Annotated in this window: 52 protein-coding genes and 2 pseudogenes (2 of these 54 running past the window's edge); 30 read left to right on the top strand and 24 right to left on the bottom strand. The window is 70.6% G+C overall.

Annotated elements, in window-relative coordinates:
* The 7 genes and pseudogenes from ACFSL4_RS26825 to ACFSL4_RS26855 all read left to right on the top strand — a co-directional run.
* Window positions 1-1,225, top strand: partial view of an NfeD family protein gene (locus ACFSL4_RS26825; RefSeq protein WP_381088048.1) — the 3' portion only. It extends 161 nt beyond the left edge of the window; the window shows 1,225 of its 1,386 coding nt (coding positions 162-1,386); the start codon falls outside the window, past its left edge; its stop codon occupies window positions 1,223-1,225.
* On the top strand, window positions 1,222-2,010 hold the full coding sequence (locus ACFSL4_RS26830; RefSeq protein WP_381088050.1) for a slipin family protein: 789 nt from the start codon (window positions 1,222-1,224) through the stop codon (window positions 2,008-2,010). The genes ACFSL4_RS26825 and ACFSL4_RS26830 overlap by 4 nt, the downstream gene beginning before the upstream one ends.
* A 38-nt stretch (window positions 2,011-2,048) precedes the next feature.
* Complete coding sequence (locus ACFSL4_RS26835; protein WP_381088053.1) at window positions 2,049-2,387, top strand: DUF3040 domain-containing protein; 339 nt, start codon at window positions 2,049-2,051, stop codon at window positions 2,385-2,387.
* 8 nt (window positions 2,388-2,395) lie between these two features.
* A complete protein-coding gene (locus ACFSL4_RS26840; RefSeq protein ID WP_381088056.1) occupies window positions 2,396-2,854 on the top strand; it encodes a CBS domain-containing protein in 459 nt (152 codons plus the stop codon).
* A 58-nt stretch (window positions 2,855-2,912) separates the two neighbouring features.
* A complete protein-coding gene (locus ACFSL4_RS26845) occupies window positions 2,913-3,752 on the top strand; it encodes a Na+/H+ antiporter NhaA (protein ID WP_381088059.1) in 840 nt (279 codons plus the stop codon).
* A 208-nt stretch (window positions 3,753-3,960) separates the two neighbouring features.
* Window positions 3,961-4,131, top strand: a pseudogene (locus tag ACFSL4_RS26850) (site-2 protease family protein); the annotation flags it as partial.
* A gap of 241 nt (window positions 4,132-4,372) precedes the next feature.
* Entirely contained in the window at window positions 4,373-4,690 is a 318-nt protein-coding gene (locus tag ACFSL4_RS26855) for a CBS domain-containing protein (RefSeq protein ID WP_381088062.1), read from the top strand.
* Between the two features lie 231 nt (window positions 4,691-4,921).
* Here the strand turns inward: ACFSL4_RS26855 and ACFSL4_RS26860 are convergent, their stop codons facing one another.
* Genes ACFSL4_RS26860 through ACFSL4_RS26890 form a run of 7 tightly spaced genes read right to left on the bottom strand, consistent with a single transcriptional unit; the run spans window position 4,922 to window position 11,056 of the window.
* Window positions 4,922-5,251 carry a monovalent cation/H(+) antiporter subunit G gene (locus ACFSL4_RS26860; RefSeq protein WP_381088065.1) on the bottom strand — a complete coding sequence of 110 codons (330 nt, stop codon included), beginning with the start codon at window positions 5,249-5,251 and terminating at the stop codon, window positions 4,922-4,924.
* Window positions 5,251-5,505, bottom strand: a complete 255-nt coding sequence (locus ACFSL4_RS26865; protein WP_381088068.1) for an MrpF/PhaF family protein — start codon at window positions 5,503-5,505, stop codon at window positions 5,251-5,253. Before ACFSL4_RS26865 ends, ACFSL4_RS26860 begins: the two co-directional genes overlap by 1 nt.
* On the bottom strand, window positions 5,502-5,888 hold the full coding sequence (locus tag ACFSL4_RS26870) for a Na+/H+ antiporter subunit E (RefSeq protein WP_381088071.1): 387 nt from the start codon (window positions 5,886-5,888) through the stop codon (window positions 5,502-5,504). The genes ACFSL4_RS26865 and ACFSL4_RS26870 overlap by 4 nt, the downstream gene beginning before the upstream one ends.
* Window positions 5,885-7,378 (bottom strand): proton-conducting transporter transmembrane domain-containing protein, encoded by a 1,494-nt coding sequence (locus tag ACFSL4_RS26875; RefSeq protein WP_381088074.1) that lies wholly within the window; start codon window positions 7,376-7,378, stop codon window positions 5,885-5,887. Before ACFSL4_RS26875 ends, ACFSL4_RS26870 begins: the two co-directional genes overlap by 4 nt.
* Window positions 7,375-7,713, bottom strand: a complete 339-nt coding sequence (locus ACFSL4_RS26880) for a sodium:proton antiporter (protein ID WP_381088076.1) — start codon at window positions 7,711-7,713, stop codon at window positions 7,375-7,377. The genes ACFSL4_RS26875 and ACFSL4_RS26880 overlap by 4 nt, the downstream gene beginning before the upstream one ends.
* Window positions 7,710-10,433: a hydrogen gas-evolving membrane-bound hydrogenase subunit E gene (gene mbhE / locus ACFSL4_RS26885; RefSeq protein ID WP_381088079.1), complete on the bottom strand. Its 2,724-nt coding sequence runs from the start codon at window positions 10,431-10,433 to the stop codon at window positions 7,710-7,712. Before mbhE ends, ACFSL4_RS26880 begins: the two co-directional genes overlap by 4 nt.
* On the bottom strand, window positions 10,430-11,056 hold the full coding sequence (locus ACFSL4_RS26890) for a universal stress protein (protein WP_381088082.1): 627 nt from the start codon (window positions 11,054-11,056) through the stop codon (window positions 10,430-10,432). The genes mbhE and ACFSL4_RS26890 overlap by 4 nt, the downstream gene beginning before the upstream one ends.
* A 92-nt stretch (window positions 11,057-11,148) precedes the next feature.
* Here ACFSL4_RS26890 and ACFSL4_RS26895 point away from each other — a divergent pair, with 92 nt between their 5' ends.
* Window positions 11,149-11,832 carry a CBS domain-containing protein gene (locus ACFSL4_RS26895; protein WP_381088085.1) on the top strand — a complete coding sequence of 228 codons (684 nt, stop codon included), beginning with the start codon at window positions 11,149-11,151 and terminating at the stop codon, window positions 11,830-11,832.
* A 48-nt stretch (window positions 11,833-11,880) separates the two neighbouring features.
* Here the strand turns inward: ACFSL4_RS26895 and ACFSL4_RS26900 are convergent.
* Window positions 11,881-12,039, bottom strand: a pseudogene (locus ACFSL4_RS26900) (transposase); the annotation flags it as partial.
* A 159-nt stretch (window positions 12,040-12,198) separates the two neighbouring features.
* Window positions 12,199-12,990 carry a rhomboid family intramembrane serine protease gene (locus ACFSL4_RS26905; protein ID WP_381088088.1) on the bottom strand — a complete coding sequence of 264 codons (792 nt, stop codon included), beginning with the start codon at window positions 12,988-12,990 and terminating at the stop codon, window positions 12,199-12,201.
* A gap of 317 nt (window positions 12,991-13,307) precedes the next feature.
* Here ACFSL4_RS26905 and ACFSL4_RS26910 point away from each other — a divergent pair, with 317 nt between their 5' ends.
* The 4 genes from ACFSL4_RS26910 (at window position 13,308) to ACFSL4_RS26925 (ending at window position 17,766) form a co-directional block, all read left to right on the top strand.
* Window positions 13,308-15,143 carry a glycoside hydrolase family 15 protein gene (locus ACFSL4_RS26910; RefSeq protein WP_381088091.1) on the top strand — a complete coding sequence of 612 codons (1,836 nt, stop codon included), beginning with the start codon at window positions 13,308-13,310 and terminating at the stop codon, window positions 15,141-15,143.
* Window positions 15,144-15,448: 305 nt separating this feature from the next.
* On the top strand, window positions 15,449-16,318 hold the full coding sequence (locus ACFSL4_RS26915) for a universal stress protein (protein ID WP_381088094.1): 870 nt from the start codon (window positions 15,449-15,451) through the stop codon (window positions 16,316-16,318).
* Between the two features lie 330 nt (window positions 16,319-16,648).
* Entirely contained in the window at window positions 16,649-17,191 is a 543-nt protein-coding gene (locus tag ACFSL4_RS26920) for a universal stress protein (protein WP_381088096.1), read from the top strand.
* A 416-nt stretch (window positions 17,192-17,607) separates the two neighbouring features.
* Complete coding sequence (locus ACFSL4_RS26925; RefSeq protein WP_381088099.1) at window positions 17,608-17,766, top strand: hypothetical protein; 159 nt, start codon at window positions 17,608-17,610, stop codon at window positions 17,764-17,766.
* A 451-nt stretch (window positions 17,767-18,217) separates the two neighbouring features.
* Here ACFSL4_RS26925 and ACFSL4_RS26930 read toward each other — a convergent pair whose 3' ends face one another.
* Window positions 18,218-19,165, bottom strand: a complete 948-nt coding sequence (locus ACFSL4_RS26930) for a universal stress protein (protein ID WP_381088102.1) — start codon at window positions 19,163-19,165, stop codon at window positions 18,218-18,220.
* A gap of 499 nt (window positions 19,166-19,664) precedes the next feature.
* Between ACFSL4_RS26930 and ACFSL4_RS26935 the strand changes: the two genes are divergently transcribed.
* The 4 genes from ACFSL4_RS26935 to ACFSL4_RS26950 all read left to right on the top strand — a co-directional run bounded on the left by ACFSL4_RS26935 (window position 19,665) and on the right by ACFSL4_RS26950 (window position 24,933).
* On the top strand, window positions 19,665-20,822 hold the full coding sequence (locus ACFSL4_RS26935) for a calcium/sodium antiporter (RefSeq protein WP_381088105.1): 1,158 nt from the start codon (window positions 19,665-19,667) through the stop codon (window positions 20,820-20,822).
* Between the two features lie 428 nt (window positions 20,823-21,250).
* Window positions 21,251-22,372 (top strand): amidinotransferase, encoded by a 1,122-nt coding sequence (locus tag ACFSL4_RS26940; RefSeq protein WP_381088108.1) that lies wholly within the window; start codon window positions 21,251-21,253, stop codon window positions 22,370-22,372.
* A gap of 479 nt (window positions 22,373-22,851) precedes the next feature.
* The gene (locus ACFSL4_RS26945; RefSeq protein WP_381088111.1) at window positions 22,852-23,727 is read left to right on the top strand and encodes a universal stress protein; all 876 of its coding nucleotides are present in this window, start codon (window positions 22,852-22,854) and stop codon (window positions 23,725-23,727) included.
* Window positions 23,728-24,078: 351 nt separating this feature from the next.
* The gene (locus ACFSL4_RS26950) at window positions 24,079-24,933 is read left to right on the top strand and encodes a DMT family transporter (protein ID WP_381088114.1); all 855 of its coding nucleotides are present in this window, start codon (window positions 24,079-24,081) and stop codon (window positions 24,931-24,933) included.
* Between the two features lie 827 nt (window positions 24,934-25,760).
* On the opposite strand, the gene ACFSL4_RS26955 is transcribed toward ACFSL4_RS26950, so the two are convergent.
* Window positions 25,761-26,021, bottom strand: coding sequence for a hypothetical protein (locus tag ACFSL4_RS26955; RefSeq protein WP_381088117.1), 261 nt, complete (start codon window positions 26,019-26,021; stop codon window positions 25,761-25,763).
* A gap of 373 nt (window positions 26,022-26,394) precedes the next feature.
* Here ACFSL4_RS26955 and ACFSL4_RS26960 point away from each other — a divergent pair, with 373 nt between their 5' ends.
* Both ACFSL4_RS26960 and ACFSL4_RS26965 read left to right on the top strand, forming a co-directional pair.
* A complete protein-coding gene (locus ACFSL4_RS26960) occupies window positions 26,395-27,354 on the top strand; it encodes a sensor histidine kinase (protein WP_381088409.1) in 960 nt (319 codons plus the stop codon).
* A complete protein-coding gene (locus tag ACFSL4_RS26965) occupies window positions 27,351-28,010 on the top strand; it encodes a response regulator (protein WP_381088120.1) in 660 nt (219 codons plus the stop codon). Before ACFSL4_RS26960 ends, ACFSL4_RS26965 begins: the two co-directional genes overlap by 4 nt.
* Before the next feature lie 361 nt (window positions 28,011-28,371).
* Here the strand turns inward: ACFSL4_RS26965 and ACFSL4_RS26970 are convergent, their stop codons facing one another.
* The 3 genes from ACFSL4_RS26970 to ACFSL4_RS26980 form a co-directional block, all read right to left on the bottom strand.
* Window positions 28,372-29,172, bottom strand: a complete 801-nt coding sequence (locus tag ACFSL4_RS26970) for a phosphotransferase (protein ID WP_381088123.1) — start codon at window positions 29,170-29,172, stop codon at window positions 28,372-28,374.
* 117 nt (window positions 29,173-29,289) lie between these two features.
* Entirely contained in the window at window positions 29,290-30,660 is a 1,371-nt protein-coding gene (locus ACFSL4_RS26975) for a VWA domain-containing protein (RefSeq protein ID WP_381088126.1), read from the bottom strand.
* Window positions 30,657-31,514: an AAA family ATPase gene (locus ACFSL4_RS26980; RefSeq protein WP_381088412.1), complete on the bottom strand. Its 858-nt coding sequence runs from the start codon at window positions 31,512-31,514 to the stop codon at window positions 30,657-30,659. The genes ACFSL4_RS26975 and ACFSL4_RS26980 overlap by 4 nt, the downstream gene beginning before the upstream one ends.
* 350 nt (window positions 31,515-31,864) lie before the next feature.
* Between ACFSL4_RS26980 and ACFSL4_RS26985 the strand changes: the two genes are divergently transcribed.
* Window positions 31,865-32,983, top strand: a complete 1,119-nt coding sequence (locus ACFSL4_RS26985) for a GNAT family N-acetyltransferase (protein ID WP_381088129.1) — start codon at window positions 31,865-31,867, stop codon at window positions 32,981-32,983.
* A 107-nt stretch (window positions 32,984-33,090) separates the two neighbouring features.
* Here ACFSL4_RS26985 and ACFSL4_RS26990 read toward each other — a convergent pair whose 3' ends face one another.
* Together ACFSL4_RS26990 and ACFSL4_RS26995 are read right to left on the bottom strand one after the other, a co-directional pair.
* On the bottom strand, window positions 33,091-33,765 hold the full coding sequence (locus ACFSL4_RS26990) for a response regulator transcription factor (protein WP_381088132.1): 675 nt from the start codon (window positions 33,763-33,765) through the stop codon (window positions 33,091-33,093).
* Window positions 33,762-34,988 carry a sensor histidine kinase gene (locus ACFSL4_RS26995; RefSeq protein WP_381088135.1) on the bottom strand — a complete coding sequence of 409 codons (1,227 nt, stop codon included), beginning with the start codon at window positions 34,986-34,988 and terminating at the stop codon, window positions 33,762-33,764. The genes ACFSL4_RS26990 and ACFSL4_RS26995 overlap by 4 nt, the downstream gene beginning before the upstream one ends.
* Window positions 34,989-35,250: 262 nt before the next feature.
* On the opposite strand from ACFSL4_RS26995, the gene ACFSL4_RS27000 reads away from it, so the two are divergent.
* The 5 genes from ACFSL4_RS27000 to ACFSL4_RS27020 all read left to right on the top strand — a co-directional run bounded on the left by ACFSL4_RS27000 (window position 35,251) and on the right by ACFSL4_RS27020 (window position 41,438).
* Window positions 35,251-36,006: an ABC transporter ATP-binding protein gene (locus ACFSL4_RS27000; protein ID WP_381088137.1), complete on the top strand. Its 756-nt coding sequence runs from the start codon at window positions 35,251-35,253 to the stop codon at window positions 36,004-36,006.
* Between the two features lie 18 nt (window positions 36,007-36,024).
* Window positions 36,025-36,765, top strand: a complete 741-nt coding sequence (locus ACFSL4_RS27005) for an ABC transporter permease subunit (RefSeq protein WP_381088140.1) — start codon at window positions 36,025-36,027, stop codon at window positions 36,763-36,765.
* A 227-nt stretch (window positions 36,766-36,992) separates the two neighbouring features.
* Window positions 36,993-38,411: an aldehyde dehydrogenase family protein gene (locus ACFSL4_RS27010; protein WP_381088143.1), complete on the top strand. Its 1,419-nt coding sequence runs from the start codon at window positions 36,993-36,995 to the stop codon at window positions 38,409-38,411.
* A gap of 67 nt (window positions 38,412-38,478) precedes the next feature.
* Complete coding sequence (locus tag ACFSL4_RS27015; protein ID WP_381088146.1) at window positions 38,479-40,035, top strand: GMC family oxidoreductase; 1,557 nt, start codon at window positions 38,479-38,481, stop codon at window positions 40,033-40,035.
* A gap of 131 nt (window positions 40,036-40,166) precedes the next feature.
* Window positions 40,167-41,438, top strand: coding sequence for a PucR family transcriptional regulator (locus ACFSL4_RS27020; protein ID WP_381088149.1), 1,272 nt, complete (start codon window positions 40,167-40,169; stop codon window positions 41,436-41,438).
* Between the two features lie 89 nt (window positions 41,439-41,527).
* Here the strand turns inward: ACFSL4_RS27020 and ACFSL4_RS27025 are convergent, their stop codons facing one another.
* The 4 genes from ACFSL4_RS27025 to ACFSL4_RS27040 are packed head-to-tail and all read right to left on the bottom strand — an operon-like array spanning window position 41,528 to window position 45,730.
* Entirely contained in the window at window positions 41,528-43,150 is a 1,623-nt protein-coding gene (locus tag ACFSL4_RS27025) for a solute symporter family protein (protein ID WP_381088152.1), read from the bottom strand.
* An 8-nt stretch (window positions 43,151-43,158) separates the two neighbouring features.
* Complete coding sequence (locus ACFSL4_RS27030) at window positions 43,159-43,731, bottom strand: DUF485 domain-containing protein (RefSeq protein ID WP_381088154.1); 573 nt, start codon at window positions 43,729-43,731, stop codon at window positions 43,159-43,161.
* The gene (locus tag ACFSL4_RS27035) at window positions 43,728-44,033 is read right to left on the bottom strand and encodes a hypothetical protein (protein ID WP_381088157.1); all 306 of its coding nucleotides are present in this window, start codon (window positions 44,031-44,033) and stop codon (window positions 43,728-43,730) included. Before ACFSL4_RS27035 ends, ACFSL4_RS27030 begins: the two co-directional genes overlap by 4 nt.
* A gap of 47 nt (window positions 44,034-44,080) precedes the next feature.
* Window positions 44,081-45,730: a long-chain fatty acid--CoA ligase gene (locus ACFSL4_RS27040; protein ID WP_381088415.1), complete on the bottom strand. Its 1,650-nt coding sequence runs from the start codon at window positions 45,728-45,730 to the stop codon at window positions 44,081-44,083.
* Window positions 45,731-45,969: 239 nt separating this feature from the next.
* Between ACFSL4_RS27040 and ACFSL4_RS27045 the strand changes: the two genes are divergently transcribed.
* Window positions 45,970-47,106 (top strand): GAF domain-containing sensor histidine kinase, encoded by a 1,137-nt coding sequence (locus tag ACFSL4_RS27045; RefSeq protein ID WP_381088160.1) that lies wholly within the window; start codon window positions 45,970-45,972, stop codon window positions 47,104-47,106.
* Window positions 47,103-47,735: a response regulator gene (locus tag ACFSL4_RS27050; protein ID WP_381088163.1), complete on the top strand. Its 633-nt coding sequence runs from the start codon at window positions 47,103-47,105 to the stop codon at window positions 47,733-47,735. The genes ACFSL4_RS27045 and ACFSL4_RS27050 overlap by 4 nt, the downstream gene beginning before the upstream one ends.
* A 279-nt stretch (window positions 47,736-48,014) precedes the next feature.
* Here ACFSL4_RS27050 and ACFSL4_RS27055 read toward each other — a convergent pair whose 3' ends face one another.
* Window positions 48,015-48,500, bottom strand: a complete 486-nt coding sequence (locus tag ACFSL4_RS27055; RefSeq protein WP_381088165.1) for a hypothetical protein — start codon at window positions 48,498-48,500, stop codon at window positions 48,015-48,017.
* Window positions 48,501-49,175: 675 nt separating this feature from the next.
* On the opposite strand from ACFSL4_RS27055, the gene ACFSL4_RS27060 reads away from it, so the two are divergent.
* From ACFSL4_RS27060 to ACFSL4_RS27075, 4 genes are all read left to right on the top strand, one after another.
* A complete protein-coding gene (locus ACFSL4_RS27060; RefSeq protein ID WP_381088168.1) occupies window positions 49,176-49,493 on the top strand; it encodes a FeoA family protein in 318 nt (105 codons plus the stop codon).
* Entirely contained in the window at window positions 49,490-51,439 is a 1,950-nt protein-coding gene (feoB, locus tag ACFSL4_RS27065; RefSeq protein WP_381088171.1) for a ferrous iron transporter B, read from the top strand. Before ACFSL4_RS27060 ends, feoB begins: the two co-directional genes overlap by 4 nt.
* Before the next feature lie 7 nt (window positions 51,440-51,446).
* Window positions 51,447-52,010, top strand: a complete 564-nt coding sequence (locus ACFSL4_RS27070; protein WP_381088173.1) for a NifU family protein — start codon at window positions 51,447-51,449, stop codon at window positions 52,008-52,010.
* 257 nt (window positions 52,011-52,267) lie between these two features.
* A complete protein-coding gene (locus ACFSL4_RS27075; protein WP_381088176.1) occupies window positions 52,268-53,593 on the top strand; it encodes a lipase family protein in 1,326 nt (441 codons plus the stop codon).
* Window positions 53,594-53,677: 84 nt separating this feature from the next.
* Here the strand turns inward: ACFSL4_RS27075 and ACFSL4_RS27080 are convergent, their stop codons facing one another.
* The 3 genes in view from ACFSL4_RS27080 to ACFSL4_RS27090 are tightly spaced (at most 27 nt apart) and all read right to left on the bottom strand, a layout consistent with a single transcriptional unit that may run on beyond the window.
* Window positions 53,678-55,123, bottom strand: a complete 1,446-nt coding sequence (locus ACFSL4_RS27080; RefSeq protein ID WP_381088179.1) for a glyceraldehyde-3-phosphate dehydrogenase — start codon at window positions 55,121-55,123, stop codon at window positions 53,678-53,680.
* Between the two features lie 27 nt (window positions 55,124-55,150).
* Entirely contained in the window at window positions 55,151-56,233 is a 1,083-nt protein-coding gene (locus tag ACFSL4_RS27085; protein WP_381088182.1) for an amidohydrolase family protein, read from the bottom strand.
* 2 nt (window positions 56,234-56,235) lie between these two features.
* Window positions 56,236-56,327: the 3' end of an FAD-dependent monooxygenase gene (locus ACFSL4_RS27090; RefSeq protein ID WP_381088185.1), read on the bottom strand. Its footprint extends 1,528 nt past the window's final position; the window shows 92 of its 1,620 coding nt (coding positions 1,529-1,620); its start codon lies off the right edge, out of view — the gene reads right to left on this strand; it ends in the stop codon at window positions 56,236-56,238.

Below are 56,327 nucleotides of genomic sequence, written 5' to 3' on the forward strand. Positions count from 1 at the left end.
GCGTGAAGGCGCCGCCGCCTACCTGGTGGAGATCGACACACCGGGAGGACTGCTGGAGTCCACCAGGCGGATCGTCCAGGACTTCTTCTCCTCCCCGGTCCCGGTGATCGTCTATGTGTCTCCGTCGGGTGCTCGGGCCGCGTCGGCGGGCGCGTACATCACGATGTCCGCGCACATCGCCGCTATGGCGCCGGGCACGCACATCGGGGCCGGCACACCGGTGACGGGCCAGGGTGACAAGGCCAGCGAGAAGGTGGTCAACGACTCGGCGGCGTTCGCCGTCTCGATCGCCGAGCGGCGCGGCCGCAGCACTGCGTTCGCCGATGACATGGTCCGCAAGGGTACGGCCTGGCCGGACAGCAGGGCACTGCGGGGCGACGTCATCGATGTGGTGGCGCCCTCCCGTGGCGCCCTGCTGAAGGACGTGGACGGCACCACGGTGAGCGTCGGCCCGCCGGACGCGCAGCGGCAAGTGGTCCTGCACACCGCCGGGGTGCGGACGACCGAGCACGGCCTGGGGTTCTTCGGTGAACTGCGGCAGTTGCTGGCCAGTCCCGAGCTGGCGTTCCTGTTCCTGTCGATCGGCACCCTGGCCGTGCTGTACGAGCTGGCCAGTCCCGGTATCGGTGTCGCCGGGATCACCGGCGCCCTCCTGCTCGTCCTCGGCTTCGCCGCACTCAGCGTCCTGCCCTTCAACCTGGCGGGACTGTTTCTGCTTCTGCTGGCCGCCGCCTTGTTCGTCGCCGAGGTACTCACCCCGGGTGTGGGTGTCTTCGCTGCCGGGGGGACCGTGTCGCTGGTGCTGGCGGGGATCTTCCTCTTCCGCGGCGAGCTGGGGGTGGACCCGGCCGTCCTGTGGCCCACCGCCCTCGTCGTCGGCGGTGGAGCCTTGCTGGCCGGCCGCCTGGCCTGGCGGGCCCGCCGCGCACCCGCGCTCACCGGACACGACGCGCTCATCGGGAGTCGGGCCGTCGTGCACCGCGCCGCAGACGGCACGGGCCAGGCGCTGGTTGAGGGGGCCTGGTGGACGGTGCGCGGACGGGACGAGCCCGTGGCCGCAGGCCAGCACGTGCGCGTCGTCGGCCGGGAGGGCCTGGACCTCATCGTCGATCCCGCCGATCCCGCCGATCCCGCCGATCCCGCCGAGCCAGCCGAGCCAGCCGAGCCAGCCGAGCCAGCCGAGCCCCACGAGGGCCGATGCGACACCGAGGAGAACACACCATGAACGCGGCATTGACCGGCATCATCGTCGCGGCAGTCATCGTGCTGCTGCTCGCCATGATGGCCATCAAGATCGTTCCTGAGTACGAGCGCGGGGTGATCTTCCGCCTCGGCCGGATCATCGGTGCCAAAGGCCCAGGGCTGTTCTTCATCATCCCCGTGGTCGACCGCATGATCCGTGTGTCCCTGCGCACCATCACCATGGACATCCCGCCGCAGGATGTCATCACCAAGGACAATGTCACCGTACGGGTCAATGCCGTCACTTATTTCAACGTTGTCGACCCCAACCGTTCCGTGGTGGCCATCGAGGACCACATTCAAGGAACCTCGCAAGTGGCCCAGACCACTCTGAGGAGCATTCTTGGTCAGGTCGACCTCGACGAACTGCTGGTCAACCGCGAAGAGATAAACCAACGGCTCCAGCAGATCATCGACGACGTCACCAACCCCTGGGGCGTCAAAGTCACCCTCGTCGAGGTCAAGGACGTCGAACTGCCGCAGCCCATGCGTCGCGCCATGGCCCGCCAGGCCGAGGCCGAGCGCGACCGGCGCGCCAAGGTCATCCATGCCAAGGGCGAGTTCGAAGCCGCGCAGACCCTCGCCGACGCCGCCGACCGGCTCGAAGGCCACCCCGCCGCCATGCATCTGCGGATCCTGTCCACCATGGCGGAGATCACCTCCGAACGGAACTCCACCCTCATCTTCCCCCTGCCGATGGAGGTGCTGCGTCTCGTCGACATGCTCCGCCCCAACGACGCCTCACGCAGCAGCGCCAATCCCGCATAGCCGCCGCATCAGGTCCATCCCCAGGCAAGGTGATCGGCATGAACCCTTCAATGGACGACCGGCACATCCTCGCAGAGATGGAACGCCGCCTGAGCCGGGACGACCCCGAGCTGGCCACGCTGCTGCAGACGCTGAACCGCCAGTTCACCGACAGTCAGGACGACACCGGCTCCGGCCACGACGACAGCGGCGCACGCTTCGACTGGCGTTGGAAGGCAGGCATCGCCCTCGCCATTGTCGCGATGACGGGTCTACTCCTCGCCGCGCTCGTCACCGCGTCTCCGCCGGCCGACGACAATCACGGGCCGCTGAGCGGCCATGCCGCAGCCGCATCCGTAGCCGACCAGGCCACGCCCCTCACCCACCCGCCTGTCTAGGGGGAGCCATGCGCGCACGTGATCTCGCCCAGCCCTATGTCGCCGTCCCTCCGCAGACTGATGCCCTGGCTGCGGTACGACTGCTCGTCGAGCGCGGTCTGCCGGGGCTGCTGGTAGTGGGACCGGACGGGCGGGCGCACACCCTGCTGCCCGCCTGCGACCTGGTCCGGGCGCTGGTGCCCGGCTACATCCAGGAGGATCCCGTACTCGCCGATGTGATCGACGAGCCGCATGCCGATCACCTCTGCCGCGCGGTCGCGGGGCGCAGGCTCGTCGACTGTCTACCGCCGGGAAGACCGTTCCTGCCCACCGCCGCTGCCGACTGCACCGCCATGCAGATCGCGGAGCTGATGGCCCGTACCCGCAGTCCCCTCATCGCGGTGGTCGAGCCGGGCGCATCGGCTCCCGAACGCCTGCTCGGCGTCATCACCGCCGCCCATCTGCTGGACCAGCTTCTTCGGGCGTGAGCGGCGCGCAGGCCCGACGTACCCGGGACGCCCGCCCCACCACCGAAAGGCCAGCCGCATGCACCGATCCGTCCGCGCCGGCCGCACCGTCCTCGGCCGTCTCCCGCTGCCTGAGCGGACGTTCGTGGCGGATGCCCTGCGCACGGAGACGGTCGGCGGCGTGGTACTGCTCGCCGCCGCAGCGGTGGCGCTCATATGGGCCAACTCACCGTGGAGGAACGCATACGAGTCCCTACGGGACTTCCACTTCGGCATCGGTGTCGCCATGGGACTGTTGCTGCGGGTGGCGAAGGACGGCGAGAGCGGTCGGCGCCCGGCCGAACAGATCGCTCACGTGGTCCGCCCGGCCTCCGCCGGAGTGGCCGTCCCGCTGTTCGCGCTGTTCGCGGCCGGCGTCGGCGTCACGGGCGACGCGCTAGGGGCTGTGGCCGGTGATCCGGAGCCGCTGGGCGTGGCACTGGGCCTGGTGGCCGGCAAGGTTCTGGGCGTCTTCGGCGGCTCCTACCTTGCCGTCCGCTACACCCGGGCCCGGCTGGGCCGGGATCTTGCCTGGGCGGACGTCCTAGCGGTGGCCATGCTGGCAGGCGTCGGCTTCACCGTCTCGCTGCTGATGAGCGACCTCGCTTATCACAGCGCTGCAGACCGCGGGGACATCAAAGTGGCCGTCCTCCTCGGATCTCTGGCCTCCGCGCTCCTGGCTGGCCTGCTGTTGAAGCTGCGGAACGCCAAGTACCGACGGCTGTCCGAGGAGGACGACCCCGGCGAGAACGCCGGTCCCGTCGCCGGTGGCAGCCAGCAGACCGATTCCCCTGGGGGTACCTCCGCCCTGCGGACTCCACGAGCGGGCCGCTTCGGCCACAGCGGCAGCCTTCCGGATTCACCACATCTGGACAGGTGATCCGCCATGCCCGTGAGCATCGCCTTGTCGTCACCCGTCACCCGTCACCCGTCACCCGTCACCCGTCACCCGTCACCCGCCTCCGTCGAACGTGACGGACAGCGGGCGGACACCGTTCCGGTCCGGCCCCGTGGCCGGCCCGGCACATCGACTCCGGCGGAGGACCACCCGCCACGGCCCACAGGAGACGGCCATGAACAACTCGGCGATGCCCGCAGCCGTCCTGCTCTGGCTCGCATGGGTGAACTTCGTCCTGGGCGCGTTCAGCCTGCTGCCGGCCGCCCCACTCGACGGAGGACGAGTGGTAGAGGCGCTCATGTGGTGGCGCACCGGAGACCCTGACCGCGCCGAGCGCGTGGCTGCGCGCGGCGGGCAGGCCCTCGGCATCCTGCTGATGGGTCCGGGATGGTTCGTCCTGCTGCGCGGAGCCTTCGGCGGTCTGTGGTTGACGGTCATCGGTTTCTTCGTCCTGATCGTCGCCAATGCGGAGCACCAGCGAGCACGGCTGGCACCGGCCCTGCGCGGAATCCGGGCGGCCGATGTCATGTCGAGCCCCGTCGAGCCCCGTGGAGACATGCCAGGACTGGCTGACAGCGCAGCGCTGCATCGAGGAGGTGGCCGTGCAGAGCCGCCACTCCACACTGGTCCTGACCGATTTCGAAGGACACCCCAGCGGCCTGCTCCATCTCCCGCGGCTCGCGACGATCCCCACCCCGCAGCGGGAGACCCTGCGTCTACGGGATGTGGCACTGCCGCGGTCGCGGTGCGCCACCTGCGCCCCGGAGGATCCGGTCGAAGGTGTGCTCGAAGGACTCTCGCCGGGCAGTGGATTGCCCGTCTTGGTCTGCGACGGTCAGCACGTGGCGGGCGTCATCACCGCGACCGACATTGCTCGGGTCGTCCAGCGTCATGCCCTCCGCGGATCGAAAAAGCAATGACCGCTCCGCGGTTGGAGTGTCAGCCGATGGCGGCATCACAGCGTGGCCGAGTGCGGTTGCGGCGACGGCTGCGGAATCCGCTGCGGCGGCGCAGCGACGCCGGCGAGCCGTGTGCAGGCCCCCTACCAGGCCGGGCGGGGCCTCGGAAAGGACCCGCCGGCCAAGGGTTCGTCGGCGGCCTGCTGCACGTCCGGACGACTCGTTGAGGTGACGACCGTGGCGGGTCGTGACTCATTCGTGGTCGCGTAGATCGTCGCGGTGAGTTGCCGCGGTGAGTGGGGACCCGGACCGGTATGCGGCGCGGCCTGCGGCGTAGGCGCCGAACGGGCTCGTCAGCAGTTGCAGCGCCGTTCCCAGGAGAAGGACGGTGGCCGTGGTCGGGGTGGGCATGAGGAAGAGGACGGCGAGCAGTACGAGCGACACGCCAAGGGCGGCCGCCTTGGACACTGCGTTGATCCGGTTGTACGCGTCGGGCAGGCGCAGCAGGCCCAGTGCGGCGAGCGCGACCAGGCCCGTTCCGAGGGCTGCCAGGGCGTGTCCAAGGAGGTGCTGGGCGGTCATCACGAGCGCCGTTCGAGCAGGTGGGCGACGGCGACCGTGGCGAGGAATCCGACCAGTGTGGCGACGAGGACCAGGATGAGAACGGCCGGGGTGTGCAGCCTGACGGCGAGGAGGGCGATGGCTGCCACGAAGACGACGAAGCCGAGGTCCAGGGCCACGACCCGGTCGGCGTCGGTGGGACCGGTCGCCATCTGCCAGACGGCCACGGCCATGGCCGCCGTGAGGGTGCCGAGCAGGATGTCGATCACTGTCATGGTCTGTAGCCTCCGTGCGGTCGCATCACTGCGAGCAGTCGGTTCTCCAGGTCGCCGAGTCGGGTGAGGAAGAGGTCGGGATCGGCGGCGTGCATGCCGTGGACGAACAGTGCGGGCGGGGTGGTGCGCGTCCGCACCTCCAGCACGAGTGTTCCGGGGGTCAGGGTGATGAGGTGGGCGAGGATTGCGATCTCCAGCGGGGTCCGGCTTCGCAGCCGGAGTTCGACGATGGCGGGGGCGAGGGTGCTGCCAGGAGTGATGATCTCGCGAGCGACCGTCACGTTGGCCAGGAGGAAGAGTCGGCTGAAGTGACCCAGGAACCCGGGCGCGCGCAGGCACCGGACCGCGGCGCGGCGCAGCCGGGTACTCAGCCGCCGGCTCATCGGCCCACTGCCCGGACATAGGCCGATGTGTTGATCAGCCCGTCGGCTGCGGCCGCGCTGGCGGTGAGCAGCGGCTGCGCTTGGATGCCGAGCAGCAGGGACGGAGCGGCGAGTACGACAGCCGGCAATGCGAGAGCCATCCGTTCGGATGTCCGTTCCCGCGGCGGTGGCGGCACTGGCCGGGCCGTGGAGGCGGCGCGCGCGGTGGGTTCGCCCCAGAAGGCGCCTTCCCAGATCTTGATCATGGAGACGAGGGTGAAGAAGCTGACGGCGATGGCGGTGGCGAGGGCCAGGTAGTCGGTCGTGGACGCCGCAGCGCGGATCAGGCCCAGTTTCGCGACGAAGCCGGACAGCGGCGGCAGCCCGGCCAGGGAGAGGGCGGCGGCCATGAACGCCGCGGCGAGCAGGGGATCCTGGCGGGCCAGGTTGCCGAGCCGGTCGAGGCGGTCGGTGCGATGGGTGGTCTCCACGGCTCCGGCGCAGGTCAGCAGGGCGGCCTTGACCAGAACGTACTGCACCTGGAAGAAGATCGCCGCGGCGAGCCCGGCAGGGGTGAACAGGGCGATGCCGAGCAGGATGTAGCCGATCTGGCTGACCATGTGGAAGCACAGGATGCTCTTCATGGCCTGTTCCCCGACCGCGCCCAGTACTCCGGCCGCCATGGTCAGCAGCGCGGCCGCCATGAACACCCAGCGGAGTCCCGTCCCGTTGAAGACGAGGGCGTACACCCGCATGGTGGCGTAGACGGCGACCTTGGTCAGCAGTCCGGAGAAGAGCACGACCACCGCCGGGGGCGCCGCGGGGTAGGTGCGGGGCAGCCAGCCGTGCAGGGGTACGACTGCGGCTTTCGTGGCCAGTGCCAGGAGTACGACGGAGCATGCGAGAGCGGCGGCGCGGCTGTGCTGTGCCGCGCCGGCGAGTTCCGCGAGGCTCACCGTTCCGGTGACGCCGTAGACCAGGGCCACCCCCGCGAGGAGGAGAGTGGAGGCGAGGAGGCTGGTGGTGACGTAGATCCGTGCGGCGGAACCTCGGCGCGTACCGCCGGCTTGGGTGAGCAGCGCGTAGGACGGGACGAGCATGACCTCGACGAAGACGAAGAGGTTGAACAGATCGGTGGTCAGGAACGCCCCGTACACACCTGCGGAAAGGACGAGTGCCAGCGGTGTGAACAGCGGGCTGCCGTCATCTGCGGTGGCGGCGGCGAAGGCGGTGGCGAGCAGGGCCAGCAGGGCGCTGACGCTCAGCATGAGCGCGCTGAGGGTGTCGGCGGCGAGCACGATCGCGATGCCGGGCGGCCAGGAGCCGATGTTCTGGACGAACACCGTGCCATCGGTGGTGGCGTTCACCAGTGCCACCCCGAGCAGGAGGACACCGGCGTGCACGGCCATTGCCGTGAGGCGATGCACCGTGCGCCGGCCGCCGACGGCCAGGAGTGCCCCAGCTGCCAGCAGTGGTACGGCCACCGGGAGGGCGAGGACGGTGCCGGTCACCGGCCTCGCTCCGTGGGCGCGCCGCAGGAGCCCTGCTCGGGATCGCTTTCGCGTTGCTGGGCGCGGGCGAGGCCGAGCAGGTACACGGTGATGCCGAAGGTGATGACGAGGGCGGTGAGGACGAACGCCTGCGGCAGCGGGTCGGCCATGCGGTCCGGGTTACCGGTGCCGACCAGCGGGGCCTGCCGGCGATTGAGGCCCCCGGAGGCCAGCAGCAGGATGTTGGCCGCGTGGCCGAGCAGGACGAAACCCATCGTGATCCGGATCAGGCCGGGGCGCAGGATCAGGAAGACCCCCCCCGCTGTCAGGACACCCACGGCGATCGCCGCCGTCATCGGCGCTCTCCTTCCTCCGCGCCGAGGCGGTCCATCGCGGTGGTCATCAGCCCCAGGACGAGCAGGTACACGCCCAGGTCGAACAGCAGGGAGGAGGACAGGCGCGCCCCGCCGGGCAAGGGCACCTTCACAGGAGTCAGGAACGGCTTGCCGAGCGCCATGGGAGAGAGGCCCACCGTCGAGGCCAGCAGCAGTCCCGCCGCCAGTAGCGCGCCGCCCAGCGGCCGCAGCAGCCTGCGCCCGCCGGCCAGGTGGCCCAGCGCCACTGTGGTGCCGGCGACGAGGGCGCCGATGAACCCTCCACCCGGCTCGTTGTGCCCGCGCAGCAGCAGATACAGCGAGAGGAGGACGATGACCGGGACCAGCATGTGATACGCCGGGCCCAGTACCTGGCCGTACGGTGCGGCAGGCAGGCCACCGGGCGGGCTGTCGCGCCTGGTGCCGGGGAGCAGCAGGAGCAGGCCGAGCGCGGCGGCCGCGAGCACGCTCGCTTCTCCGAGGGTGTCCAGACCGCGGAAGTCCACCAGGATGGTGTTGACCACGTTTCGCCCGCCGGTCTGCGGTTCTGCGGCACGCAGGAAGAATTCTCCGACGGGTGAAACGTCTCGTCGTCCGGTCAGCGCCAGGGTCCCAGCGGTGGCGACGAGTCCGGCGGAGACGGCCAGCGCCGCCGCGGCGGCGGCGCTGCGCCGACGGCTGCGGGCAAATCGAGTGGGCAGGCCGCGCAGGACGAATGCGGCCACCACTGCCGTGAGTACCTCCACCAACAGCAGGGTCAGTGCCACGTCCGGCCCGCCGGCGATCACGAACCAGACGGTTACGACGAGCCCGACGGTGCCCAGCAGTGCGACCGCGGCCGGCGTGGAGCGCATCGCGACCAGGGAGCCGACCGTCGCTGCCAGCAGAGCCAGTACCCCCCAGTCCCCCAGAGGGGGGTGGGGACCGGCGACGGACGGCGTCCTGCCGATGAGCAGCCCAGATGCCAGGCCCAACACGACGACACCCGCCACTGGGCGGGCCAGAAAGGCCGCCACCGAATCGCTGCGATCCGGACGGCCGAGCATGGCCCCGAACCGCAGAGTGGCGCGGTAGCCGCGGTCGAACAGCACGGTGCCGCCCAGGTGGGGCAATTGCTGCAGTGCGCTGTCGACCCGGTTGCGGGCCACAAACAGAGCCATCCCGCAAGCGATCGTGATGGCTGACATCAGCAGTTCGACGCTGAGCCCGTGCCAGAAGGAGAAGTACGGGGGCTTGGCCCACGGCTCGGTGTCCAGCACCGCCCGGCGCATCAGGGGGTTCAGCACGGTCACCGCCGGGCCGAGCACCAGGCTCGCCGCTGCCGCCGCCGCGGCCGGGGCCAGGAAGGCCCAGGCGGGCTCGTACAGTTGCCGTTGCAGTGTCGGTCCGGCGAATGCGCCGTAGAAGATGCGCATGCCGTAGGCGAAGGTCAGGGCGGACGCGGTGACCGCGAGTGCCCCTGCGACCCAGTTGGCACCGGGGAGGATGTGCGTGCTGGTGAACCCCTGGAACAGGGACTCCTTGCTGACGAAGCCGATCAGTGGCGGCACTCCGGCCAGCGACAGCCCGGCCAGTCCGGTGAGTGTGGCGGTGACCGGCATGACCCGCATGAGGCCGGACAGCTCCCGGATGTCGCGGCTTCCCGCTTCCTTGTCGAGGATGCCGATGAGCATGAACAGGGTCGCCTTGAACAGTGCGTGCGCGAAGGTGTGCAGGATGGCCGCGGCGAGCGCGACGGTGGTCCCCACGCCGATCGCGGCGACCAGCAGGCCCAGCTGGCTGACCGTGGAATAGGCGAGCAGGGCCTTCAGGTCGTGCTCGCGCAGCGCCTGGGCGGCTCCCAGTACGGCGGTGACCAGCCCGACCCCGGTAAGCGTGAGCGACCACCCCGGCTGCCCCGCGTACAGGGCGGAGAACCGGAGCAGCAGGTAGATGCCGGCCTTGACCATGGTGGCCGCGTGCAGATACGCGCTGACCGGTGTGACGGCTACCATGGCCCCGGGCAGCCAGAAGTGGAACGGCACCTGCGCCGACTTGGTGAACGCCGCGAGGATCAGCAGGGCTGCCGCGGCCGGAGCCACGGCTGAATCGGCTACCTGTTCCCGCGCGGCCAGCACCGCGGCGATGTCCGTGGTCCCCGCCGCGACCGCGAGCAGCACCACCGCGCCCAGCAGAGCAAGCCCGCCCAGCCCGGTCACCAGCAGAGCGCGCACCGCGGGGCGTGCGGCAGCGGTACCGGTCGTCGAGATCAGGAAGAAGGACAGGACCGTGGTCCCCTCCCAGAAGACGAACAGCAGTACCAGGTCGCCGGCGAGGACCAGCCCCAGCATGGTGCCGCCGAACAGCGTGAGCATGGCGTAGAAGCTGCGATGTCGGACATGGGCCGGCAGGTAGCGCGGGCAGTACGCCATGATGAGGGCGCCCACGCCCAGCACCAGCAGGCAGAACAGCGACGCCAGCCCGTCCAGCCGCAGGGTGAAGGACACGCCGAGCGAGGGCATCCACGGCCAGGAGACGGAGACGTCGCCTCCCGCCAGCGCCCTGGGTGCCACCGAGCCGAGCAGGACGGCCACCGCCACGAATCCGGCCCCGAGCGCGTAGCCGGCGTTTCGGCCCAGGAAGCGCTCCAGAAGGGGGGTGAGCATGGCCAGTGCACCCATCGCGGCCAGTGCGGCGACCAGCACACCTCCGTGGGCGCTCACCGGTCGGAGGGGTTCTGGCGCCCGCCGGCCACGAGCACCGGCACGGTCCCCTCACGCACCAGTTCCTGGGCGACATTGCCCAGCAGCCGCTTGGACAAGCCCCGCCCGTGCCGGCCCACGATGATCAGGTCGATGCGCTGCTCGTGGGCATAACGGGCCAGGGCCTGCGCGGGCGGACCGGCCAGGACCTCGCACGAGGCCACGCGCCCGCCGCTGCGCTCCGCGGCGCTGTTCAGACGGCTCTTGGCCGCGACGGTGCTCCCGTCCCAGTCGTCCTCGGCAGCGTCGTAGCCCACCACCTCGGCGGCCACCAGCGACTCCGTGTACGGCCCCAGCAGGCCGGTGGCGAGATCCAGCGCCGCCAGCGACTCGGCGGAACCGTCCACGCCGACCAGCACCCGCAGCCCGCCGGGGCGGCGAGGGCCGGTTTCGGTCCGCGCGAGCCGCCGCGGGTGCCGCAGCACGCGCATGGGCGCCACCAGGGCCAGGACCGGCCCGAAGACGGCGCCCATGAACAGCCAGCTGGGGTGGCGGTGTCCCCGGCGTGCCATCCACCAGGCGGTGAGGAAGCCGATGGCGATCCAGGCCCCGACGGCGATCAGCACAAGCGTAAGATCACGCATTGAGGACCTTTTGCGTAGTTCGTGTCTTTCTGGGAGGCAACCTATGCCATCCGGGCCCTCGCAGTCGGGTGGCGACACCGGGAGAAGCCACGATGAGGCAGTGGACCGTAGGCGATGTGATGACTTCCCGGGTGGTCCGGGTGGGGGAGGACGCCACGTACCGGGAGATCGTGGACGCTCTGGCCGGATGCCAGGGCAGTGCCCTGCCCGTCCTCGACGGGCAGGGCCGCGTGGTCGGCGTGGTCTCCGAAGCCGATGTACTCCGCAAGGTCGAGTTCCCCGGCGGAGGGGAAGAGCCGCGCTTCTTCGAGCGGCCGACGCGGCGCGCCGCCCGGGCCAGGGCGCGCGCCGACCTCGCGCGGGACTTGATGAGCGCACCGGCGGTGACCATCGGACCGGACGAGTCCGTGGCGGCGGCAGCCCGGCTGATGGAGAGCAGGCGGGTCAAGCGCCTGCCGGTCGTCGACGGCGAGTGCCGCCTGGTAGGGATCGTCTCACGGCGGGATCTGTTGAAGACCCACCTGCGCCCGGACAGCGACATCCGCGACGACATCATCGACGGAGTGGTCAAGCGCGCTTTGTGGGCCGATCCCGCCGGGCTGACCGTCGACGTCCGCGACGGCGTGGTCGAGCTGCGCGGCTGGGTCGACCGGCACAACACCGCCATTTCCGCCCTGCACCTGACCGAACAGGTCCCCGGCGTGGTCCGAGTGGTGGACCGCCTTTCCTGGCGGGACGACGATTCCCCCCGCTCCGCGGACGATGAGCCCGCATAACACGGTCCGTACCCGGCGAGGTACTCCATCGCCGGAGCTCACATGGGCCTTGCGGACTGCCTTGACCAGGCCGGAGTGGTGGTCGGCGATGACCAGGCGGACCCCGGTCAGGCCCCGCTCGCGCAAGGAGCGCAGGAACTCGCTCCAGAAGACTTCGGTCTCGCTGTCGCAGGCCGTCAGTCCGAGGACCTCGCGTCCGCCGTCCTCGGTGAATGGTCGCGTCAGCCTGCTGCAGTACGGCCGCCACGGTGGAACGGCGGGCGGCCAGGAGCGCTGCCGATGACGCACAAATCGCCCGGTCCGCCAGCCGTCACCGGCCGGGGCACGGTTGCCCGGCCATGCGGTGCCGGGTCGGGATTGCCTGCCCTATTGCGCACCGTGAAGTTCAGGCGGTGGCAGTGTGCCCCGACGCAGCGGCCAGCCGATCAGCATTCCCGCTACAAAGCCGATCACGTGCGCAAGGAAGGCCACGCTCCCGGCCTGCGAGACGCCTGTGACGTATGAGTACACCGCCTGCAAGCCGAACCACAGCCCGAGTACCACCCAAGCCGGCAGCCGCAAGGGCAGGAAGAAAAGAAACGGCACCAACGCCCACACCCTGGCCCTCGGAAACAGCACCAGATAGGCACCCAGTACCCCGGCGACGGCCCCCGAGGCGCCGATCAGCGGAGCGCTCGAGTCGGCGCTGGCCAGCGCGAAGCCGTACGCTGCGGCGTAGCCGCAGATGCCGTAGAAGAGCAGGAAGCGCACATGGCCCAGGCGGTCCTCGACGTTGTCACCGAAGATCCACAGAAACAGCATGTTGCCGAGCAGGTGCAGCCAGCTGCCATGCAGGAACATCGACGTCAGGACGGACAGCGGCGGCGACTTGTCGTAGGCGGGCGGGCCCACCAGACAGCGGGGCCCGAACGGGCCCGTGCCCACATCGCCCGTCGGCACCAGGCGAGGCAGACGGTCATGGATCAGTTCACGTGGCACGGCCGCCCACTGCTGCAGGAACGCCTCGAGGCGGCACAACTGTACCGGGCCGATCTCTCCCGTCGCCGAACCGGCCACCCCGGGCATGCGCAAGAAGACCAGGAAATTGACAATGAGCAGCAGGTACGTCACCCAGGGGACCCGCCGTGCCGGATTCACGTCGTGAACGGGGATGACCACAAGCAATCACTCCCTGCCGCCGCCCCGATTGCGCGCCACAAGTGCCCCGATGAGCGTCCAGACCGGCCAGGCAAGGCGGCTTCGGGTCACGGGGTACCGCCCTTCCGGCCCCAGCCGTTCATGCCTTTTACCCGCATGGTTCCGTATGCAGGCTTCCCGGTGCGGTGTGGAGCCAGCTGTTCGAGAGCGTCTACCTTGCCGGGCTCCGGAAAGGACGGGAGAGCTCCGCAAGGTCTGAGCTGTTGCTTCTGGGCCGGTCCTCCCGCGGACTCCCGCGCGCTGACCGATCACCTTCCGCCCTGGGTACACGGCTGGGTATGGGGCTGTCGAGGCACTACGAGGGTTATCTGCCGATCGAGGATCATGGGATGATCGGCGACGGACGTGGCTGTGCCCTCGTGGGGCGCGATGCCACGGTGAGTTTCATGTGCGTTCCACGCTTCGACTCGCCGCCTTTGTTCTGTGCTCTGCTCGACCGCCATCGCGGCGGTTGCTTCGTCCTGGCGCCTGAGCGGCTACGACAGTGCCACCAGCACTACGTGCAGGACACCGGAGTGCTGGTGACGGATTTGCAGGCGGACACCGGCACGGTCCGGGTGACGGACGCCTTTGTCCTGGAACCCGGCGCGCATCTGGAGGAGGACATCCCGGCAGGCACCGGGCAACTGGTCCGTCACGCCCGCGTCGTCCACGGCACGATCGACCTCAGGGTACTCATCGAGCCGCGCGGTGGCGCCGAGGTTCGGGCGGATGCCGGCGGATGGCAGTTGGCCTGCCCCAGGCAGCAGCTGACACTCCGTCTGCGGTCGTCTCGGTCGCTGCCCGGGCTCGGGAGCACACTCAGGTTGCGCGAGGGGGAAGACGCGTGGTGGGCACTGCAATGGGGCGCTGGGGACGACAACCGTCCGCACCGCAGCGTGGTCAACGCAATAACCGAGACCATCAAGGCTTGGCAGCGATGGTCGGCGTACGTGGTGGACGACGTACCGCAACCAGAGCTGGTCCGCCGCTCGGCCATAACCCTGAAACTCCTGGATCATGTCGAGAACGGTGCGATCATCGCCGCTCCCACCTCGTCATTGCCCGAACGTGTCGGAGGCAGCCGCAACTGGGACTACCGCTATGCCTGGATCAGGGACGCCGCCTACGCGGTCTTCGCTTTGCGCCGTATCGGGCTGCCCATGGAAGCCGGAGGGTTCCTCTCCTGGGCGCTGGCTGCAGCGCAAGAGGACGCCCAGCCGCGCGTCATGTACAGCGTGGACGGCCGATCCCCGCCGACGGAAGTGATCGATGACGAGTTGGAAGGCTATCGCCGTTCCGCACCAGTACGCTGGGGAAACGCCGCCTCCGAACAACCCCAGCACGACGTGTACGGAGAAATTCTCGACTGCGCCTTCCAGTGGGCGGCCACAGGCGGCAGCCTCGACGGCCGGCTCTGGGACCGTCTGACCGCAGTGGCCGAAGCCGCCCGTACCGCATGGAAAACCCCTGATCACGGAATCTGGGAGGTCCGCACCCAGGGCCGCCCGTTCACCTACTCCGCGGCCCTGTGCCAGGTGGCGCTCGACCGCGCAGCCCGGCTCGCCCGTCGGCTGCACCTGCCGGGCAACCCCGGCACCTGGGCCGACGAGGCTCGTCTTCTGACTGGACGCATCCTCCACGACGCGTGGGACGAACGCAGCAAGGCGTTCACCGAACATCTCGGCTCCGGAGGCGGCCTCGACGCCTCACTCCTGGCTCTCCCCCTGCGGCGCGTGGTGCCTGCCGACCACCCGCGGATGGTCGCCACCACACGGGCCATCACCAGCCGACTGAGCGCAGGGGGCGGTCTCTTGTACCGCTACCTGCCCGAGGACTCACCCGACGGACTCGACCAGCCAGAAGGAGCGTTCGTCCTGTGCAGCTTCTGGCTGGTGGACAACCTGGTCGGCCAAGGCCGCGTCGACGAAGCAAGTGAACTCTTCGACACCCTCTGCTCCCACGCCAGTCCCCTGGGACTCTTCGCCGAGCAGATCGACCCCGACAACCACCTTCACCTCGGCAACTTCCCCCAGGGCCTCAGCCACGTCGGCCTCATCGCCAGCGCCGTGGAACTCGCCCGCGCACAGCGTGGCGTACGCCCGGAGCTTGCCACCCACACCTGGTTCCGCTGAAGAAACCTCGTGCGGCCCCTGCGGGCCACCGCGGGCCACCACGCGCTGTCGCGGCGAGGGCGGTTCCCAGCAGATCAGCCTGCTCCGTTCGGCTTGACCGCGTTCGGCGAGGGGACACGGAAACCTCGAACAGCAGCCGGCTGGCGAGGTTCCCGCAGTTGAGGAACCGTGGAAGAGGAGGTGAGGGGAATGACGCCTGCTTGCCCGGCGGACCGGGTCTCGTGGAAGCCTGCGCTTCCCGTTGCGCCCGCCGGCGGTCCTTGCCGCACGACGGCGGCCCCACACCGGGGAGCAGGGGGCATGCGGTGAGTGGACAGGTCGTGGTAGGGGTGGACGGCTCACCGTCGAGCCTCGACGCCGTGCAGACGGCGGCCGGTGAGGCGAGACTGCGCGGGCGCGGGCTGCGGGTGGTGTACGCCTTCCTGTGGCCGGCGATGCATCCGCCGTCCGGCCCATCGCCGCTGGGACCGGTCGGGGGCGAACTGCGCGCCGGGGTGGAGCGGGTGATGGCCGAGGCCGTGCAGCGTGCGCGTACGGCGGCACCCGGGGTGGCCACCGCCAACGCGGTGATCGCCGGTGAACCGCGGGCGGTCCTGGAAAGCCAGTCGCGCACCGCAGAACTGATCGTGGTGGGCAACCGCGGCCTGGGAGGCTTCGCCGGGCTGCTGCTGGGCTCGACAGCAGTACACCTGGCCGCACACGGCCACTGCCCCGTCATGGTGGTCCGCGGCCGGAAAGATGCCACAGGCGACATCCTTCTCGGCGCCGACGGCTCCCGAGCCGGCCGCCCGGCAGTCGACTTCGCCTTCGCCGAGGCATCCCTGCGCGGCACACCCCTGATCGCCTTCCACGCCTGGAACCCACGAACCGAGCGGGCCCTCAGTGGCCCGGCAGACCCTCGGGCCTTGGTCTGCGCCGAGGAACGCCTGCGCGACGAAGCCACGCGGCAGCTGGCTGAGGCGCTCTCCGGCAAGCAGGAGCAGTACCCCGACGTTCCCGTGCACCGCCGCCTGGTGAAGGCGGGCCCGCGCCCGGCACTAATCGAGGCCAGCGGCAGCGCCCAGCTCCTGGTGGTCGGGGCGCGGGGCCGAGGCGGCTTCCCCGGCATGCTCCTGGGCTCGGTCAGCCAGGCGCTTCGGCGTCATGCGCAATGGCCGGTCACCGTCGTTCGGTGACCCGGTGCACGCCAGTGAGCACGGCAGGGTACCTCAGGATCCAAGCCCCCGGCGGCAGGAAACGAGCGCAGCCGCAGCGAGCCGACCACAGCGGCCACCGCCCACAGCGGTGCCGTCCACCATGAGCCGGAATGCAGGGAGAACTGAAGGGCACACGGTGACACTGCGGCAGGTGATGGCGGCCACCGATCTTACACGGCGGTCCGGCTGGGCCGTGGGACGGGCAGCACAGCTGGCCGGACGACATGACGGAGGTCTGACCGTCGTGCACCTCCTGCCAACGTCTGCTTCCGCGGCTGAGGAAGGTCGCCCGGGAGCAGCTCACGGCGCATGTCCCACCACTGCGCTGGCGGCGTAGCCGCCCGACCTCTGTTGCGCTCCGGAAAGACCAGTGCCGCGATCCTGGCGACGGCCGAGGGCCTGGACACCGATCTTCTGGTGGTGGGGGCCTGCGGCATGGACCGGGTGGCTACCGGTCTCCTAGGCAGTACGCCGGAGAATCTCGTGCGGGGCAGCCGAGTTCCGGTACTCGTCGTCAGGAACCGGCCCGACACCGCGTACCGAACCGTCCTGCTCGGCATCGACCTGTCGGAGGCACCGATGGCAGCGGCCCGGTACGGTATGGCCCTGGCCCCTGAGGCGGAGCACATCGTGGTGCATGTCAGCACTGTGCCCGGGGAGCATCTCATGCGCAGGCACGGCGCGAGCGAGACCGACATCGCGCAACCGTGGGGTGTCTCCCCTGACCGGGTCAGACCCCGCGTCGAACAGGTGGCAGCAAGCCTGGCACCGCCCCTGGTACGACCGCCGACGGCATCGGTGGCAATCCCCTGGTTCCGTAGAGACGTTGGTTATGCGGCCCGGACTTCCTGATCGCTCCGGGCTCGCGCTTCCTGGATGATCCGTTCGAACTCGACGGGTGGCGCCTCGGGTCGCGATGGCCATCGGCAGGGCGGCGCTGACCAGCGCGGCGTCGTGCTGCGTGCCCATCGCGTAGCCAAGGGCGCGGCGGGAGAACGCGTCGTGGACGGATGCGAGGTAGCATCCACCGGCACACCTTCGCCACCCGCGCCGAGGCCCGGCTGAAGACCGCTGCGTGGATCGCGGACTTCAACAACACGAAACGCCGTCACAGCGCGGCCGGCGGTACTCGACCTCGAGGACCGAGTGGAACGACTCCGCGGCGGCGTTGGCCAACGCCGACCCGACGCGTCCCATCGACTGCACCACGCCCCAGCGACCGCACAGCTGCTGGAACGCCTCGGACGTGAATCTTGTGGTGGGTCGACATGACGGAGATCGAGACCGGCGAGGGCAAGCTCGGCCAGGTCGACGGCGCTATTATCCACACGGACCGGGGCAGCGACTCGGCCGCCGTGGCGGATGTCCTGGCCGGTTTCCTCGGGCCTGGCCGTGATGAAGACGGTACCGGCCCAGAGCTCGCCTGAACCCACAGACGACCCGGTTCGGCACCCAGGACGGCCGGCCCGCGCACCGCCTGCGGCCGGCGGTACGGGCGTCGCCGTGAGCGGCCCTCCTGTGCGAGATGGGTGACGTTTCTGCTCCGTGCCGACCACCGTGACGCGGCTCGGGGCTGCCGCATTCGAACGCCTGCCTGCCCGACGCGGCTACGACGCGACGCTTCTCCGGTGTGCCGAAATGCCGACGCACGCCATCCTTATGGGAGAACGAACTCGCTGTCGGAACCCTTTCCAGCCGCGCACCCGGCCGCCGCGTTGGTGGCCGAGCTACTGATGATCCCGGGCGGGCGCAAGCCCGGTTGCACCCCGAGGACACCACTGACCCGGATGACCCACGCGGTGCTCAGCACACCGCCGCCCTAAAGCCGTCATCCCGCGCGGCTGAGCTCCGGCGGCAGCGCCGCGGTTCCGCGCCAGGTCAATCACTTGACCGTTCCGACGACCACGACCAACGGTCGGCCGGGCGGGCGGCCAATGGATCACCGGTGTCCGCTGGCCCCCGTACGACGGCGACCGAACAATGCGCGTGATGCAGCATGGCCTGACTGACGGACCCGAGAAGCAGCCCCTTGAACCCGCCGCGGCCCCGGGCCCCGACAACGACAAGTCCCGCGTTCCTGCTCGCCTCGATGAGCGCTTGACGGGCACCGCCACGAACGACCGTTCGCTCGACCGGCACTCCCGGGTACCTTTCCAGCCGACCGGCAAGTGCCCCGGACAGCAGACGCTCCTTACCGTCGGCAGGCATGCCCGGCTCGGACGCATAAGGCGTGGACGGATCCTGCGGCGAAGGCACCTCCACGTTCCAGGGGGTCCAGGCATGAACGGCGATGATGCCAGTGCCTCGGAAAGCGGCTTCCGCGAAGGCGAACTCGACCGCGGTGTCGCCGGCCTGTGAGCCATCGATCCCCAGCACGATCGGTTCGGTCGGATCGGATTCACCCCTCACCATCAGCACCGGACAGCCGCCGTGAGCGGACAGATGCACAGCCGTGGACCCCACCAGAAGCCCCGAGAATCCTCCCAGTCCCCGGCTGCCCACGACGAGCAGCTCTGCCCGGCGCGACTCGGCCTCCAGAACCGGCAGCGCATCCCCTGTGACAACGGCGCTTGTCACCGTGACATCCGCTGCAGCATCGCGCGCGTGCTCCACCGCCTCAGCCACCAGCCGCTCGGCCTGGTTGCGCAGCCCTCCCTCCGGCGGACCGAGCGGGGACGGACCGAGCGGTACCCCCATGAGGGGCCAGATGAACGCATGCACCACCCGGAGCCCGCACCCACGCAACCGCGCCTCACGAGCGGCAACTGCGACCGCGTCCAGGCTCGACTTCGAACCGTCCACGCCCACTACGACCTGCCCACGCATCACATACCCTCCGTCTCCCGCCCACGAGGCATGCGCCTCGCAGGCACACCCGACCAGCTACAACACCCCGGGCCGGAAGGCACCGGAGATCATGCTGCAACGGCATGTCGAGGGCGCCCGCGAACGCTGCCCACACAACCCATCCTCCACAGTTGCTCACGGCCGACGACCATGCCAATGGGCTGCTCCGGCCAACGACAGGGACCAAGAGGCCTGCTGCTCCCGGAACAGGATCACGCTGAGCGACGGCCGGCCTGCCCTGATGGGTCGCCGTCGCCGGAATCATCAGACAGTCCCTACCGCGTCCACCTGCACATGCGGCATAGACTCCGGCCAGATGCCCCGATTCCCCCCCACTCTCTGTCACCGGACAGTCATGTCATCACCCTTTGTCACTGAGCAATCGCGCCTTCCCGAAACAGGCCCTGACGCCGGGCGCCAGGCCGCCGCGTCATCGCTGCGCCCGGTCACATTGATCTGACGGACAGGAATCAACGCGATGACGATCCTCCTCCTGGTAGCGGGCCTCGTACTTCTGGCTGTCGGCGCCGAGTCGCTTGTCCGGGGAGCCCGCTCGTTGGCCCGGACCATCGGGATGTCCTCGCTGACGGTGGGTCTGACCGTGGTGTCGTTCGCCACGTCGACACCGGAACTGGCCGTCAGCGCCGACGCAGTGTTCGGCGGGCACCCCGCACTTGCCCTGGGGAACATCCTGGGCACCAACATCGCCAACATCCTGCTCGTCCTCGGGCTGGCGGCGCTGCTCGTGCCGCTGGGCGTGAAGTCCCGGGTCGTCCGCACCGACATCCCGGCGATGGTGGGACTGTCGGTGGTGTTACTGCTGGTCACGCTCGACGGCACCATCAGCCGATTCGACGGCATCGTGCTGCTTGCGGCGCTGCTGGCTTATGTCACCATGACGGTGATCGTCTCCCGGCGGCGCTATCCGAGCCGCTCCGTTCCCGCGCCTGCGGTGGCCGGCGGTACCACGAAGACCGGGAACGAGCTGGTCGACGCCAGTGGCTTGCGGGTACGGGCGGTTGGCGTCAACCTCGCACTGGTGGCCTTCGGCGTGGCCCTCCTTGTGGCGGGTGCTCATCTGCTGGTCAACGCCGCCAGTCAGGTAGCGGCAGTGCTGGGCGTCAGCGATCTGATCATCGGACTGACCGTGGTGGCCATTGGCACGTCACTACCGGAGCTCGCAACCAGCATCATGGCGGTGATCAAAGGCGAGCGTGACCTCGCCGTGGGCAACATCGTCGGCAGCAACATGTTCAATATCGGGGTCGCGATCGGCATGACCGCCACCATCGCGCCCCACGGGATCGACGTCGCACCGGCGGTCATCCGGTTCGACCTGCCCGTCATGCTCGCGGTGTCGCTGGCGCTGCTGCCGATCACCTTCACCGGGTTCGCCGTGAGCCGTTTGGAAGGTGCGCTGTTCCTCGGCTATTACGGCGCCTACATCAGTTATCTCGTCCTCGAAGCCACCCAGCACGACGCACTCGTGCCGTACAGCGTAGCGATGTTCTGGTTCGTCGTGCCCATTACCGCGCTCTGGCTCATCCTCGCTGCGGCCTACGCACTCCACCGACGCCGCGTCCGGTACGAGAGAATCCTGCCCGAAGGTGACCAGCCGGAGTCGGACGAGCGGTGACCCAGGCGTGCACGCTCATGCCAGAAAAGCAGCCGTCTGACGCAACCTCACACGACTCGGGGCCCGCGCTCGCACCAGCACATCAAGGCGACCACCACGGTGGAGACATCCAACCGCGCACACGGGCTGACGTCTCGTGCGTCGGGCACCACAGCGCCGATTTGATCACGTGAGGTAGCCGCAGAGACCGTCGAGGCATGTCCGCTCGGAACGTGGAAGGGGGCAACGACCTCGCCGGCCGGCCGTCCGCTACACGGCGGCAGGTCGGGTGGATAACCCACCCACTACACCACACAGGGTAAATTAGCCAGTGCCCTAAGTTACCGACCGTCGAGTCGAAAGTGGTTGAGCATGGTGGTGAGGTCGAGGCCAGGCATCCCGGCGGCGGCAGACAAAGACGCCCCTGCATGGGTAGTGGACTAGGCGTGATGCCGCCGTCATCGACCGCAGTCGACAATGCTGCGCGGCCTCTCGTTTCGCCGGTCAATTCACACAACGAGTGGGATCCGCTGGAGGAGGTCATCGTCGGGCGTCTCGACGGCGCGACGATCCCCTCCAACCACCCGGTCGTGGCCTGCAATGTCCCGTCACGGGTAGCGCAGGCGCAAGGGCTTGCCGCGGGCTTCAGGTATCCGCGCATGCTGATCGAGCCAGCCCGGTACGAGCTCGATCAGTTCGTCACCCTCCTTGAGTCCCTCGGCGTCACGGTCAGACGCCCGGAAGCGGTCGACCACAAGCAACGCTTCAGTACTCCCGACTGGTCGTCACGCGGCTTCTGCAACGCGTGCCCACGCGACTGCATGCTCGTGATCGGTGACGAAATCATCGAAACTCCGATGGCCTGGCCGTGCCGATATTTCGAAACCCGCTCCTACCGTGCGATCCTCAAGGACTACTTCCGGCGCGGCGCGCGCTGGACGGCGGCCCCGAAGCCACAGCTCACCGACGCGCTGTTCAAGGCGGATTTTGCTGTCCCCGCGGCTGACGAGCCCATGCGCTACATCCTCACCGAGTTCGAGCCGGTATTCGACGCGGCGGATTTCGTGCGCGCGGGGCGCGACCTGTTCGTCACGCGGAGCAACGTCACCAACCGCACAGGGATCGAATGGCTGCGCCGCCACCTCGGATCCGGCTATCGCATCCACGAGATCGAGAGCCGCTGCCGCACACCCATGCACATCGACACGACCTTCGTCCCGCTCGCACCAGGGAAAGTGCTGGTCAATCCCGAATACATCAACGTCGACCGCCTGCCCGACATCCTGAAGGCGTGGGACATCCTGATCGCCCCGGAGCCCGACCCGATCAGCGAGCGTCTGCTCAAGATCACCTCGATGTGCGGCAAGTGGCTCAGCATGAACGTTCTCATGATCGATGAGAGGCGGGTGATCGCGGAGCGACACCACACCGCCATGCTGCGCGCCTTGGAGAAATGGGGATTCGAACCGATTCCATGCGACTTGCTGCACTATGCACCGTTCGGCGGCTCGTTCCACTGTGCGACGCTCGACGTTCGGCGTCGCGGCACGCTCGAATCGTACTTTCAATGAGCCTTTTCCATCTTCACTCTGAGCTGGCCAGATGCGGGGTGACAGCTTCTCCTTACGCAGCAGCAACCCGCGCTCGGGGCTGCCGTCGGACAGGGCGTCGGGCGGCGAGGATCCGCGCTTTGTACGCGGCGGTGAAACTCCTGCGCTTGGGGCGGGCCGGCTTTAGACGGGTTCGTCGGTCACCCGACCGTCCTGCCGTGCCATCACGACCTGGTCGGCAAGGGGCATCGTCACGGTGCTCCTGGTCCTGTCTCGCCCTGCATCAGATCAATGAGACGTGCACCTTCCATGTCTCACCGGAGTCTGACAGGCAGGGGAAAGACGAGAATCATGCACATGAATACGGCGCTGGAACGGCCAGTCGTGGCTCGGAACGGTGAAGTCGGCCGACAGCGGTCTGAACGCCCTACATCGTGGTACCCACAAGTCGTGACTCCAGGGGGACGGCTGCACGTCTTCTGCCTGAAGGGGGTCGCCCTATGTCCGGCCACGTGGCCGTCGGTGTGGACGGGTCACCCGAGAGCGGCGCCGCTGCTGATTGGGCGGCGCAAGAGGCGCTGCTGCGTGAGGTGCCACTGCGGATCGTGCATGCGTACGAGTGGCCGGGCGCGGCCACCGTTCCTGTGGTCAGCCCTGATGCACAGTGCCGCTGGGCAGACGAGCTCCTGGCCGATGCCGCGGAAGTGCTCCGGCGGGAACACGCCTCGCTGGAGATCAGCACCCGGCCGCTGCCCGGGCGGCCCGCCGCCGCCCTGGCCAGCGAGGCGGCCGAGGCCGACCTGCTGGTACTGGGCTCGCGCGGGCTCAGTGGTGTGATGGGCTTCCTCCTCGGATCGGTCGGAATGGAGACGATCAGCATGACGGAGCGGCCTGTCGTGCTCGTAAGGCTGCCGGGGCAGGCTGCCGCTCCGGATCGGGCTGCCCCGGAACTCTGTCGTGACGTGGTCGTCGGCGTGGACATCAACCAGTTCTGCGACCCGCTCTTCGACTTCGGTTTCGCCCATGCCGCACGGCATGGGCACCGCTTGCTGGCGCTGTACGGATGGTCGATTCCACCAGTGGTCCGCGACGCGGCCGCTCTCCTGGCAGCCAAGCGGCAGATGGGCCAGGACGTCGCGCGGCGACTCACGGAGATCCTCGCGCCGTGGCGGCAGAGATTCCCCTCGGTGGAAGTCGTCGAGCGGTCACCTGTAGGCGCGCCCGCTCAGTTGCTGGTCCGCGCAGCAGCCAACGCGGAACTCGTCGTGGTCGGCCGACGCGTCCGCCGGGCTTTCCTGGGCGCGCGAATCGGGCCGGTCGCCCATGCCCTCATACACCACTGCGCCACACCCGTCGCCGTCGTCGCCCATCGCTGACCGCAGTCCGGACGCAAGGATGTGGTGCTGCGACCGCTGCTCGACGTCGCGTCCCGCGGGATCCCGTGTGGTCGACAGGACGCCTGCTTCAGTCCAGACAACGGCCAGCCGCGGACCTTCCCCTTGCCTTGGACACACGCTGCCCCAAGATCCGCGCGGCGCAGCACTGGCCACCCAACCCGCACTCGGGTCTGGTTCGTCGCGCTGCCTGCGGCTATGGCCGGTGGGCTCGCTGATGCTGGAGCACACCTGGCCGAACGCTGGACTGTCCGCAGGCGTCGGGCTGCGCCCGGGCTGCCCTGCTCCCGCGTGTCAGACGCGATCTCGGAGCCCGTGCGAGATCCTTGCCCCATGAACACCGCCGTCGCGGTGCCGGCCGCCCTGCTTTCTGCCATCTGCTTCGGGGGCGGGTCGGTGCTTCAGCACCAGGCGGCGCGCCAGGCATCCAGGCAGGAGTCGTTGCGGCTCCGACTCTTGCTCGACCTGGCCCGTAGGCCGATGTGGCTGGCGGGAATGGGCCTGGTCACCTCTTCCTTTGCGCTGCTGGGCTTCGCGTTGGCCTTCGGCCCGCTGGTCCTGGTCCTGCCGCTGGCGGCCACCGATCTCCTCTTCGCCCTGCCCCTGCTGGCATGGCGGCGCAGGATGCCCCTGACTCACTTCGCGGCGACCGGGATGGTCTGCACGGCTGGAGGTGTAGCCATGTTCCTGACAGCCCTGCCGCACTCCCCCGCAGGGGCGGCAGTTCCATCCGTGCGTGACTGGGTGCCGGTGCTCGCAGCTATCGGTGGCGTGGTGGCGCTGCTGGTGCCGACCGGGGTGAGCCGCCGGGGGCGGCTGCGGACGGCCTTGTACGCGATCTGCGCGGCGCTGATGCTGGCGCTCCTCGACAGCCTGACCAAGAGCGCGGCTGGACTGTTCCGGGTCGACGGCTTCGGCGCGTTCTCCCGCTGGGAGCCGTACTCACTCATCGTCGTCGGGGCGGTGGGACTGGTCCTGTCGCAAAGCGCCTACCAGGCCGGCTCCCTTGCCATCAGCCTCCCGATCATCGACACCCTGGAACCGATCGGTGCGGTCGCGATCGGTATCGCTGTCTTCGGCGAACAGCTCGCCTCGTCCGTCTGGGCGTTGACCGTGCAGGCGCTGGGGGCGGCCATGGCCGTGGCAGGCATCGCGCTCCTGGGCCGGTCGCCGCTGGCCACGGCATGATCCGACGAGGGTGCGGCGCCGCCTGTCCCGTCACGCGCGCCGGCAGGCTTGCCGTCGCAGTGGCTATGAGCGGTCCAACTCGGGGCGGAAGAGCTCTGGCAGCTCGCTCAGGACGGCAATGCGATCGGTCTTGTCGAATGCGACGAGTGCGCCCTGCAAGCGCCGCTCGTTGGCGCAGTCCATTCGTGGGCTGGTCCCGGCTGGCGCCTACAGGGGCGGTCGCTGAACGCGGCGCCCGCCGGGATCAGTGGCGCCGCCAGGCAGCCGGTCCAGCGTCGGTCATCTGGTGATGAGGCCGCCGACCGGCGGCCAACGAAGGAGGGCCGCCAGGTCACTGACTGATCTCCCGATCGAGGCGGCAGCGCCCGCAGCGGCATGCCCGCAGCGCGATGTACAGCTTCGGCTGCGGCACGGCCGGCAGAAGCCGCGGCTGCCGTCACTGCCGGGAGTCGTTGAGAACAGCCAGGCTCCCGAAGGGCTTTCCGGCCCCGGCCGCTGGAGACGGGAACATGGGGGCGGGCTCTGGCTGACTGACATCGTTGCCGCATGGTGCGGTTGAGTCCGTTACAGTAATCAGGGACTTCGGCGCAGGGCGAGCTGTCCAGCGTGAGCGTCGCCCCGCCACACGGAGACGTTCGGAAGGCGCCCTTGAACGGCCCCCGCCCTCGGAGGCCGGGGGGCCTGCTAATCCAGGCTGCACAAACCTCCCTTCAGCATGGTGATCTGTCCCTGTACCTTGCTGGCCGCGTTCATGTGTACGCCGACACCGGGCGGGGTGCCCGAGCTGCGCGAGTTGTCAGGGCAGAAAGCCCGCTACTCATTGAGGCTCACGCAGGGGGCTCGCTCGCGAGGAGACCTAGGCTGCGAGCATCCGGTTCGCGGCCGTTCCAGCTGGGGTGTGGGGTGGGCTTCGCACGGCTCTGGCGTGTGCTGTAGGTGCCGTCCTCCATCCGGGCGAGGACGTTGTCGATGCCGATGAGCGCACGCCGCACGGTGTCCTTCTGGCTGTCGAGCACGCCGTCGACCCCAGGCTCGGCCTCGGTGAGCGCCTCCAGCTGGGCCAGACGGGCCTTACGTTTCTGTTCCAACCGTGCCCGTGCCTCGTGCACGGGCACATGTTGTACATCTGGTTCCACAAGGAGGGTGTTCGCCGACATCAGCATGGGTCCTTTCAGGAGTGGTCCGGGATCCGGCGAGGTGACCGTTGTTCTTCCCGCTCGCTCTCAACTCTGGCCGGTCGGCATTCCGAGGACCATCGGTCGCGGACCCCATTTATGCCGGGGCGTGTGGTGTACGCCTCTGCGTCTGCACCGTGCCTCCATGGTGGTGAGGGCTGTCTCGTGTCGCCCTACCGGCCTGCTGGAGGCAGGCTGGCAGCAGAGCCCGAAGAAGAAGATGCCTGCCAGTGCACAGGGCGGAGAGGGCAGGCGGTTCGTGAGCGTGAAGGAGGCGCTGCGGCCGGTGTCATTGTTCTGGCGAATCTTCACACTCAACGCACTGGTGCTGGGCACGGCCACGGCGCTGCTGATGTCGGCGCTGGTGACGGTGTCGGTGCCGGTGCTGCTGACCGAAGCGATCATCTTGCTGGCGGGTCTGGCCGTGATGCTGGTCGTCAATGCGATCCTGCTGCGGATCGGGCTCGCCCCGCTGGACCGGCTGACGCACCTCATGAGCGAGGTCGACCTGCTGAAACCGGGACAGCGGCTCTCGGTGCCCGCCAAAGGCGATGTCGCCGAGCTGATCCGTACCTTCAACGCCATGCTCGACCGGCTGGAAGCTGAACGCGCCACCGCCAGCGCCCGGGTACTGGCGGCCCAGGAGGCCGAACGGCGCCGCATCGCCGCCGAGCTCCACGACGAGGTCGGCCAGAGCCTGACAGCGGTGCTGCTGGACCTGAAACGCGCCGCCGATCGGGCCCCCGATCCGCTACGGGCCGAACTTGGCCAAGCGCGGGAGACCACCCGTGACAGTCTTGACGAAGTACGCCGCCTCGCCCGTCGGTTGCGCCCCGGCGTCCTGGAAGACCTCGGCCTGGTTGCCGCGCTGACGTCCTTGGCCAACGACTTCGCCGCGCACGCCGGACTGGAGGTCACACGCCACCTTGAGCCGGGGCTTCCGCCACTGAGCCGGGAGACAGAACTGGTGATCTACCGGATCGCCCAGGAAGCCATGACCAACATCGCCCGCCACGCCGAAGCCACCCACGCCGAGCTTGCCCTTCATGACACCCCTGAGGCGGTGGTGCTGGACATCGTCGACGACGGTCAAGGGATCGGCCCGGTCCGCGAAGGCGCCGGGATCCGTGGCATGCGCGAGCGCGCCCTCCTCATCGGCGCAGCCCTGGACATCCGCCCTGGCACGGCAAGCGGCACCCGCGTCCGGCTGACCGTGCCGACACCGGAGCAGGGTGGGAAACCATGACCGAGCCCGTGACCACCCGGATCCTCTTGGCGGACGACCATGCGCTGGTCCGCCGAGGGGTTCGCCTCATCCTCGAAAGCGAGCCCGACTTCACCGTCGTGGCGGAAGCCGGAGACGGCGCCGACGCCATCGCCCAGGCCCGGACACACCGCCCCGACCTGGCCATCCTTGACGTCGCCATGCCGCGCATGACCGGCCTGCAGGCCGCACGGGAACTCGCCCAGACCCAACCGGACCTGCGCATTTTGATGCTGACCATGTACGACAACGAGCAGTACTTCTTCCAGGCCCTCAAAGCCGGCGCCTGCGGATACGTCCTGAAGTCCGTCGCGGACCAAGACCTGGTGGCCGCCTGCCGGGCCGCGATGCGCGGCGAGCCTTTCCTCTACCCGGGAGCGGTCACTGCCCTGATCCGCAACTACCTCGAGCGTGTCCGCTCCGGTGAGGAAGCCCCGGACAGTGTGCTCACCCCTCGAGAGGAAGAGATCCTCAAGCTCATTGCCGAAGGCCACTCCTCCAAGGAGATCGCCGAGACTCTGTTCATCAGCTTCAAGACCGTCCAGCGTCATCGGGCCAACATGCTGCAGAAGCTGGGCCTGCACGACCGCCTGGAACTGACCCGATACGCAATTCGAGCCGGCCTGATCGAACCCTGAACTGCTCCGCCCAGTCCCGCCCCGTCGTCCCTCCATAAACCCCGCAGACGCTGGTGATGTAGCTCCACCAGGGCCACGCCAGTTGCTGCGGCCCGCCCCGTCGGTTCCCGGAAGCCTGCTCCGACACCCGCAGGGCATCCCCGTGTCGTCTGCGGTCAGCAACTGTTCCACGGTGTCGGCGGCGAGGACATCAGCAGGAAGCGGTCGCGCACCGACTCCCGCCCGGCGTCGCCGAGGCGGCGGGTTGCCGCCGGGTCGTAGCAGGCCGAGGACCGCCCGTGCACACTCGTCGAAGTCGAAAACGCCGGTTTCCTCAGGGACGCAAGGCTCGGCCACCCCGCAGCCGATAGTGTGTGCTTCCTCACAGGGCCGCACAGGTGTGGCAATACGACGAGCTACTGCAATGCGACAGGAACGGCGCTCCAGCCATCCACAGAGCGACACGAGCAGCGCGGGACACGGGCCCTGCGGAGACAACCCGCTCGAAGTCGAACAGGCCGAGCGTGTCGTCATCGGCGAGCAGCACGTTCCGCAGTTGCAGATCACCGAGGGTGGGCACCTCGACGATCGGGGGCAGGGCCGCACGCCGCTCGGCGAGCACGCGCAGCAGTTCTTCGTCCCCGTGGTTCAGATACGGACGCGCGACGGACAGGTGACGCCCCAACTTCCCCGTGGAAGAGGTGCGGTCGGCGGGGGGAGGTGTGCGGGGCGGGGCGCTGTGGTGGAACGCGGCGGCCAGCTCGCCGAGCCCGCGGTGCACCCGCACCTCGGCTGCCTGGTCCAGGACGGCGCCGTGCAGGCTGCGGCCCGGCAGGGCGGTCACTACGACCGCCCGCAGTGACGCGTCGGCGGCCACCAGACGCGGCGCGTGCCAGCCGAGTGCGTGCGTCCACGAGCGGTACGCGGTCACCTCGCGTCCGTGGAAGCGATCACTCTGGTGGATCTTGACGTACCAGGTGCCCCCAGACCGGCCTGTGGCCTGCCACACGCGGCTGTTCTCGCGGGCCCACGAGTCATCCGTCCAGTCGGCGATCCGCCCCACCGCCTGCTCGGCGAAGACGCGCACCGGCTCCTTTGGTGCCTGAATGCTGCTCGGAAGGGGCGCGTCGGCGACGATGTGCAGCCGGTCGAGGGCGGGATCGTGGGCGACGTGTCGGCACACGGTAGGAAGACGCAGGTCGGGCGCACATGTGGTGGAGCTATATAGTTCGCCAGCGGGGTGTAAGCGCAGCCCCTATATCGGCATATCGCCCTCCGGATGTGCGGTCGGCCGGTGGGGTCAGACCGGCAGCAGGCGACTGATCAGCCCGCTGAGCTGCCGGGTGTTGCGGCACTCGTGCATCTCGACGAGCTCGGCGTAGGCGGGCGCGGCGGAGTCGCCGGTGCCCCACTGCGAGCGCGGCTCGGGGTTGAGCCAGTAGGTGCGGCGCGCCTGTGCGGAGAGCTGCCGTACGGCCGCCAGGTTGGGGTCGCTCATGTTCGTACGGGCGTCACCCAGGACGAACACGGTCGTCCTGGCGCCCACGGCGTCGGCGTACCGCCCAGTGAACTCGCCGAAGGCGACGCCGTAGTCGCTGCTGCCGTGCCAGCCCGTCAGCGTGGCCTCCGAGCGGATCCTGGCGCCCAGCCCCGCCGGATCGGCGACGCCCGGTGCCAGCATCCCGGTCACCTCGTCGATCCGGTTCACGAAGGCGAACACCCGTACCTTGCTGAACTGGTCACGCAGCGCCTGCACCAGCAGCATCGTGAAGTCGGAGAATCCCGACACGGAGCCCGACACATCGCACAGCAGCACCAGTTCGGGTCGCACCGGGCGGCGTCGGCGCAGCACGGGGCGCATCGGCACCCCGCCCGTCGACAGCGAGCCGCGCAGCGTCCGCCGCAGATCGATGGTGCCGCGGGCGGCGCGCCGGCGGCGGGCGGCCAGCCGGGTGGCCAGTTTGCGCGCGAGCGGCTGCACAGTCCTGCGCAACTCGGCGAGCTGCGCCTTTCCCGCGTACAGAAAGTCGACCTGGTCTGCCGTACCGGCCACGGCCCTCCGCGCGATCTCGTCCCGGCCGCGCCGCTCGGCGACCCGGCGCCGGGCCTCCACCGCGACCTGCGCCCGAAAGACCTCGATGCGCCGGCGGATCTCGTCGTCGAGCAGCCGGTCGGCGAACCCCGTCCCGCCGGCCTGGGCCCTGAGGGAGTCGCGTACGCGCGCCAGCAGCGTCTGCGGACGGATCCGGTCGAGCGTCTGGGACGACGACCACCCGCCCGGCCCCGCGGAGGACCCGTACCCACCGAAGCCGTCCACCGCCTCCGCCGCCAACCGCGCCATCATCGCCCGGTCGTCGGTCGCGAGAGCGTCCGCGAGCCGGTCGCGAAGGGCCTCCCGGTCCGCGGGCCCCCCGGTGTCCGGTGCCCCGACGCGCAGCGGAAAGTACACCTCGAAGACCGGATCGAACACCCGCCGCTGCCCGGCGTTGTGCAGCAGTGCGGCTGCCAGCCCCTCGCGCAGCCGCTCCCGGTCCGCCAGGCCGAGCACCTCCACCGTCCGCGCGGCGTCCACGGTCTCGCCGGTTCCGATCCGTACGCCGTGCGAGCGCAGCGCGCCGACGAGTCCCGTCAGCCGCTCGGTGAGACCCGCCCCGGGCACGGCGGCGGTCATACGGCGTCCAGGTCGAGCTTGGCCGCGGCCTTGAGGATGTCGTCCTGATGCTTGAGGAGGACGCCGAGGCTGCCGCGTACGACGGTCTCGTCGAGGGCGCCGGCTCCGAGCGCGACCAGCGTGTGCGCCCAGTCGATGGTCTCGGCGACCGACGGGACCTTCCGCAGATCCATCGCACGCAGCGCCCCGACCACCCGCACCACGGAATCGGCCAGTGCCTCGTCGAGGCCCGGCACCTTCAGACGGACGATGCTGCGTTCCAGCTCCGCCTCGGGGAAGCCGATGTGGAGGAAGAGGCAACGGCGGCGCAGCGCCTCGGACAGCTCACGGCTCGCGTTCGAGGTGAGGACCACGAAGGGACGGCTGGTCGCGGTGATCGTCCCCAGCTCCGGGACGGTGACCTGGAAGTCGCTGAGCACTTCGAGCAGCAGGCCCTCCACCTCGACGTCGGCCTTGTCGGTCTCGTCGATCAGCAGCACCTTCGGGTCGTCACCGCGGATCGCGGTCAGCAGCGGACGCGTCAGCAGGAATTCCTCGCTGAAGATGTCCGTACGCGTCTCGTCCCATGTCTCGTCACGGCCCGCGCTGATGCGCAGCAGTTGCTTGGCGTGGTTCCACTCGTACAGAGCCCGTGATTCGTCGACGCCTTCATAGCACTGCAGCCGCACCAGCCGGGCCCCGGCGACCTGCGCGACGGCCTTGGCGAGTTCCGTCTTGCCGACGCCGGCCGGGCCCTCCACCAGAAGGGGCTTGCCGAGCCGGTCGGCCAGGAAGACGGTCGTGGCGACGGCGGGCGAGGCCAGATAGCCGGTTTCGGCGAGACGGGCGGAGACGTCGTCGACGGATGTGAACAGCAACGGGGCCCCCAGCTCAAGCGCGGCGGAAGTCGGCGGAGCCTATCTAAGCGCTTGTTCAGGGCACGTGTCACGTGTGACGGCGCCCACGCAGAAGAAGCGGACGACCGTCCCCGCGCCGCATGCGCGAGCGTAGCCTTTTGTTGGCGCCCGGCACCCTTGACAGCGTGCGTACTGTTTCGCGACGTTTGAGCCTTGCCGAGCATTTCGGGACGCGGACAGCGCGTCACAGGGGGGAGCACCGTCCATGCGATCCATGAGCACTCGTCACCATGCCGTGCCGGCCTGCGCCGGCGCAGGCGCCGCCCGCAGGTTCCTCGCGGAGGGTGTGGAAGGGCGGTTGATGTGAGATGGACATCACCATCCACGGAGCGGGCGAGCTGAGCGACTCGCTCCGCCGGGCCTGGCACCAGGCCATGGACGCGTCGCCCGTATACGCCAACCCTTTCCTGGCACCGGAGTTCGCGCTCGGGATCGGCAGGTACCGCGCCGGGGCACGGGTGGCCGTCCTGCGCGAGGACGGCCGGCCCGTCGGGTTCTTCCCCTACGAGCGCAACGCCCTCGGCGTGGGCCGGGCCATCGGCCTCGGCCTGTCCGACTGCCAGGCCCTCGTACACGCCCCCGGCGTCTCCTGGGACGCCCAGGACCTGCTGCGGGCCTGCGGGTTGTCCGTCTTCGAGTTCGACCACCTCGTCGAGGAGCAGGAGCCGTTCGGCGGACATGTCACGGGGACCTTCGCCTCACCGGTGATCGATGTGAAGCCGGGCGACGGGGACTACCCGCAGTGGCTGCGCGGCGCCTACCCGGGGCTGGCCAAGACGGTGCTGAAGAAGGAACGCCGCCTGGGGCGCGACCTGGGCGGGGTGCGGTTCGTCGCCGACGAGCGCGATCCGCGGGCGCTGCGCACACTCATGCGGTGGAAGTCCGCCCAGTACCGCCGGACGGGACGGATGGACCGGTTCTCCCGGCCGTGGATCGTCGGCCTGGTGGACCATCTGTTCCGTACCCGCGAGGAGCACTTCACCGGCGTGCTGTCGGTGCTGTACGCCGGCGACCGACCGGTGGCCGCACACTTCGGGCCGAGAACGAGCACGGTGCTCGCGGCCTGGTTCACCGCCTACGACCCGGAACTGCGCTACTACTCGCCCGGGCTGATGATGCACCTTCGGCTGGCCGAGGCGGCGGCCCGGCACGGCGTGACCCTCGTAGACCTCGGACGCGGCGACAAGGAGTACAAGGACTGGCTCAAGACCCGCGAACTGCGCGTGGGCGAAGGGTTCGTGGCCAGGCCCCATCCGGTGGCCGCGGCCTACCGGATGTGGCGCAGACCGGTGCGCGGCCTGCGCAACACGGTCCTGGCCCATCCGCGGCTGCGGGAACCGGCCGACCGGGTGCTGAAGACGGTCGGCACCCTGCGCACGTCGCACGGCGGCACGGACTCCGCCCGAGCGGGATCCTGCACCCGTTGAGCGGCACTGCGCGGGCGCCCCGTACCCGTACCCGTACCCGTACCCCTGCCGCGTCCGCGCCGCGCCCGCGTACCCCTGCCGCGTCCGCGCCGCGCCCGCGTACCGGTCTATGCCGATGCGGCGAGGCCGCTGCGATGGGCGATGACGACGAGTTGGGCCCGGTCGCGGGCGCCGACCTTGACCATGGCGCGGTTCACATGCGTCTTCACGGTGGCCGGGCTGAGCACGAGCCGCGCGGCGATCTCGTCGTTGGACAGCCCGGTCGCCACGAGTGCGGTGATCTGCCGCTCCCGGTCGGTGAGCGCATCCAGCCCGCGGCGGGCCGTGTCGTCCAGGGGCTCCGGAGTGCTGGGACCGGCGAGGAACCGGCTGATGAGGCTTCTGGTCGCGGCGGGGGACAGCAGCGCGTCGCCCCGGCTGACCGTACGGACCGCCTGCAGCAGCTCCTCCGCCTCGGCGCTCTTGCCCAAAAAGCCGCTGGCCCCGGCGCGCAGCGCCTCGAAGACGTACTCGTCGATCTCGAAGGTGGTCAGGATCAGGACCTTCACCCCGGCGAGGTCCTCGTCACCGGTGATCAGACGGGTCGCCGCGAGACCGTCGAGAACCGGCATCCGGATGTCCATCAGGACCAGGTCGGCCTGGGCGGCCTTGGCCAGCCGCACCGCTTCGCGTCCGTCGCCCGCCTCGCCGACCACCTCGATGTCCGGCGCCGGTCCGAGCAGGGACTTGAAGCCGGTGCGCACCAGGGGCTGATCGTCGGCGATGACTACGCGGATGGTCACGGGGCGGTCTCCGGAGTGAGGTCGAGGGGCTGGTAGGGCAGGTCCGCGGCCACCTGGAACGTGCCGTCCGGACGTGGTCCGGCGGTGAAGCGCCCGCCGAGGGCGAGGACCCGTTCGCGCATGCCCACGATGCCGTGCCGGCCGGTCGGCACCCGGCCCGGGGCACGTGCGCGTCCCCCGGACGCTCGTCCGCCCCCCAGGTCGTCGACGGTGATGCGCAGCTCCTGCCGGTCATAGCACAGGACGAGGCGCGCCTTCCGCCGGCCCGAGTGCTTGTACACGTTGGTGAGCGACTCCTGGATGACCCGGTACGCGGTGAGATCGGCCGCGGGCGCCAAGGGGACGACGGCGCCGTCGACGTGGCGGTCGACGTCCAGGCCGGAGGCGCGCAGCGCGGCGAGCAGTTCCTCCAGCCCGTCCAGTCCGGGGGCGGGCGTCGCGGTGGGCGCGACGGCGTCTCCCGGTTGCCTCAGCAGGCTCACCGTGTCGCGCAGTTCCCCCAGCGCCCTGCGGCTGGCGGACTTCACATGGCCGAGCGCCTCGCGGGCCGCCGTGGCGTCGCCGTCGAGCGCCTGCCCGGCGACGTTGGACTGCACGCTGATGAGCGCCAGATGGTGGCCGACGCTGTCGTGCAGGTCGCGGGCGATGCGCAGCCGCTCCTCGGTGACCCGGCGCTGTGCGTCCTGCTCGCGTTCGCGTTCCGCGCGCTCCGCGCGCCGCTCGACCTCGGCGAGGTAGGCGCGGCGGTTGCGGGAGGAGTCGCCTGCCGCGATCGCCAGACCTCCGAGCGCGATGAACGCCAGGTTCTGCGGGCCCAGCAGCGCCGGTTTGTGCACCGCGTGGAGGAGGGCGAGCGCGGCCACCGCGGACGCCCCCAGGATCAGACCGCGCCGGCGCTCCACGAGGTCGGCGACCGTGTAGAGGGCGATCAGCGGGGCCAGCAGGACCAGCACCCCGCCGGTGCCGCGGTTCTGGGTGAGGAACACCTCCGCGGCCCCCGCGCTGACCGCCAGGGTCTCCAGCGGGCGACGGCGCCGGGCGGCCAGCACCCCGCAGGCGAGGGCGACGTACCCGAGCGCCGCGGTGCGGTTGCCCACGGCGGCGGCGGAACGCCCGGCGAACGTCGTCACCGCAGTGGCGGCGAAGACGGCACAGGCGATCGCCGCGTCCGCCAGATGCGCATGCCGACGGACCGCGCCACGCAGGTGGCCGATGGCATTCATGCCTTCACGATAGGCGGGCGCGCCCGGCCCGCCGTCGGCCGTGCGCGGCAGCCCGGCGTACTCCGGGCGCGGTAGACGGCGGCGCCGGCCACTGCGTACGTGGTGGCCGAGGTTGCCGTGCCGGGGCGACGACACGCCACCCAAGGGCCGGGGACGGTGGTCGCGGCGCCCGGGAGCGCCGCGACCACCTCATCGACACCGACGAAAAGGGGAGAACCCCGATGCACCCGATCCTTCCGCCGGTCCCGCACCGGAGGACGTCATGAACGCCGGCGTCACCGTCGACGGCCTGACCAAGCGGTACGGCGCGGTGACCGCCGTCGACGGAGTGACCTTCGAGGTCGAGCCGGGCGTGGTGACCGGGTTCCTCGGCCCCAACGGGGCCGGCAAGACCACCACACTGCGTATGCTCCTGGGCCTGGTGCGGCCCACCGCGGGCACGGCCCTGATCGACGGTCTCCGCTACGCCGAACTGGACGCGCCGAGAAAGGCCGTGGGCGCGGTGCTGGAGGCGACCGGGTTCCATCCCGGCCGGAGCGGACGCGACCACCTGCGGATCCTCGCGCGGGCCGGCGGAATCCCTCGTGCACGTGTCGAGGAGGTACTGGACCGGGTCGGGCTGGCCGAGTCCGCGCACCGGCGGGTGGGCGGATACTCCCTCGGCATGCGGCAACGGCTCGGTCTGGCCGGCGCCCTGCTCGGCGACCCGGGCGTGCTCGTCCTGGACGAACCCGCCAACGGCCTGGACCCGGCGGGCATGGCCGAGCTGCGGGAGCTGCTGCGCGACCTGGCCGGCGAGGGTCGCACCGTCCTGATGTCCAGCCATGTGCTGAGCGAGGTGGAGCAGACCGTGGACCGCGTGGTCATCGTCGCGGGCGGCACGCTGCGCTACGCGGGCCCGCTGGCCGAACTGACCGGAGCGAAGGGGGAGACGCTCGAAGCGGCGTTCCTCCGGCTGACGTCCACCCGGGATTCCGACCCCGTGCCCGGCGCCGCGACCGCGCCGGCCCGCGGCTGAGCGCGAGGAGCGAGCACCATGAACACCCTGATCCGTACCGAGGTGCTGAAACTGCGCACCGTCCGCAGCCCGTGGCTGCTGCTGGCGGCCTCTCCGCTGCTGGTCGCCGCGGGCGTCAGCGGCCTCGTGGTCTCCGGCCGGAACGTGCACGACCCGGCCATGCAGAGCCAGGCACTCGCCCACGTGGGTGTGGCCTCGCTCTTCACGCTGGTTTTCGGGATCCTCGCGGTCGCTGGGGAGTACCGGCACAGGACGATCACCGACACCTACCTGAGCACCCCTTCACGCGGCCGTGTCATCGGCGTGAAGCTGCTGGTCCACGCCGTCTTCGGTGTCCTGTCCGGCGTGGTGAGCGGCCTCGTCGGCCTGCTCGTCGCCGCGGCCTGGTGGGCGGACAAGGACGTGGCCTTCGCATGGGCGGACTCGTCGATGTGGACCACGATCGGCGGCGGCATCGCCTGGAACGCCGCGTTCGCCGCCATCGGCGTCGGTGTGGGAGCGCTCATCCGCGGCGTCGTCGGCGCGGTCGCCGCCGCGCTGGCGTGGGTCGCCCTGGTCGAGGGCATCGTCGGTCAGCTGATCGGCGACCTGGCCCGCTGGCTGCCCTTCAACGCCGGCCAGGCGCTCGGCGCCGGAGCCAAGGCCATCGGGTCCCAGGACCTGCTGCCGCGCTGGGGCGGCGGCGCCGTCCTCGCGGTCTACACGCTTGTCTTCGCGGTCCTCGCCGTCACCACGTCCAAGCGACGCGACGTGTCCTGACCACCGGGACCTTCGCGGACACCGCTCCCCGGTGCACCACCCGCACCGGGGACCGGGACCGACCGCAGCCGCTCCCCGCTCCCCGCTCCCCGTTCCCCGGCGTCCGGTGTCCGCCCTGTGCGGATGCACAATCGCGTGGCCCGATCCCGCGTCACCCTTCCATCGACCCCGCCGCAACGGCTCGCGCACACTGCCCGGAAACATCGGGTCGTCCAAGGAGCACAGCCATGAGGACATACGCCGGGCACTTCATCGACGGGACGTGGACGCAGCCGCGGAACGCCGACGTGATCGAGGTCGTCAACCCCGCGGACGAGCGCGTGATCGGCTCGATCCCGGCCGGTACGCCCGAGGACGTCGACCGGGCGGTGCGCGCGGCCGCCCGGGCGTTCGAGGAGTGGTCCCGGGCGACTCCCGAGGTCCGCGCGGACTATCTGCGGCGGATCCACCAGGCGCTCGAGGAGCGTGCGGAGGACATCGCGCGCCTGGTGGCGAGCGAGGTCGGCACCCCTGTCCAGGAGAGCCGCGTCCTGCAGTCCGGACTGCCCGTGTTCACCTTCGGCCACGCCGCCGAACTCGCGACCGGTTTCGACTTCGGGCCGGAGGAGATCGGCAACTCCCACGTCGTGCGCGAGCCCGTCGGCGTCGTCGGCTGCATCACGCCGTGGAACTTCCCGCTGCACCAGGTCTCGCTGAAGGTGGCGCTCGCGCTGGCCGCGGGCTGCACCGTCGTGCTCAAGCCCTCCGAGGTCGCCCCCCTGTCGGCCATGCTCCTGGCGGAGATCGCCGAGTCCGTGGGGCTGCCCGCCGGCGTGTTCAACGTGGTGACCGGGTACGGCCCGGTGGTGGGCGAGGCACTGGTGGCCCACCCCGACGTGGCGATGGTCTCCTTCACCGGATCGACCCGGGCCGGCCGGCGTGTAGCGGCTCTCGCGGCGGAGACCGTCAAGAAGGTGGCGCTCGAACTCGGCGGCAAGTCCCCCAACATCATCCTGGACGACGCCGACCTGGAGGCCGCGGTCACCGACGGTGTGGCCAAGTGCTACCTCAACTCCGGCCAGACCTGCATCGCCCTCACCCGTATGCTCGTCCCGCGGGACAGGCTCGGGGAGGCCGGGCGGATCGCCGCCCGGGTGGCACGCGGCTACCGCGTCGGTGACCCACAGGACGAGGAGACGCAAATCGGCCCCATGGTCTCCGACGTCCAGCTCAAGCGCGTACGCGACTACATCGCGGCCGGGATCGCCGAGGGAGCGACCCTGCTCACGGGAGGCCCCGACGCGCCGCACGAGGGGCCCGGCTACTTCGTGGCTCCCACCGTCTTCAGCGACGTCACCAACGACATGACCATCGCCCGCGAGGAGATCTTCGGGCCCGTGCTGTCGATCCTTCCCTACGACTCCGAGGAGGAGGCCGTCGCCATCGCCAACGACACGCCCTACGGTCTCGCCGGCGCCGTCTGGTCGGGCGACCCCGAGCGGGCGCGGGCCGTCGCCCGCCGGATCCGGGCCGGGATGGTCGATGTGAACGGCGGCGCGTTCAACCCCCTCGCCCCGTTCGGCGGTTACAAGCAGTCCGGCGTGGGGCGGGAGGCCGGGCGCCTGGGCTTCGAGGAGTTCCTGGAGACCAAGGCCATCCAGCACTGACCGCTCGCCGGACGCCGCCCGCCGGACCCCGTCCGCGGGCTGCCGGCCGCCCGAGAGAGGACACACCATGTACGACTACATCATCGTGGGCGCGGGATCCGCGGGCTGTGTGCTCGCCGCCCGGCTCAGTGAGGACCCGGACGTGCGCGTCCTGCTCGTGGAGGCCGGCCCGGCCGACGACGCGCAGGAGATCCACGTTCCGGCCGCGTTCGCGAAGCTGTTCCGCAGTAAGTACGACTGGGACTACCTGACGGAACCCGAGCCGGGTCTCGACGGACGCCGGCGCTATCTGCCGCGCGGCCGCATGCTGGGCGGCTCCTCGTCGATGAACGCCATGATCTACATCCGAGGCAACCGCCGGGACTACGACGCCTGGGCCGCCGCCGGAGCCAAGGGGTGGGGCTGGGACGACGTCCTGCCGTACTTCCTGCGCTCCGAGGACCATCACGGCGGAGCCTCCGCATGGCACGGCGCCGGCGGCCCGCTCCCGGTCAGCCCCGGACGGTCCCGCAGTCCTCTCGTCGACGCCTTCGTGGCGGCGGCGCGCCAGGCGGGGCACCCGTTCAACCCCGACTTCAACGGTCCCGAGCAGGACGGCGTCGGCTACTACGAGCTGACCCAGCGCAACGGGATGCGGTGCAGCACGGCCGTCGCCTACCTGCGGCCAGCCATGGAACGCCCCAACCTCTGTGTGCTCACCGCAGCGCAGTGCACCAGGATCCTCTTCGACGGGGAGCGCGCCGTCGGCGTCGAGCTGGACGAGGGCGGGCCGGCACGGGAGATCCGGTGCGAGCGGGAGGTGATCCTCTCGGCGGGCGCCTACAACTCACCGCAGCTGCTCATGCTCTCCGGCATCGGCGTCGCCGACGACCTCGCGGCCCTCGGCATCACGCCCAGGGCGGACCTGCCGGTGGGCGAGAACCTGCAGGACCATCCGCACCTGGCCGTCGTCCACCTCACCGGCACCGAGTCACTGCTCACCGCGGAGACGCCGCAGAACCTACGGCTGCTGGAGAGCGAAGGGCGCGGGCCCCTCACCTCGAACGTCGGTGAGGGTGGCGGGTTCTTCCGGACCACCGGCGGTCTCGACGCCCCCGACGTGCAGATCCACGCCGTGCCGGCGATGTTCCACCAGGAGGGACTGGGAGCGGCCACCGACCACGCCTTCCACGTCGGCGCGGTACTGCTCGCCCCCACCAGCCGCGGAAAGGTCCTGCTGCGGTCGGCGCTGCCCAGTGCCAAGCCGCGCATCCTGCACAACTACCTGGCCACCGAGGAGGACCGGGCCGCGGCGGTACGCGCGCTGCGGCTGGTGCGGGACATCGTCGGACGGCCCGCCCTGCGGGAGCACCGCCGGTCGGACTTCCTGACGCCCGCGTCCGACGGCGACGCCGACCTGCTGGCGTACGCGCGGCGCGAACTGCAGACCCTGTACCACCCCACGAGCACCTGCGCGATCGGCCCCGTCGTCGACCCCGAGCTGCGGGTGCACGGTGTGTCAGGGCTGCGGGTGGTGGACGCCTCGGTCATGCCGACCGTCGTCCGGGGCAACACCAACGCGCCCACGATCATGATCGCGGAGCGGGCCGCGGACCTCATCCGCGGCACGGTGGCCACCGCCTGACGCCGGCGGCCCCTCGTCACCGCCCCCTCGGGTGGTTACTCTGCCAGTGGCCCGGCCGGGACCGGGCCACTGGCCCGTCGTGGTGGGACCCTCCGCGCGGCGGTCCCGCTCACCTCGCTGCGGGAGCACGAATGACTGCCACCTCTCACGACGACGGCGTACGCGCCGACGACCGTCTGCGCGGCTTGATCGATGTGCTGTTGCCCGGGATCGACCGGTTCGCCGACGTGCTCACCCGCCGGATCACGGAGGAGGAGGACGCGTATCGCGATCACGGCCAGGTGAAGTACGGCCAGCTGCGCGCCTCCTGTGCCGACAACCTGCACTCCATGGTCAGCCAGCTGGGCCGGGACGCCCTCGATCTGCGCGTTCCGCAGGACACCGGCCGTTTCAAGGCCGAGCACGAGGTGCCGCTGTCGGCGGTGACGCACGCCTACCGGCTTGCCGGGCGGTTCCTGTGGGAGTGCGCCCTGGCCGAGGCGGGAGACGCCGTCACCCGGGAGATGCCGCACGTCGCCACCGCGGTCTGGTCGGTCAGTGACGCCTTCACCGACGCGGTGGCGGTGGCGTACCGCGAGGCCATGTCCGAAAGGGCCCACCGGGACCGGCAGGTCAGGAGCCTGCTGCTGGCCGCGCTGCTCGACGGCAGGCTGGACGAGGGCGCGCACCTGTGGGAGTGCGCGGACGCGCTGCGGCTGCCGCAGCGCGGCGTCTTCGCGGTGGTCAGCGCCGAGAGGAGGGCCGGCGGCGGCCCGGCGGACGAGGACGTGCTGCACGACCTGGAGGGCGCACTGCGTGCCCTCGGTATCCGGTCGGTCTGGCGCCTGGAGGACGACGCCCAGGTGGGGCTGCTCTCGCTGCGGTCCCCACGGAGTCTTGCGCAGGCCATGGACCTCATGCGCCGGCGCGGCGTCGGACGGGTGGGGATGAGCGGCCTCTTCCACGGCCTGGAGCAGGCGCCGGGCGCCTTCCGCCAGGCGCGCCTGGCCTGCGCCTGTGTCGAGCCGGGCGTTTGCGACGTGGCCTCCTACGGTGACGCGCCGGTACGGCTGATGGTGGTGAGCGCCCCCGACTCCGCCCAGCACGCGGTGCGCGAGGTGCTCAGTCCCGTTCTCGACCTTCCGGCCCATGAACGGGACGTGCTGCTGGAGACGCTGAGCCGGTGGTTCGACTCGGGCGGGTCCGCCACCGAGACCGCCGCCCGGATGTACTGCCACCGCAACACCGTGACCCACCGGCTGCGGCGGGTGCAGGAGCTCACCGGTCGTTCGGCCGCCGACCCGGTGGGGGCGAGCGAGATCCACCTGGCGCTGGAGGCGCACCGGCTGCTGACGGGGCCTCGGCCCACGGGGCCCGTTGATCCGGCCGGTCCCGTAGATCCGGCCGGTCCCGCCGGTCCCTGAGACGCGGGCGTCCCGGGACACGGGCGTCCCGGGGCATGGGAGTCCCCCCGTCCGCGGCGACGGGGGGACTCCCATGCCGGTGTCGGCGTTCAGGGGATCGGTACATCCCCCGCCGCGGACTCGTGCCGCGAGACGGATCCGGTACCCGCTCCCAGCAGGACCCGGGCCTCCACATCCGCGTACGCGGCACCGCCCCGTTCCCTCCCGTCGAGGACGGAGCCCAGCCAGCCGAGCAGGAAGCCGAGCGGGACGGACACCACCGCGGGGTTGCTGAGGGGGAAGACGGCGAAGTCCATGTCCGGCAGCAGTGCGGCCGGATCCCCGGACAGGGCGGGGGAGAGCAGCACCAGCAGCACCGAGGACAGCAGCCCCCCGTAGATGCTCCAGAGCGCTCCCCTGGTGGTGAAGCCCTTCCAGTACAGGTGGTACAGCAGCGCCGGCAGGACCGCGGACGCGGCGACGGCGAAGGCCAGACCCACCAGGAACGAGATGTTCTGGCCCTGCACGTACATGGACAGCCCCGTCGCGGTGAGCCCGATCAGCAGCACACCGCCCCTGGCGACCAGGAGTTCACTCTTCTCCGACGCCCTGCCGCCCCTCAGTCCGACCTGGTAGAGGTCGTGCGCCAGCGCGGTCGACGCGGCCAGTACGATCCCGGCGACCACCGCGAGGATGGTGGTGAAGGCGACGCAGGAGATCAGGGTGAGCAGGAACGCGCCGCCGAGGGACTCGGCCAGCAGCAGGACGGCGGAGTTGCCCGTGGGGCTGTCGGCCGCGATGGCCCCCCGTCCGAGCAGCGCCACCGCGCCGAAGCCCAGCACACCGGCCGCCAGGCAGAACACCACCGTCAGCCCGGTCGCCCAGGTGACCGATCCACGGGCCGCCCGTGCCGTGGGCACCGCCCTGAGCCGCATGAGCAGGTGCGGCAGTCCCGCGGCTCCCAGCAGCACCGCCAGTTGCATGCTCAGCGAGTCGAGCCGGCCCACACCGTCGTCGCCGTAGCGGATACCGGGCCGCAGGAAGTCGGCGCCCAGACCGCTGTGGCCGGCCGCCCGGCTCAGCAGGGCGGCGGGGTTCCAGCCGTAGCGGGACATGACGAGGAGGGCCAGGTACCCGCCCCCGCCGAGCAGCACGACGGCCTTGACCAGTTGTACGGCCGTGGTCGCCCGCATGCCGCCGATCACCACGTAGATCACCATGAGGATGCCGAGCGCCCCCACCATGATCTGCCGTGCGCCGGTGCTGTCCAGGCCCAGGATCGGCGCGGCGAGTGCCCCGGCGCCGACCAGTTGGGCGATCACGTACACCAGGGAGATGACGAGGGTGGAGATTCCCGAGGCCAGATGCACGGACCGTGGACGCAGACGCCGCCCCAGGCTGTCGCCGATCGTGTAGCGCCCGGTGCTGTGGAAGGGCTCGGCGATCAGCAGGAGCATGACGACCCAGGCGACGATCGGTCCCAGGAGGTAGGGGATGCCGTCGTACCCCGCCAGCGCGACCACGCCGGGGGAACCGAGCAGGGTGGCGGCCGACATGTAGTCGCCGAAGAGGGCGAGACCGTTGCGCGCCGGGGTGAGCCGGCCGTCGCTGACGTAGAAGTCGCCCGGGGTGACCCGGTCCGTCGTCACCCACAGGGCCAGGAACAGAGCGCTGGTCACGAACACGGCGAAGACCATGAACACGGGGAACGCGCCGGAGGCACCCAGAGACACGGCAAGGCTCATCGCGCCTCGCCCCGCTCGTCGAGCCGGTCCCGCAACTGCGAGCGGTCGGGGTCGAGCCGGGTCCTGGCATGGCGGGCGTACCACCGGACCGCCCAGACGGTGGTGACGCACTGCAGGAGGCTCAGGGCCAGACCGGTGTTCAGCGGTCCCGCGATCGGTACGGCCATGACGCCGCGCGCCTCGCTGGCCAGCAGGCCGTTCAGCAGGTAGAGCGCGATCACGGCGCCCGTGACGGTGAAGACCGGGCGCCGGTGTGCCGCCCGCAGACGCAGCAGGGCCGGTTCGGCCTGGAGCCGCTCGGCGACGGGCAGGGCCGTTGCCCGGTGCGCGGCGGGGCGTTGAGGGGGCGCCGGCCCCCACGACGGGCCGGGCCCCGGCCGGCGGCCGGGTCCCCTCGACGGCCCCTGTCCCTGCCAGGGGCCCGCTCCTTGTCCGGGACCGTCGCCGGACCTGGGACCCGCTCCTTGCCTGGGACCGTCGCCGGGCCAAGGACCCGCACCCCGCCCGGGACCGGACCCCCGCCGGGGATCGGGTCTGCGTGGCGGTGGCGGCGGGAACGCCGGGCTCATGACGTCCCTCTCAGCCGTTCCGCGCGCAAGGTGCAGGCCGGGTTGCGGGCGAGCTCCCGTGCCATGCGATGGGCCCAGCGGCGCCGTTCGCCCTGCCGGCGGCCGCCCGCCGCGGCCTCCTCGCACAGCGCTTCGGTGTACCGGCCGGCCAGCTCGTGCCGTCCGCCGACGCGTTCGACGGTCTCGGCGATGGCTTGGAGCAACTCCGCGTCGGAATACAGGGACTCGTGATCGAGCCGGCTCAGGTACAGGGCCGACACCGACTGAGGATCCCCTTCGGAGGGCAGGGTCATGCGGCTCATGACAGTTCCTCGGGCAGGTGGATGGATGGTCCCGGACGGAGCGCCGCTCACGAGATGACGTCGACGGCCAGCTCCCCGTCCGCGTACTGCTTGCGCAGCGTCTTCTTGTCGAACTTGCCGACGGACGTCTTGGGCACCGCGCCGAGAAGCGCCCAGCGCTCCGGCACCTGCCAGGCGGCCACCTTGCCGGCGAGGAACCGCCGCAGTTCGTCGTGCGTGACCCCGCTGCCGTCCCGGAGCACGACCGTGGCCAGGGGACGCTCCCCCCATTTGTCGTCCGGGACCGCGACGACGCAGGCCTCGGCCACCGCAGGGTGCGCCATGAGGTGGTTCTCCAGCTCGACGGACGAGATCCACTCCCCACCGGACTTGATCACGTCCTTGACCCGGTCGGTGAGGGTGAGGAAGCCGTCGGCGCTGATGGTTCCGACGTCACCGGTGCGCAGCCAGCCGTCGTGGAACTTCTCCGGGTCGTCGTCGAGGTGGTACGAGCCGGTGATCCAGGGACCGCGCACCTCCAGCTCCCCGACGCTCCGCCCGTCCCAGGGCAGAACGGCCCCGTCCTGGCCCATGAGCCGGGCCTCCACCGGTGCCGGGAAGCGACCCTGGCTGAGGCGGTAGCGCCAGGCGCCCTCCCCGTCGGCGCCCTCGGGGGCGCGGGCCAGGGCGCCCAGCGGCGAGACCTCGGTCATTCCCCACGCGTGCAGCAGCCGGATCCCCAACTCGTCCTCGTAGGCACGCATCAGTGAGGGCGGACAGGACGAGCCGCCGACGACGGCCTCCCGGAGGCTGGAGATGTCGGTTTCGGGATGCTGCCGGACGTGGTCGGCCAGTCCCTGCCACACCGTGGGCACACCCGCGCCCTTGTTGGGGCGGGAGGCGGCGATGAACCGGGCGAGCGGTGCGGGCGCCAGGAACCGGTCCGGCATGGCGAGCGAGGCCCCGGTGAGGAAGGCCGCGTATGGCAGGCCCCATGCCTGGGCGTGGAACTGCGGGACGATGGCGAGCAGGCGGTCCGCGGCGGAGATGTTCATGAGGTCCGGCAGACTGATGCCCAGCGAGTGCAGGTACAGCGAGCGGTGGCTGTAGACGACGCCCTTGGGGTTGCCCGTCGTGCCGGAGGTGTAGCACATGGCCGCCGCCTGGTTCTCGTCCAGGTCCGGCCAGTCGTACGTCCCGGGCCGGTCCGCCAGCAGCCGCCCGTAGTCGTGTACGGTCACCCGGCCGCCGTCGGGCAGAAGAGGGGAATCCGCCTCGCCGTTGACGATGACGTGCCGCACCGTGCGCATGCCGGGCAGCAGCGCGGCGAAGACGGGCAGCAGGGAACCGTCGACGATGACGACCGTGTCTTCGGCGTGGTCGGCGATGTAGGTGAGCTGCTCGGGGAAGAGGCGGATGTTCAGGGGGTGGATCACGGCGCCCATGGCGGGCACGGCGAGGTACGCCTCCAGGTGCTCCTGGTTGTTCCACATGAAGGTGGCCACCCGGTCACCGGGGCGTACGCCGAGGCCGGCCAGGGCGTGGGCGAGCGCGGCGGCGTTGCGGCCGACCGTTGCGTAGTCGGCGCTGCGGGTGCCGCCGCCGGTGGCGGTGACGACCTCACTGCCGCTGTGCAGCGTCATGCCGTTCTCCAGCAGCCTGCGGACGAGCAGGGGCACGGCCTGCATGGTGCTGGGGATGACCTGGGGGCTGGGCATGTGCGTGGGTGTTCCTTCGGTGTCGGCGTCGGTGAGCGGCTCCGTCACGTCACCGACCGTTGCGGCTCTTGCCGCGATCCTGGGCCCCTCCGTCGGGTGCGGGTAGCTCCAGGGGGAGGTATGAGTTCGGAGGTCTCCGTTCGGAGATGGTCACCGCCGTGGCGACGGGGGAGGATGCGGAATCGGAGCGCATCTGTCGCTTCTGGTCCGCCGGCGGGAGACGACCTACCATGACGAACGTGTCAGACGGGAGCCGGGACCGGCCGTTGCCTGGCGTCCTGTTCGAGCTCACCGAGGGATACAGCGAGATCATCGCGCTGCTCGACCAGTCCGCCGCCATGCGCCGCATCGTGGACGACGTGCCCGAGCTGAGCGGGGTCGACGTCGCGTGGGTGGGGGAACCGGACGGCGCCGACCGGCTGGTGCTCGGGCATGTCGTGCATGCCCGCACGCCCGCGGTGGACGGTCTGGTCGTGTCCGCCGGGTGCGGGCTGGGCGGGCAGGTCATGCTCCGGCGCCGCCCCCTGTGGGTCAGTGACTACCGGCGCTCCGACACCATCACCCACCATTTCAACGCCCAGGCGGAGACGGAGGGTCTCGGCGCGATGATCGCGGTCCCCGTCATCCATGACGACCGGCTGCTGGGCGTCCTGTACGGCTCGAACCGGGAGACCTCCGTGTTCAGTGACCGGACGACCCAGGCGCTGGAACAGGCGGCGAGCCGGGCCGCGGCCGCCGCCGTCGTGGCGGAGCGTGCCCGTCACGCGGCCGAGGTGGCGGTGCACGAAGAACGGCGCCGGCTCGCGCTGGACCTGCACGACACCGTGGGGGCCATGCTGTTCACCCTGGGGACCGGCATCCGCACGCTGGCCGAGGAACTGCCGGCCGGAGACGCCGTGTCGGCGCGTCTGGGAGACCTGGAGGAGCAGGCGATCCAGGCGGCCGCCGCGTTGCGCGTGTCGCTGCACGCGCTGCACGCGCCGCCGGAGGAGGTCGCGCTCGGCGTCGCGCTGCGCGCCGACTGCAAGGCCTTCCAGCAGCGCACCGGCGTGATCGCCCGGCTGATCATGGTGACCGAGGTGCCGGGCCTGCCCGCGGTCCGGATCAAGGCACTGACCGACGCAGCGCGGGAGGCACTGCTCAACGTCGAGAAGCATGCGCGCGCCCGCTCCGTCGTGATGAGCGTGTTCAGGCAGTCCGGAGGCGTGTGCGTGACCATCGCCGACGACGGGGCCGGTCTGCCCTCCGAGGACGCCTCCCACCGCGGCATCGGCCTGTCCACCATGTCGGAGCGCCTGGAACGCGTCGGCGGCCGGGTCAGCGTCGGCGGCAACGAGGACGGCGGCGTGACCGTCCAGGCGTGGGTGCCGGCGTGAACGAACCGACGGTACGCGTCCTGGTCGTGGACGACCACCCCATCGTCCGTGATGGTGTCTCCCTGGCGCTGGGCAACGCCTCCTGGATCACCGTCTCCGGATACGCGAGTTCGGGCCGGGACGCGATCAGTGAGACGGAGCGGCTGGTGCCCGACGTGGTCCTGCTGGACCTGCGCCTGCCCGACATGCTCGCCCCCGAGGTCGTCCGCGAGCTGCGGACCCGCGTCCCCGGTGTCAAAGTCGTGATCTTCACCGCGTATCCCGAGCATGCCGCTCTGGAGGACGCGCTGAGCGCCGGGGCGCACGCGGTGGTCGTGAAGGACGCCGAGAGGTCGGACCTGGTGGACGTGGTCCGCCGGGTCCATGCCGGGGAACGGGTGGTGCGCACCAGCCCGGACAACCTCCTCAGCGCGCTGCTGAACCGGAAGCTCAAGGACAGCGGCCTGACCCGCCGCGAGTACGAGATCCTGCGCCGGGTGGCGATGGGCGAGACGAACCAGGAGATCGCCGACGTGCTCGGCCTGACCCGGAACACCGTCAAGACCTATATCCAGCGGACGCTGGAGAAGCTGGGCGCCCGCAATCGGGTCGAGGCCCTGGCGCGGGCGAGCGAGCGCGGGATCCTCTAGGGGGTGTTTCGAAAGTCCCGCACAGCACCCACGGCGCCCGGCACGCTCCCCCCGGCTCTTCGAGCAGGGGGCACCCCCACTCGCCGCACCGGCCGAAACCCCGAGTACGTCCAGTACGAGGGCTTTCGTCCGGCACGCCGAGAGCACGCACCGGACACCGCGGGCACCGCACAGGACTTTCGAAACACCCCCTAGCGGCCCCACCGGCACCGGCCCGCCGGGCGGCTGACGCCGCGGCGGGCCCGGCCACGGGCAAGGGGCTCAGGGGCGACCGGCGGCCTACCGGGCTGCGCCGTCGCGCGGGGAGACGACGAGTGCCGCACCCAGCCCCGTCAGGAGTGCGCCCAGGCCGGTGACCAGCGACGTCACTTCCCATGCCTGGTAGGCGGACATGAGGGAGGCGCGCAGCGTCTCTCCCATGAACGCGGTCTGGCGGAGGTCGGCCGGCTTCTCGTCGTCCCCGGCGGCGTGCAGTTCCTCGGTGATCTCGGAGTAGGTGCGGCCGTCGGTCGCACGGGCCAGGCTCCCCTTGATCATTTCCGCGAAGACGCGGGCCTGAGGTCCGGTCCCGACGGGCCGGCCGGCGAGGTCGGCGAGGTGGGCGGGAAGTCCGCGCCGCGGAAAGAAGATCTTCTGGGCGGTCAGCTTCGCGCGGATGTCCTTGCGGCCGCCGCGGCCGCGCCACAGCATCACCGGTCCGGCGGCCAGCATGGCCGCGCCCACCGACTTGAGCAGGGCGTCGGCTCCGCGGTTCGTCACTGTCATGGGTGTTCTTCCTCGGGTGGGGACAGGGGCTGTCCGGCTCGTCGAAGGCTGGGGGAGGCGATGACCGCTCGTGGCGCCGGCCCGGGTGCGCGGACCGGAGCGGATGGACGGGCGGGGGTCCTTCTCACCCGCGGCCCGGGGACGGTGATCCGTGCCGTCCGCAGACGCAGACGCAGACGCAGAGGCGCCGGACGCCGGACGCCGGACGCCCGCGTCCACCTCGCCGCGCGGCGGCACGACGGCGTGTTCGTCGCGGCGGTCCGGCAGGCCGGGGCGGCCACGGCGTCGTGCCGCCTTCTGGAGCGGGACGGACACCACCGTGCCGGTCCTCGTCCGGCGGCCGGCCGGAGCCACCGCCCTCGCGCGTTGTCGCCGTTCCCCATGGGACCGAACCGTAGAGCGGCCCGTCGCGGCGGGACCCGGCCGAAGCGCCCACGTCGTACGGCCGGCCGGCCCTATCTCCTGTGGCGCCCCGCGGGACCGGTGGCCCTGGACGCCGCCCCGCACGGACGGTCCCCGCCCGGACAGGGCCCAAGGTCCCGGATGCCGGGGCCGAACGGCCCACCTCTTAGGGGAGGAACGGCCCGGACGGCAGGAGGGCAATGAGGTTAGCCTCGCCTTGCTTGTATGCGGCGCCCGGCCGGTTCGTCCGGACACACGGTGAGGGAGGCAGGAATGCGCGGAGGCGGCACGGACGCCGGAGGGACCGCCGGGCCACCGGCGACGGCGGCCTTCACCGGCCGGGTACGGCCCCTGGCCGATCTGCCGCCCGGCGCCCGGGCCGTCGTGGTCGCCGTGGTCGACGCGGACCCGGGACGGACGACCGCGACGGTCCGCCGGCTGGGCGATCTCGGATTCACGCCCGGGTCGGTGGTGGAGGTGGTGCGCCGGGCACCGTTGCGCGACCCGGTCGTCTACCGGGTCAAGGACTACGAGGTGTGCCTGCGCCGCACCGAGGCCGCGTGTGTGCACACGATCGAGGCGGACCGATGACCGCGGGCTGCCACGGCGCCGTCGAGCCGGGAGACATGGCGGCGCAGGAGTGCCGGATCGCCCTGGTCGGCAGCCCCAACTCGGGCAAGAGCAGCATCTTCAACGGTCTGACCGGCCTGAACACCAAGACCGGCAACTATCCGGGAGTGACTGTCTCCCGGTTCGTGGGCACCTGCCGTACGGGAGCGGGCAGATGCCTGGTCGAGGACCTGCCCGGTACGTACAGTCTGACCCCCCTCAGCCCGGACGAACAGGTCGCGGTCGACGTGCTCGACGGACGGACGGAGCACACCGCCCGCCCGGACGCGCTGCTCGTCGTGGTGGACGCCACCACGCTGCGGCGGTCCCTGGGCCTGGTCGCACAGGTCCTGGCACGCGGCCTGCCGGCCTGCGTCGTGGTCACGTTCATGGACGAACTGACGCAACGCCAGGGGCACCTGGACATCGACGCGTTCGCGCAGGCCCTCGGCGTGCCCGTGGTACCGGTGATCGGTCACCGCGGGCGCGGACTGGAGCAGCTGCGCGACCGGCTCACCACCTGGCAGACCTGGGCGTCCCCGCCCCTCGCGCCGCCCACCGAGCCGGGTGAGCGGGACGCCTGGGCGGAGTCGGTGCTCTCCTTCGCGGGTTACCGGGCGCCCGAGGTGCATCGGGTCACCTGGCGCATCGACGGGGTCCTGCTGCATCCGCTGTGGGGCACGGTCGTGTTCTTCGCGGTGATGGTGCTCTTCTTCCAGACCGTGTTCACCTTTGCCGCGCCGCTCCAGGGCTCCGTCGAGGCCCTGTTCGGATGGCTGTCGGGCCTGGTCAGGGAGCACGTGGGCAACCGGTGGCTGTCCGGGCTGCTCGGCGACGCCCTCATCGGCGGCGTCGGCGGCGTGCTGGTCTTCGTCCCGCAGATCCTTCTGCTGTTCCTCCTGCTCGCCCTGTTCGAGGGCGTCGGCTACATGTCGCGGGCCGCCTTCCTCATGGACCGGGTGATGGCCCGTGCCGGTCTGGAAGGCCGTGCCTTCGTGGCGCTGCTGTCGTCGTTCGCCTGCGCGGTCCCCGGCATCATGGCCACCCGCACCCTGCCCTCCGCCAAGGACCGCCTGGCGACCATGATGGCCGCCCCGTTGGTGACCTGCTCGGCGCGGCTGCCGGTCTACGTCCTGCTCATCGGCCTGCTGGTCGACCCCTCGGACCACGTCGGGCCGTTCGGCGCACAGGGCCTGATCATGTTCGGCCTGTATCTGCTCGGCGCCGTCTCGGCGATGGTGGCCGCCTGGGTGTTCAAGAAGATCGGGGACCTCCGCGGCCCGCTGGTGCCGTTCTTCATGGAGATGCCGCCCTACCGGCTGCCCGCGCCGCGCGCGGTGCTGATCGCCATGGGCTCCTCCGTACGCGCCTTCCTGCGCAAGTGCACGACCGTCATCGTGGCCACCAGCATCGGGTTGTGGCTGCTGCTGAACCTGCCGCTGCACTCGGCGGCCCAGATGCGTGCCGACGGCGTCGACACCTCGAGCCACGCCGCCGTGACCGCGTACGCCGTCGACCACAGCTACGCCGCGGACCTCGGCCGGCTGGTCGGCCCCGTCTTCGACCCGCTGGGCTTCGACTGGCGCATCAACGTCGGTGTGCTGTCGGCCCAGTCGGCCCGGGAGACCTTCGTCGCCACCCTCGGGCAGGTCGCGGCCGCCGAGGACCCGGTGCAGCCGAAGCAGGCGCTGCGGACCATGACGTACCCCGACGGACCGCGGGCCGGGCAGCCCCTCTTCACCGCGCCGACCATCGCCGCGCTGCTGGTCTATTTCTCGTACGCGCTGCAGTGCACGGCCACCGTCGCGGTCATACGACGGGAGACCGGCACCTGGAAGTGGCCGGCGATCGCCTTCACCTACCTGACCGCGGTGGCCTGGCTCATGGCCTACGCGGTGCGCACGGTCACGGTCGCGCTGGGCGGGTGAGCAACGGATGGTCCCCCTTCACCCGCAGCACGTTCCCGGCCGGCCCGACCGGCTGCGCTGGGTCGTCCCGGCCGACGCGCTTGCCTGCACCGGTCCACTGAGGAGGGTTCCCGCCCCCTTGGCCGCGCTGCTCGCCGACGGCACCCTCGCCTCCGTCACGGCGGAGCCCGCCGCCCTCGTCACCACCCTCGGCCGGGGCCGCTCCTGGCCGGACGAGGGTGCCCGGGTCCGCACCGCGCTCCACGCCGCCCTCGACGACCGCGCCGGATGGGCCCCGGCCGTGGACGACGACGCGGCGGGCACCGATGACGCGGGCGACGACCGTGCGGACGACGACGCGCGGCTGTACCGCACCGCGAGCGAGTTCCTGGCCGGTGCGGTCGGCCAGTTCGCCCTCTCCCACGGCGGCGTCATCGAACTGGTCGGCGTCCGGGAGGGTGTGGTCGCCGTCCGGCTCGCCGGGGCCTGCCGCGGCTGCCCGGATCACCCTGCACCAGCGCCTGGAACGGCAGCTGCGCCGCCGCTGCCCCGATCTGGTGGCCGTGAAGGATGCCGGGTCCCCGCGACCTGACGCCGGGTCCCCGCGGACCTGACGCAGAGGTCCGCTTATTGGACAGCGCGTCATATTACTGAACCGTAACCTCTCTGGTGCTACCCGGGGTAACGTCTGTGCGGATACTTTTCTGGCGAACCACTTCCAGGCGGCGCGAGAACACCCCGGCGGGACGACCGGGCGACCCGCGCCGCCACGCCTCTGTGCCCGGGCCGGCTCGACGGACCGGGCGCGGAAGCCGCTCCCCACGTTGTCGCTCCCCCAGGAGGTTCGCCATGCCCGCACGCAGACGGATCCTGGCCACCGCGGTCGTCGCCGCCGCCTGCCTCGGCGCCCAAGCCCTCTCGGGCACCACCGCCGCGGCGGCGGACACGGTCGTGTCCCGAGGGGTCACCATCCCCGCGTTCTACACCCCGCCGGCCACACTGCCCGCCGCCGACGGCGCCGTCATCCGTTCCGAACCCCTCCCGCTGGCCCTGAGCCTGCCCAGCATCGACGGGCCGCTCCCGGGCCGGGCGACCCGCTTGATGTACAAGTCCACCGATGCCGGTGGGCAGCCGGTGGCGGTCACCGGCGCCTACATCGAACCCACGGCCGACTGGCGGGGCGCCGGGCCCCGCCCCCTCGTCGTGGTGGCGCCCGGCACGATGGGACAGGGGGACCAGTGCGCCGCCTCGCTGGGCCTCGAACACCCGCTGCTCCTCAACGGGCAGACGATGTCGGTGGGGTACGAGGACGTGGCGGTCTACCGCCTTCTGTCGTCCGGTGTCGCGGTGGTCGTCAGCGACTACGTCGGGCTCGGCGCGACCGACCGGCTGCACACCTACGTCAACCGGGTCGACGAGGCGCACGCCGTGCTGGACGCCGCCCGTGCCGCGCGCTCGCTGTCCGGGGCGTCGGTCGCCCCGGACTCCCCGGTGGGACTCTTCGGCTACAGCCAGGGGGGCGGCGCGACGGCCGCCGCGGCCGAACTCCAGCCCTCCTACGCCCCCGACGTCACTCTGTCCGGGACGTACTCCGGTGCGCCGCCCGCCGATCTGACCGAGGTCACCAAGGCCATCGACGGCAGCGAACTGGCCGGGGCCCTGGGCTGGTCGCTCAACGGGTTCCTGCAGTCCGACCCGTCCCTGCGGCCCATCGCGGAGGCGCACCTCAACGCCGCGGGCAAGGCGGCCCTCGCCGATCTGTCGACCATGTGCGTCGGCGACGCCCTGCTCGGCTACGGGTTCTCGCACAGTACGAAGTGGACGACCGACGGGACATCCCTCAGCGACATCATCGCCGCCACACCCGCACTCCGGGCATTTCTCGACGAACAGCGCATCGGCCTGCTGAAGCCGGCCGGGCCCGTGCGGGTCGCGACCGGCGTCAGCGACAATCTCGTTCCCCACGCGCAGGCCCGCCGCCTCGCCGTCGACTGGTGCCACAAGGGAGCCGACGTCACGTACAAGGCGGTCGTCCTGCCGGATGTCGGCAGCGCCCTGCTCAACCACTTCGCGCCGCTGCTGACCGACCAGGGCGATGCCGTCTCGTGGCTGACCGACCGGCTGTCCGGCAAGCCGGCCACCTCCAACTGCTGGAGCATGCCGGTACAGCCCTGACCGGCGACCCGCCGGCCTGAGGCGGACGCAGCGCCGTCGGCCGGGCCTGCCGGCCGGCGGCACCGCGAGTGGTACGGCCCGGCCTCAGACCGCCGGGGCCGGGTAGGTCGGGTACTCCGCCCCGGAGACGTACTGGACGACGCGGATGACCTGGCAGGAGTAGCCGAACTCGTTGTCGTACCAGAGGTAGAGGATCGCGTTGTCGTCCTCGACCTTGGTGGCGCCCGCGTCGACGATCGAGGCGTGGCGCGAGCCGATGAAGTCGCTGGAGACCGCGTCGGGGGCGCTGATGAAGTCGATCTGGCGCCTGAGCGGCGAGGTCAGCGACACCTCACGCAGATAGTCGAGGACCTCCTCGCGGGTCGTCTCGCGCCCGAGCTGCAGGTTGAGGATCGCGATCGAGACGTCCGGCACCGGGACACGGATCGAGCTGCCGGTGATCTTCGCCTTGAGGTCGGGCAGTGCCTTGGCGACGGCGGAGGCGGCACCGGTCTCGGTGATGACCATGTTGAGCGGAGCCGAGCGGCCGCGGCGGTCGGACTTGTGGTAGTTGTCCAGCAGGTTCTGGTCGTTGGTGAACGAGTGGACCGTCTCCACGTGGCCGCGCAGGACGCCGTACTCGTCCGCCATCGCCTTCAGCGGCGGGACGATCGCGTTGGTGGTGCAGGACGCACACGACAGGATCTGCTCGTCGGGCTTGAGGGTGTCGTGGTTGACGCCATGGACGATGTTGGGGACGTCGCCCTTGCCCGGCGCGGTCAGGACGACCTTGTCGATGCCGGGGCGCAGATGCTTCGACAGGCCCTCGCGGTCGCGCCACTTGCCGGTGTTGTCGATGAGGATGGCGTTCTTGATGCCGTACGCCGTGTAGTCCACCGACGTCGGGTCGTCGGAGTAGATCACCTTGATCTCATGGCCGTTGGCGACGATCGTGCTGTTCGCCTCGTCGACGGTGATCGTGCCGTGGAACTGACCGTGGATCGAGTCACGGCGCAGCAGCGAGGCCCGCTTGACCAGGTCCTGGCCGGCGGCCTGGCGGACGACGATGGCGCGCAGCCGCAGGCCGTTGCCCGAACCGGCCTTCTCGATGAGCAGACGGGCGAGGAGCCGGCCGATGCGGCCGAACCCGTAGAGGACGACATCACGCGGCTCGCGGCTCTCGATCTTGTTGGCGCCTGTCGCGCCGGCCACGGCCTCGGCGGTGAACGCCTCAACCGACAGACCGCGGTCGTCGGTCTTGTACGTCGCCGCGAGCATGCCGATGTCGATCTGGGAGGGGCCGAGGTCCAGCGTGGTGAGTGCCTGGAGGAACGGCATGGTCTCGGTGACCGACAGTTCCTCCCCGTCGATCTGCCGGGCGAATCGGTGGGTTTTGAGGATGCTGACCACCGACTTGTTCACCAAGGAGCGGCTGTGGAGCAGGACCGTGACGTCCCGCTCCCTGTGCAGCTTCCCGATGATCGGGATCATCGACTCCGCGGTCTCCTCGCGGTACTTCCAGTTGGTGAACGAGTCCTCGTAGACAGTCACAGGTTTATCTTTCGAGCTAGGCGGTGCTCACATGCTAGCTCCCTGCTGGTCCGGGTTGTCAGACGGGCTCCCAGAGGGCCGGTGCCCCGCGGTGAGCGAGGGGAGGAGACCGTGAGCGTTGTCACGGTTGATGCGACGGCGCTGCTCCTCGTCGAGGGCCGGGTCGTTGTCGAGCGACGGCGCGGTGACGCCGGTGACCAGGTGGGACGGGGTGGGGGGCCAGTCGCTGCCGTACAGGATCCGGGAGGAACCCACGGCGGACAGCAGGGTCGGCGTGGCCGACGGCGACATGGGCCCGGCCGTGTCGTAGTAGAACCGGTGCAGGTAGTCGCGGACCCGCGCCGCTTCCACCTTCGGCGTCAGACAGTGGGCGAAGAGTTCGACGCGGCTGGCGATGTAGGGGAGGAAGCCGCCTCCGTGCGGCAGGATGAACGTGAGATTCGGGTAGCGGTCCAGGGTCCCGTTCATGATGAGGCTGATGGCCGCCTGAGTGGTGTCCATCAGGAAGTCGCACAGGAACGGCGGGACACCGTCGAGTCCTCCGCCGCCTCCGGGCACCTCCATCGGATGCGTGCTGATCACGGCCGAGCGTTCGTCGAGTTCCGCCAGGATCCTCTCGTGGGAGGGATGGCCCAGATGGACGCCCCCGACGCTTGTCCGGACGCTGACTCCGACCGCCCCGAGCTCGTCCATTCCGTAACCGACCGACCAGGCCGACAGGTCGTGGCTCTCCAGGAAGACCGGGGTGTAGAACGCGAAGCGATCGGGGTGGCTGGCGACGAGGTCGCCGGCGGATCGCAGGGCGAGGCGGGCGCTCTCCTTGCGCGCCTTCGGGTCCCGGAGCCTTCCCAGCATGGCGACGGTCAGCACGCTGGTCCGGATGCCCGCGCCGTCCATCACCGCGAGGGCCGTGTCGAGGTCCCACCGGGTCCAGGGCGGCAGGTTCCGGCGCTGGACGATGTCGTTGCGCTCGGCCCAGTCGAGCCATTCCGGTGCGGTGTAGTGATGGTGGACGTCCACTCGCGCCCGGCGCGCATCGCCGTCCGCCGACGCGTCGTCGTCCCTGTCGGCTCCGGGGGCCGCCTCCGCGGCCGTCTGCAGCGGTGCCATGGTCAGCGCCCGAGAATCCGCAGAAGAACGTCGCTCAGCGACCTCTCCATGTCCGAGGGCTCGTCATCGGTCCGCCAGGCGACGAAGCCGTCCG

This window comes from Streptomyces caeni, from assembly GCF_042678285.1.
Taxonomy (GTDB): Bacteria; Actinomycetota; Actinomycetes; order Streptomycetales; family Streptomycetaceae; genus Streptomyces; species Streptomyces caeni.

Bases quoted from the DNA above. Each gene is read 5' to 3' on its own strand.
- ACFSL4_RS26965 (WP_381088120.1), top strand. From the start codon at position 27,351: ATGACCGAGCCCGTGACCACCCGGATCCTCTTGGCGGACGACCATGCG.
- ACFSL4_RS27010 (WP_381088143.1), top strand. From the start codon at position 36,993: ATGAGGACATACGCCGGGCACTTCATCGACGGGACGTGGACGCAGCCG.
- ACFSL4_RS27000 (WP_381088137.1), top strand. From the start codon at position 35,251: ATGAACGCCGGCGTCACCGTCGACGGCCTGACCAAGCGGTACGGCGCG.
- ACFSL4_RS26925 (WP_381088099.1), top strand. From the start codon at position 17,608: ATGACGGAGATCGAGACCGGCGAGGGCAAGCTCGGCCAGGTCGACGGC.
- ACFSL4_RS26870 (WP_381088071.1), bottom strand. From the start codon at position 5,888: ATGAGCCGGCGGCTGAGTACCCGGCTGCGCCGCGCCGCGGTCCGGTGC.
- ACFSL4_RS26930 (WP_381088102.1), bottom strand. From the start codon at position 19,165: ATGCGTGGGCAGGTCGTAGTGGGCGTGGACGGTTCGAAGTCGAGCCTG.
- ACFSL4_RS26880 (WP_381088076.1), bottom strand. From the start codon at position 7,713: ATGACGGCGGCGATCGCCGTGGGTGTCCTGACAGCGGGGGGGGTCTTC.
- ACFSL4_RS26895 (WP_381088085.1), top strand. From the start codon at position 11,149: ATGAGGCAGTGGACCGTAGGCGATGTGATGACTTCCCGGGTGGTCCGG.
- ACFSL4_RS27060 (WP_381088168.1), top strand. From the start codon at position 49,176: ATGCGCGGAGGCGGCACGGACGCCGGAGGGACCGCCGGGCCACCGGCG.
- ACFSL4_RS26935 (WP_381088105.1), top strand. From the start codon at position 19,665: ATGACGATCCTCCTCCTGGTAGCGGGCCTCGTACTTCTGGCTGTCGGC.
- ACFSL4_RS27085 (WP_381088182.1), bottom strand. From the start codon at position 56,233: ATGGCACCGCTGCAGACGGCCGCGGAGGCGGCCCCCGGAGCCGACAGG.
- ACFSL4_RS26890 (WP_381088082.1), bottom strand. From the start codon at position 11,056: ATGCGTGATCTTACGCTTGTGCTGATCGCCGTCGGGGCCTGGATCGCC.
- ACFSL4_RS26845 (WP_381088059.1), top strand. From the start codon at position 2,913: ATGCACCGATCCGTCCGCGCCGGCCGCACCGTCCTCGGCCGTCTCCCG.
- ACFSL4_RS26975 (WP_381088126.1), bottom strand. From the start codon at position 30,660: ATGACCGCCGCCGTGCCCGGGGCGGGTCTCACCGAGCGGCTGACGGGA.
- ACFSL4_RS26830 (WP_381088050.1), top strand. From the start codon at position 1,222: ATGAACGCGGCATTGACCGGCATCATCGTCGCGGCAGTCATCGTGCTG.
- ACFSL4_RS27020 (WP_381088149.1), top strand. From the start codon at position 40,167: ATGACTGCCACCTCTCACGACGACGGCGTACGCGCCGACGACCGTCTG.
- ACFSL4_RS26840 (WP_381088056.1), top strand. From the start codon at position 2,396: ATGCGCGCACGTGATCTCGCCCAGCCCTATGTCGCCGTCCCTCCGCAG.
- feoB (WP_381088171.1), top strand. From the start codon at position 49,490: ATGACCGCGGGCTGCCACGGCGCCGTCGAGCCGGGAGACATGGCGGCG.
- ACFSL4_RS27035 (WP_381088157.1), bottom strand. From the start codon at position 44,033: ATGAGCCGCATGACCCTGCCCTCCGAAGGGGATCCTCAGTCGGTGTCG.
- ACFSL4_RS26945 (WP_381088111.1), top strand. From the start codon at position 22,852: ATGTCCGGCCACGTGGCCGTCGGTGTGGACGGGTCACCCGAGAGCGGC.
- ACFSL4_RS26940 (WP_381088108.1), top strand. From the start codon at position 21,251: ATGCCGCCGTCATCGACCGCAGTCGACAATGCTGCGCGGCCTCTCGTT.
- ACFSL4_RS27005 (WP_381088140.1), top strand. From the start codon at position 36,025: ATGAACACCCTGATCCGTACCGAGGTGCTGAAACTGCGCACCGTCCGC.
- ACFSL4_RS27040 (WP_381088415.1), bottom strand. From the start codon at position 45,730: ATGCCCAGCCCCCAGGTCATCCCCAGCACCATGCAGGCCGTGCCCCTG.
- ACFSL4_RS26920 (WP_381088096.1), top strand. From the start codon at position 16,649: ATGTCCCACCACTGCGCTGGCGGCGTAGCCGCCCGACCTCTGTTGCGC.
- ACFSL4_RS26910 (WP_381088091.1), top strand. From the start codon at position 13,308: ATGGGGCTGTCGAGGCACTACGAGGGTTATCTGCCGATCGAGGATCAT.
- ACFSL4_RS26950 (WP_381088114.1), top strand. From the start codon at position 24,079: ATGAACACCGCCGTCGCGGTGCCGGCCGCCCTGCTTTCTGCCATCTGC.
- ACFSL4_RS27055 (WP_381088165.1), bottom strand. From the start codon at position 48,500: ATGACAGTGACGAACCGCGGAGCCGACGCCCTGCTCAAGTCGGTGGGC.
- ACFSL4_RS26835 (WP_381088053.1), top strand. From the start codon at position 2,049: ATGAACCCTTCAATGGACGACCGGCACATCCTCGCAGAGATGGAACGC.
- ACFSL4_RS27015 (WP_381088146.1), top strand. From the start codon at position 38,479: ATGTACGACTACATCATCGTGGGCGCGGGATCCGCGGGCTGTGTGCTC.
- ACFSL4_RS26865 (WP_381088068.1), bottom strand. From the start codon at position 5,505: ATGACAGTGATCGACATCCTGCTCGGCACCCTCACGGCGGCCATGGCC.
- ACFSL4_RS26995 (WP_381088135.1), bottom strand. From the start codon at position 34,988: ATGAATGCCATCGGCCACCTGCGTGGCGCGGTCCGTCGGCATGCGCAT.
- ACFSL4_RS27070 (WP_381088173.1), top strand. From the start codon at position 51,447: ATGGTCCCCCTTCACCCGCAGCACGTTCCCGGCCGGCCCGACCGGCTG.
- ACFSL4_RS26860 (WP_381088065.1), bottom strand. From the start codon at position 5,251: ATGACCGCCCAGCACCTCCTTGGACACGCCCTGGCAGCCCTCGGAACG.
- ACFSL4_RS26985 (WP_381088129.1), top strand. From the start codon at position 31,865: ATGGACATCACCATCCACGGAGCGGGCGAGCTGAGCGACTCGCTCCGC.
- ACFSL4_RS27030 (WP_381088154.1), bottom strand. From the start codon at position 43,731: ATGAGCCCGGCGTTCCCGCCGCCACCGCCACGCAGACCCGATCCCCGG.
- ACFSL4_RS27075 (WP_381088176.1), top strand. From the start codon at position 52,268: ATGCCCGCACGCAGACGGATCCTGGCCACCGCGGTCGTCGCCGCCGCC.